This window comes from Paenibacillus sp. TC-CSREp1 (assembly GCF_050171015.1).
Classification (GTDB): Bacteria; Bacillota; Bacilli; order Paenibacillales; family Paenibacillaceae; genus Paenibacillus; species Paenibacillus silvae.
Genome location: NZ_JBNOKM010000001.1, coordinates 461,372 through 519,042, shown reverse-complemented (window position 1 = coordinate 519,042; position 57,671 = coordinate 461,372). Strand labels below are relative to the sequence as shown.

The window sequence follows — 57,671 nt, the reverse complement described above, 5'->3', positions numbered from 1 at the left end:
TAAGCATCTGATTGAAATGCGATTAACTTTAATAAAAGGGGGAACACATCGATGGAAAGTACATATAAAACGAGATTGAGCAAAGAACAGCTGGATCTGATTATCAAGCATCACCTGCACGCCTCGATTCAACATTATGAGGAAATGATTGACGGCTGGGCCAATCAGGCTTATAAAATAAAGCTTGGTGACGGACGAAGCGTTGTCCTGAAGATTGCGCCTTCGGCTGCGACTCATATGATGCGTTGTGAACAGGATCTGATGACGGCTGAAGTGCAGGCTCTTCGCCTTGTTGCCAAGCTGGGGGATGTTCCTGTGCCCAAGGTGCTCGCTTACGATGATTCATTAACGATGGCTCCGGCACAGTATTTTGTTATGGACCTTATGTCCGGAAAGCCGTACAACCAGATCAAGGCTGAATTTACACAGGAAGTACAGGATGGGATTGAGCAGCAATTAGGATTTTACAATCGGCGGATCAATGAGATCCAAGGTGAACAGTTTGGTTATTTTTCGGGCAAGGATAGACAGCGTGCGACGTGGAGAGAAGCTTTTTCCATGTTAATGGAGGATATGCTGGCAGATGGCGAGGCGGCCAAAGTTAATATCGGGATCGATTACGATGAGCTGAGACGTTTGATTGAAGAGAAATCGGATGCATTGGATGAAGTGACTGAATCGGTTCTGATCAGCTGGGATCTGTGGGATGGCAATGTACTGGTGCAGGATAAGCAGATTACAGGCATTATAGATTTTGAACGCTCACTGTGGGGAGATCCGCTTATGGAGCATTATTTCAGCCACTTTAACTACACCCCAGGGTTTATAAAGGGGTATGGCCGGGCAATTACTACGGAAAATGAGCATAAGCGCAGAAGTCTGTACGATCTGTATTTTGATCTGGCGCTGCGCATTGAATGTAACTACCGCCAGTACGATGATCAGGAACATATCCAGTCAACGATTCGTAATATGGAGGAAGGCATCGTACGTTTTAAGCAAAGCTGAGCATTTGGTTTTGCTGTAAACGTTTAAGGTGGTATGAGGCGGGTTTGCCGCTCAAAAACATGAATATGACGTGTTGTATTGACTTTGTGCTTTCGTTTGTATATAATGTTCCCGATATTGTATACATATTTCGATGATAAGGATCAGTAGTGAATTCTGTACATCACAGAGAGTCGGCGGTTGGTGCAAGCCGATTGACAGTAATTTGCGAACTCGCCTTGGAGAAATGCGGTGATTACATGGTTCTATGCCTTGAGTACAGAACGGGAAAGGAAATCCGCATCGGTTAACCGCCGTTACAGGTCTAAAGGGAGTGGATGACGAAGCACGTTCGTCCGCTAACTAGGGTGGTACCACGGGAATTCAACCTCTCGTCCCTAGCGCTGCAAACGCTACGGGATGCTGAGGTTTTTTTGTTGCTTTAAAAGCGCGTATAAACCTGAAGGAGGAATATAGATGAGTGAGAATCACCAGCCGAAGCACGGCTATCAGCCGCAAGTAATGGAGAAAAACTGGCAGCAATACTGGGATGAAAATAAAACGTTTAAAACAGGTGAGGACCCGTCCAAACCGAAGTTTTATGCACTGGATATGTTCCCGTATCCGTCCGGCTCGGGACTGCACGTAGGTCACCCGGAAGGTTATACTGCAACAGACATCGTATCCCGTTACAAACGGATGCGTGGATACAATGTATTGCATCCAATGGGTTGGGACGCTTTCGGTCTGCCTGCGGAGCAGCATGCACTGGATACAGGCGAGCACCCGCGTCATATTACTTTCCGTAATATTGATAACTTCCGTCGTCAGATCAAGTCACTCGGATTCTCGTATGACTGGGATCGCGAAATCAGCACAACGGACCCCGAGTATTACAAATGGACACAATGGATCTTCATCCAGCTCTACAAAAAGGGTCTGGCCTATGTCGATGAAGTGCCAGTCAACTGGTGTGAAGCGCTGGGTACGGTGCTTGCGAACGAGGAAGTTATTGATGGCAAGAGTGAACGTGGTGGACATCCGGTTGTGCGCAAACCGATGCGTCAATGGGTGCTGAAAATTACAGAATATGCAGAGCGTTTGCTCGAGGATCTGGAAGAGCTGGATTGGTCCGAAAGCATCAAGGATATGCAGCGCAACTGGATCGGCAAATCAACCGGGGCTGAAGTTGTTTTTGCGATTGAAGGCCGTGAAGAGGTTATTAAAGTATTTACAACCCGTGCGGATACATTGTTCGGTGCAAGCTTTGCTGTTCTGGCGCCAGAGCATGAACTGGTAGATGTCATTACGTCTGAAGCGCAACGTGAAGCGGTTAAGGCTTATCAGGAGCAGGCTGCTCGCAAGAGTGATCTGGAACGTACCGATCTGGCCAAAGACAAAACCGGTGTGTTCACAGGTGCGTATGCAATCAATCCGGTTAACGGAGCGAAGCTGCCAATCTGGATTGCGGATTATGTACTGGCTGGTTATGGTACTGGTGCTGTAATGGCTGTTCCGGGTCATGATGCACGTGACTGGGAATTTGCAATGCAATTCAACCTGAATATCATCGAAGTTATTGAAGGCGGAGATGTGACCAAAGAGGCGTTTACAGGCGACGGATCACACGTGAACTCCGACTTCCTGAACGGATTGAATAACGCAGAGGCTGCGGCGAAGATGATTGCCTGGCTCGAAGAGCACGGCAAAGGACAAGGAAAAACAACGTATCGTCTGCGCGACTGGCTGTTTAGCCGTCAACGTTACTGGGGAGAGCCGATTCCGATTCTGCATCTGGAGGACGGAACGATGAAGACCGTACCGGAAGATCAGCTGCCGCTGCTGTTGCCGGATATTGATCAGATCAAACCATCGGGCACAGGTGAATCACCACTGGCCAATGTGACGGATTGGGTGAATACCGTTGATCCGGAAACGGGCATGAAGGCTCGTCGCGAAACGAATACCATGCCGCAGTGGGCAGGAAGCTGCTGGTATTACCTGCGGTTCATAGATCCACACAATGACAAGGAACTGATCTCTCAAGAGAAACAGCAGCAATGGCTGCCGGTTGACCTGTACATCGGTGGAGCGGAGCATGCGGTACTTCACTTGCTGTATGCACGTTTCTGGCACAAAGTGCTGTATGATCTGGGTGTGGTACACACCAAAGAGCCGTTCCAAAAGCTGGTGAACCAGGGCATGATTCTGGGTACCAACAATGAAAAAATGAGTAAATCACGCGGTAATGTCATTAACCCGGATGAGATTGTTAACGAATTCGGTGCAGATACACTGCGTCTGTATGAGATGTTCATGGGGCCTCTGGAAGCGACCAAACCTTGGAATGCTAACGGGGTAGAGGGGATGCATCGTTTCTTGTCCCGCGTATGGCGTCTCTTCATTAACGAAGATACTGGCGCGATTAATGATAAAATTACAGCTGACGGTGGAACCGACGAGTTCAAACGAACAACTCATAAAACGATCAAAAAAGTCACGGAAGATCTGGAGCATCTGCGTTTTAATACTGCAATCAGTCAGCTGATGATCTTCATCAACGATGCGTACAAAGCAGATACACTGCCTCGTGAAGCGATGGAAAACTTTGTTCAGCTGCTGTCACCTCTGGCGCCGCATATGGCGGAAGAGCTGTGGAGCCGTCTGGGGCATGAGGGTGGAATTACGTACGTGGCTTGGCCTGAATATGATGAGTCCATGACCGTGGATGCAGAAGTGGAAATTGTCGTTCAAGTTAACGGTAAAATTGTAACCCGCACCACGATCGCGAAGGATCTGGATGCACAGGGTATGCAGGATTACACGATGGAGCTGGCTCCTGTGAAACAGGCGCTGGAAGGCAAGACTGTTCGCAAAGTCATTGCCGTTCCAGGCAAACTGGTTAATATTGTTGCCGGTTAATTTCACTGGCACGAAACACCTCATCCAGCTTGATTAAATCTTCATCATATTTCTCATGTGTTGTGTGAATCAAACTGTCGAATACACCATTCAGGTTGTTTCGCAGCAGGGCAAGTGCCTGGGCGGTTATGCCGCCAGGTACGGCAACACGGGCCTGAAGCTCTTGCGGAGTGTACCCTCCCTCGGTTAACAGCTTGCCTGTTCCGAGCAGCATCTCTCCGGCAAGAGCACAGGCGTCTGCTCGTTTAATACCCGTCAGGCGCACAGCACTTTCGATCCATTCTTCGAGAAAGAATGATATGAATGCAGGTCCGCAGCTGGAGAAGTCGGATGTGATTCGAGTACAGGCTTCATCCACTTGGTAGGGTCTGCCGATATGACTTAACAGAGATTCCAGTACAGAGCGGTCTTCAGCAGTCATTCGTTCCCCGTGGATAAAAAGGGTTGCTCCGCTGCCGACCTGATGCGTAACACTCGGGATCACCTTGGAGACTTTGCAAGGAAGTGAAGATTCCAGATGACGCAGCTGCACGGGGCTGGTGATCGAGACAATTATATGATTGGAATTCACAACAGGCAGGATATCGTCGATAACATGTTTGAACTCCAGCGGCTTTACGCACAGGAAGATGATGTTGCTGCGAATCACCGTCTCCCGATTGCTCTGCGATTCATGCAGACCAGGGTAACGGAGGGATAGCTGCCGTACTTTGGAAGGGGTTCGATTGCTTGCTGCAATCTGACGGGGTTCGAGTGCACCGGATTGGATCAGGGCATAGATCAGCAGACTGCCCATGCTGCCGGTTCCGATAAATCCAACCTTCATTGGTTCAGGCCTCCTTTCATGCTTTACGGTAATGGCGCAGTATCTTCCTTCTATTCTATGCATGAGGTCCTGATTCACATGACATGAATATGCATGAAATTGTTGAAATAAAAAGATTAAACGGTTCGGAAGCACCGCCCGTGTTCGAAATGATATTTATTTTGAATATGAGGGAGAGTGCGAAGAATGAGATGGAATAAAGGCATGACCATTGCTGCAGCAGTGGTTGGGAGCATATTAATATTATGGTCGGGCAGAAGTGAACAGCCGCCTAGCGGCTGGGAACCGATGCAGCTCGGCATCGAGCAGCCGACAAGTACGCAGAATTCTTCTGCTATACAGTCGGCTGCTTTGGTTCAGGAAAACACTGCGGCGGCTGTGTCAGAACAGGACGGCGGGAACGTGCAAAAGCAGGCTGGAATTGGTACCGGTGCTGCTGAGATTAAATTAGAGGCAGGAGATAAGCAGCCTCAGGTTGATCCGGTCGTTGATGCAGCAGTTGAAATAACCGACAATGGCAAAATTAATATTAACGCTGCCTCCGTCTTGAAGCTTACCGAGCTCCCGGGAATCGGACAGAAGAAAGCTCAGGCAATTGTGGATTACCGTAATACACACGGGCCATTTGCGAAGGTCAGCGATCTTACGAAGGTGAAGGGCATCGGCACGAAGATGCTGCAGAAGATGGCTCCATATATACAGATTCAGTAAGTTCGACAGGATAAGATGGGGCAGAGCATGAGGAGGAGACTGAATGAGTACAGTAGAGCTTCGCAAGGATTGGGACACGTATTTTATGGATATCGCGTATATGGTGTCCACACGTTCTCGCTGCCCGCGACGGCATGTAGGTGCGGTGCTGGTTCAAGGGAAAAAGCTGCTGGGAACCGCATATAACGGCGCGCCGATGGGAGTGCTGGACTGTTCCGAGGCAGGCTGCATGATTGCGGAGGAATATGAGCTGGTGGTAACGGATGGCCATGAGGAAATGGTCAAAAAGCAGCGCTGTATTCGTACGATTCATGCGGAGCAGAATCTGCTTTTGTTCACAGATCGCATTGATCGCGAAGGCTCCTCCGTCTATGTAACCGATGAGCCTTGCTGGACATGTGCCAACATGCTGGCAAACAGCGGTGTGACTGAAATTGTTTTTCATCGCTCGTATCCCAAAGATACCAGCAAAGTGACCCATATGATGCAGCAAAAAGGCATTACGTTCCGTAGACTGGACAATTACCAGCCACCACGGGAGACGATGATGACGGTAAGCAACTGACCTAACAGCAAGTTGGGCATGTTGGGGCAGGGAAAGTAAGTGAAAATAAGTGGAAAAGTAAGTGCGGGGAAGAACCTCCGGCAAGCCTGAACAGGCTTCCGGGGGTTTTTGTGTATTTTCTGGCATGGTTCCAGAAGGGAGAGGGGATGGCATGAAGGGCAGACCGCTGCTTTGCTTTACAATTTTTTGGTTGTGCGGAAGCAGTATGGCATGTATGTTGACAGGCTGGGCACTATTTTGGGGTATGGTCGGAGCTGCGGCTTGCCTTCCGCTTGTGCTTCGTTTGCTTCATATTCCTGTGAGCGGATGGTTCAGCATTCTTTTGCTTGCTGCATTCATTGGGGGTACAGTGCAGTGGGAATGGAATGATTCTCGGAATTCGAGCCATCTGCCCCAGTATTTACAGCTGTCTACGGATGGGATTGACGGGTTAAATGCCATCGTGGAGGGAGAGCTTGCTTCAGACGTGCGAGTTGATGGGGATCGGGCAAGTTTTGAGTTACAGCTTTCATCTATTATGGCTCAGGAGGCGCAGTCACAAGCTCTTTCAACTATGATCGATGAGCGAATTATCGTGCAAGTTCGCTTGATGGAAGAGCAGGAGCAGCGTATTGCAGCAGCATGGAAGCGGGGAGACAAGCTTACACTATCAGGCTCCCTGGCCCTTCCGGGTGAAGCAAGAAATTTCGGTGGATTTGACTATCGACAATACCTCAGGACGCAGTATATTCATTGGATGTTTAAGGTGAAAGGTGCTGATTCGGTTACTGCGATGACTCCTCAAGGATGGGAACGGATCAACATATTACGATGGACGGATTCGGCAAGGAAGCTGCTAGGTTCAGCAGTTGACCGGTTGTTTCCTGAGCCACATGCCGGTTACATGAAGGGACTGATCATCGGCATGGCAAAGGATATTGACCCGGGTACGTATGGTCAATTCTCTCAACTGGGACTGACACATATCCTTGCGATCTCGGGCACACATGTCGCGGTGTATGTCGCATGCTTGCTGATGCTGATGTCATGGTTGAGATTGACGAGAGAAACAGCCTTGACTGTCGCACTGATTCTGATTCCGGCATATGTGCTGCTATCGGGATGCTCTCCCTCTGTTATACGCGCAGGCATGATGTCGATGATAGGTTTATATATGGCGAAACGCGGATTAGCCAGAGATGGTCTTCAGATCATCAGTGCAGCTGCTTTGTTGATGATGTGGTGGAATCCGTATTTTCTACTAAATGTCAGCTTCCAGCTATCCTTTCTGGTGACGGCAGGTTTGATGATTTATATGCCGCTCATCAACAGATTGTTCAGCAGGTGGCCCAAGGCACTCGCGGCAACAGCATCGGTAACGGTGACGGCACAGCTGATTTCTTTTCCAGTCACGATTCTGTACTTTAACCAGTTCTCACTGCTTTCTTTTGCCGCTAACTTTCTGCTGGTGTCCTTGATTAGCGCAGTGGTGTTACCCATGGGAACGGTGGCAATGATCCTGTCCTTCGTGTGGTTTCCCGCTGCAAAAATTCTGGCTTGGATTGCGGTTCAGTTGAATCAGATCACTTTTCTCAGCGTGGAATGGATGAACAGCTTGCCTGGTTTTGTCATGATCTGGGCATCGCCTTCTCTGTTATGGATTACGGCCTACTATGCGATCTTGTATGTACTGCTATATTTGCTTCATCAGAGGAGCGGTGGTGATGCACCGCATGATGTAAAAGCAGGAGAAGAGGACACTGCTCCGCTTTATATGGATCGACAAACGGCTGCCGCGACACGTAGTATGCTGGGGCGAACTGCTGCCACGACGGGCATTAAGCTGGCACAGAGTTCTCCTTTTTCTCATTCTGCTGGAACTGAATCGCCAAACATAGCGCGGGTGCATAATCGTATGCAGCTTTCAGCGCAGCATGCTCAGCCTATGCGAACAGCTGGCACAGATGAAGGTTCACTCGCGACGCTCGGGGCCAGTATCGCCTGGCCGGAGTATGCCAGTGCCTTTACAGCCAAAGGTGCGGGATTTTATAGCGAAGTGCAGATCAGCAAGGGCCAACGCTGGTTATGTGGTGTGCTTGCCATCAGTTTTGCGGCAGGTTTATGGTGGGCATACCAAACCCCGCAGCCTGCGGGCACGGGAGTAGTGCAATTTCTGGACATTGGTCAGGGGGACAGCACGCTCATCACCACACCGGGAGGCAAACATATCCTCGTCGATGGTGGAGGCACGATTAACTTTGGGGGCAATGAAGCATCATGGAAAACGAGACGTGATCCTTATGAAGTAGGAGCCAAGGTCGTTGTGCCCTTATTGAAAAAGAGAGGCATTCATCAGCTGGATGCCGTCATTGCAACCCATGCGGATCAGGATCATGCTGGCGGTTTACAGGCGGTACTGGAGCAAATTCCGGTGAAACGATTGATGTTTAATGGAACGACAAGTGGAAAAGAGAAATTTGATCAGCTGCTGGATACGGCTACACAGCGCCAAATTCCGCTGTTCGCTATACGTCAAGGCATGGCCTATAAGCCGGATCGGGAGACGACGCTGCACTTCCTCTCACCTGAACCTGGTGGACTGCCGGATTCATCAGGGGAGATTCCTGTATATGAGAATCAGAACGCTGCGTCGGTTGTTTTTTTGCTGGAGATGTCGGGCACGTCTATGCTGTTCACCGGGGATATGGATGCCGCAACGGAGCAGGATGTGCTGTATGCGATTCAGGACGGTTCGCTGGCAGAGGCGTCAATGGGACTGCGACCCTTATCGTCGTCGTCCCCCATATCAATTGATGTACTCAAGGCTGCTCATCATGGTAGTAAAACCTCCTCTTCGGATGCATGGCTGCAATACTGGAATGCCAAAGCTGCATTAATCTCTGCAGGGATTAACAATACCTATGGTCATCCAAATCCCGAGGTGATGAAACGTTTGGAACAGGCGGGTTCCCGGATTTATCGAACGGACGAGGGGGGTGAGGTGCAGATGAGGGTGAAGGATGGAGAGGTAGAGGTGCGATACAAGCTGGTGAAGGACGAAAAACCACTAGAATAGATATGTATAACATGTCTATTGACTCAAATTGAAGTACATTTGTAGTAAAATACTCTGAAAAGAGATAGGGACTATAATGCTCCTTCTCCGCTACCTACTCTGAACATCGTATTTTCAAAGAAACTTTGCTAGAAAAATGTATACAATTGAGATAAAATGTTATTTGTTCAATAAAAAGCTAAAAAGCTAAAAAGATAGAGGGCTTATTTTTCACCTTTATAAAAGGAATCGAAAAAATCTGGAATAACCGCTACGCTCCAGGTTGTCCTGTCATCGGAGTGGATTTTGTGAAATTTTTAGTTCTACTTATATAGAAGTGGAACCTGGTACCGATATTTTAAGATGTTATTAAAACAAAGTTATGAGAAAGGAGTCCATATGAAACCTTTTGTGCTTTATTGTTTGCCTCATGCAGGTGGAGCTTCCCATTTATTTAACTCCTGGAATAAGGCTCTGGACAAAGAAATAGAATGCATGCCTTTTGAATACCCTGGACGAGGAAAAATGTTGTCAAAATCTCCATACATCGATATACAGAATGCTTCTATGGATGTGGTAGAACAAATTAAACATACCTTACATGGCAGAGACTATGCGTTATTTGGTCATAGCATGGGGGCATTAATTGCATATGAAACGCTGGATCAAATAAAAAAAGCGGGTATAAATCAACCTGTTCATGTTTATCTTTCTGGCAAAACAGCTCCCTTTCATAGTAGAAAATCGGAAGCTCTAAGATATAAGCTGTCTGATGAATTATTTTTGCAGGAGATCGTTCAATTAGGTGGATTGTCCGATGAAGTTGTTCAAAACAGAGAATTGATAGATTACTTTCTTCCTATAATAAGGGATGATTTCAGATTAGTTGAAACATATAAGTATCAGGTGAGGGAGCCAATAGAACAAGAGGTTTCTATATTATATGGTAGCGAAGACAGTTCAATGATTGGTCCGATAGAGGATTGGAATAAAATATTTCGTAGCACTGTAAACTATCATAAATTTAATGGAGGTCACTTCTTCTATCAAGATTATGTTGAAGAGATTGTTAGCATCATTAATCAGATGTTTAGGACATTGTCTATTCAAAGGTTTTCTTGATGCTTGCTGCATGGGATAAGAGATCTCTTGAGGTGATAAAATGAAGATTCCTGATCCGACATGGGCACGGCTTGGTTTTTTGGAACCGCCGAATTTTGATACATCTGGTCAAGATGTCGGTATCATTATCATTGATCGATTAAAGCCACATCCTGCTCTACGTCATTTGGGCCATCGACTTAAGTACATTACGGTTCAACCTGATTTGTCTGTACATTGTAACGAGGAAGTGGCTTATCAAGCTTATGCTGACTCTTTCCTGGAAGGACAGGATGAAGGAGCGGGAATGCATGGTTTGCAAACTGTATTGGCACTATCACATGAGCCTTTTGCAATCAACGGAGACATACATATCGGACTTTGCCCTGCGGCCCATATGATTGTGCTTGATCATGGTGCTTTTAGGGAAGGCGAAGGAGAGCGTTTAAAAGCAGGTGTGGATTGGATATTGGAGCAAAAGGCATGGAATTGCAAAATTATTCTGAGTACAGGCTGGCATGCTTCGGAAGATATCGTTCTTCTGAGAAACAGTCAGGAGCATTCCACGGTCCGGGCTTTACAATCCGCTGTGCAGAAAGGTGTGCTGGTGGTCTGTGCCAATGGAAATACGAGATTAGGAAATGTGATGCCGCCAATCGACTATTTTGCGGTGGGCGGTTACGATGATTGTGGAACCAGGGACCGTTATGTGCACATACCATTTCCCGATGAACCCTTCGGCAGAAATGGAGACGGGCACTTCAGGCCGGACATTTTAGCACCAAGGCTTCATTTAACTTTACCGTTTTGTGAATCTGTCACATGTGAAGAGGGGCAGGTTTCCTATTATGGAGGAACCTCTGGAGCAGCCACGCTAATAGCGGGTGCTGCCACATATTTATTTTCAAAATACCCAGGGTTAAATAAAGAGCACCTGTGCAGTACACTCCTGCGTCATGCAGACCCGTTTGTAGACTATGAAAATAATGCTCCCAGAGTTAATGTGGGCAGAGCCATAAGAAGTCTGGAATTCGAAGGAAAACCAGAACAACGCATCCTTTGGAAATCGAGTGTGAAATCAGATGCAGTTAAGCCTTCAATTCGATCTTCTGATGAAGTCGAGAGAGGTCTGGCTTTATCCCGGCTCGTCGAGCAAGAGCAAATAAACAGGGAGGAACTATGGCGATATTCGCGAGATACATCTTTAATCGTTAGAAAGATTGCAGTCCATGCTCTGATGAAGCCGAAGGATGCAGAGGAAAGAGCTTTATATTGGAAGCAACTTCGTATGGAGCATGAAGGGGGAGTTCGAGGTTGGTATGCATACGGGCTTTTGCAGGATGCCAATGAAACGGAGGCACACCTGTGGATTCCGTGGTCTATAGATATTAACTGGGCAGTAAGATGGTGTGTGAGTGAATATGTTTCAAAGTATAAGGAACTTTTTCCACAACTTGAGAAAACCGATGCTCCTGGGCTGATTCAGGTGAAGGCTAGGGATGTATTGAGGTGGCTTGAACTTCAAAAATAATAAAAGAACCACGATTCAACTCTGTCAGGTGGAATTGAGTCGTGATTCTTATTACCTTGGTACAATGAAGGATATCGTGGTTCCTTCGCCGGATATACTTTGAATCGTCAGGCCTTGTCCGTAAATTTTCTTGAGTCGTCGATCTGTATTGGTTATTCCGACACCGGATACTCCTGCTTTTTTCCTGCCATCGAATAGCGAAGAGCGTGTTTTATCATCCATACCGATACCGTTATCTTGAATGACGAATTGAACATAATCCTGTTTTTTTATAGCCGAAATGGTTAGCTTACCTCCTCTTGCACGCTTCAATATTCCGTGACGAATTGCATTTTCTGCAAGAGGCTGGATTGTTAATGGTGGAAGCTTAACATTCAGATCATCCGCAAAGTTCCATTCTACCTCCAACCGTTCTCCGAACCGTTCTTGTTCGATATATAAATATGCTCGCAGTAAATCAAGCTCATGAGACAGGGGGACCAAGCGTTCTAAATTATTCGAGTTAAAACTTCCCTTCAGATAATCACCAAATGCCTCAAGAAGTTTAATCATGCGATCAGAATCAATCACACTAAGCGAAACGATAGAATTGATGGTGTTAAATAAGAAATGAGGCTGAATCTGAGCCTGTAGCCATGCAGCTTCCATACGCAATTGCTCGTCAACGGATTGTTTAAAATGAATTAACGCACGAATTCTTGACTGTAACTCCAGCATTTCAACCGGTTTGGTCAAATAATCATTTGCTCCGGCAAGAAAGCCTGTATGAATATCTTCAGGTCTGTTCCTTGCTGTCAATAGCAGTATCGGCAGTTCGAAAATAGTGAATTTTTTACGTATCCTTTCCGTAAGCTCATAACCGGACATTTCGGGCATCATGATATCCGTGATAACCAGATCCCACTGATTATGGGATACTTCTCGCAGGGCATCATCAGCATTCGTTACCGCGATAACCTTATAGTGATCAAGTTCAATTAAAGACCTAATAACTTTCAAATTGATGGCATCATCATCCACTAAAAGAATGGATCCTGCGATACGGTCGATCTCGTGCATATTTTCTGAAGAGACCGCAGACTCCATATTGCCAATTATTGCGTGTTGTCCTGATGGAACGAAAGAATCATCCATGATCTTAACGTTGTCTAAGGCTTTGGTGGCAGAGGCCAAAGGTAAGGTGAAAGTAAAAACTGATCCTTCTCCCACTACAGATCTAAGCTCCAATGTTCCGCCATGGAGTTCAACTAAATTTTTGCATATGCTGAGACCCAGGCCTAAACCGCTGCCTTGAGATGTGATGCTGGAATCAGCTTGTTCGTACGGATAGAAAATCCTTTGTTGCATTTCCTCGTGAATCCCGATGCCTGTATCGATAATATGGATGTGAGCTAATTCATTCACGATTTCTGCATGAAGTGAAACATGTCCCTCTTTAGTGAATTTCAAAGCATTGTGCACTAAATTAAATATAATTTGAGTAAGGCGATTCTCATCTGCTGCCACGTTAGGCAATGAATCGGGAATCTCGTTCCGTAGCTGCACATTTCTGTTCGCTGTCATGTAGTTCAGCATGTGAACAACGACTTTTGCGATTGCAGGCAGCGACACACTTGTTGTATCCAGTGTTAGCCGGCTATCTTTAAGAAGGGAAATATCAATCAGGTCATCAAGCAGATGTGACATCCTTTGTCCAATTTTGGCAATCAGCTTCAAATCTTCATGATCAGGTGCATCCAGCTTGCTGCTCCTTCTAACGATGATGGATTGAATCATATTAATGATCGCATGAAGCGGGTTGCGAAGCTCATGTGACGTATTAGCAAGAAACTCATCTTTTTGCTTGTCCACTTTCTTGAGCACCTCCGCTTGTTTTTCGGCACGAATTGCAGTTTTAGTAAAGCGTACAAACCAGAAAGAGGCAAAAACAACAAAGGCTACTATAAGATCAATAGGGTAAAACGGCAAATCTTGATTCATCCATGACTTGAACAGTCCGCTGAATACCATATTGAATGATACGGCAACGCCGGCAAGTAATATGGAAATAGCGGCTTCTTGACCTGTTCTCACAGCCTGTCTTGAAATAATAGGTACAAGTAAAATGGCGGAAAACATGAAAATACTTAAAATCTTTGAGCTATAATCCAACCAAGCAAGAGGAAAGAAAAGGGTTGCAATTATATAGGTATAAAAGAAAATAGAGAAGCCGGAAATAAATTTTCTGAAATTATTCACCCTTAGTAAGTGCTTTGTACATAACACTAAACAGTATGAAAGGGCTGAGTACCCAATAATTCTCATACGTATCGCCCATTCAAAATTGATCGGGAGCCAACGAAGCATCATTCTGTCGTCATCTAATAACGTAACAAGTAAGGCAAAACAAATAATTCCGGCAAAATAAAAAAGTTCCTTCTTTCGGTGGCCGACGAAAAGCAGGATTATGACATACAACATGTGGAGCAGCAAAATAATAGCTACTAGCAATTGCATGTTTTCACTAAAATGTACTTCATTAATAACTGCGGATTGAGACCCAAATTTGATGGATTCAATAATGCCACCTTTGTTGTGATAGTGGAAATTACTCACCTGAATGATAATATCCATTGTGGACTGATCCACAGTCAAGTTACCTGTATACGGTACGACCTTGGAAATTGTTCGAATCGCCGTTTCATCAGGAGACCCCGATGCATATAAAAGCTTGCCATTCACATAAATGCGATAAGCTGATTTAATTTGAGGAATGTGAATCCCGTAGGATGTATTTGATTTGGGTAGTTGTACTTGTAGTCGATATGTACCGAAATTGGCTCCTGAACTTGTATCATTGTATGTACCGGGAACAATTGTCGAATTGGCAACACTAAATGTATCACTAATGGCTATGTCAGGGGAAATGAAGGTTTCGGGGTAGAAGTCCCATTCTCCATTCAGTGTAATTGTATGTTTATCATCAAAAACCCAGTTGGATAAATCAAATTTTCCCTGTTCTGCATGGGGCTGATTGGGCGGAGAGAACTCCGTATACCATAACAGTCTCATCCCAATTAAAGCTGCGGAGTAGATTAGGATTAACCAGGCCATTTTATGTTTTGCTAAGTTTTTTTGAGTACGCGTGAGCAATGTCAACATGAACAATCCTTTTCAAACGTAATAGGGTCAGCAAAGATTCTTATCATTTTAAGCTTTAAGGGAGTTGTGTTTTTGCCATTCCTTAAACCAATGTTGAATATCGCCTCGTACAGGATCATTCACATGGATGGTATGACTTCGTTGATACGATGCATTGTTTTGGACAACCGGTCAAAACGAATTGGTTTTACAATATAATCAATTGCGTTTAAATCAAAGCCCTCGACAGCGTACTCTTGATTAGCGGTAATAAATACGACCTTCAGATCAGGATTATATTCCAACATTCGTTCGGCGAGTTCAATTCCATTTATCTCGGGCAGCTCAATATCGATAAACGCTATATCCACTTTGGTATGCTTCACTAGTTCGATGGCATCGTAAGGGTTAGTGAGTTTACTGATGATTTCCAGGATGAAATGGTCCATCTTCATTAATTGAAACTCCAAATAAGACAAGGCTAAAAGTTCATCGTCAACAAGAATAGCTTTCATTTCAAAATACTCCTTATATAGAGTCTATTTAATATATCTATTTTATCATGGATGTTGAATAAGGGCATGAAAAAAAAGCCTCCTTCTCCAACACACTCTTTTAAAGAGTATTTTGAAAAAGAGGCTTTTTCATATCCGACCTGATCAATGAATAATAATGAAAGTGTTGATTATTCTACGCCGTCCTTAAAATGTTTGCTCCAATGTTTGTCGCCTTTGTGCAAAATGTCTTCGACTGTTTTTTCCAGCGTCATCAGAAGCTGGGCTCTGATATCAAGTACAGTTTCTCTGTACAAACGCTCTTCCGATCCGACAATTTTATCGCCGTATAACGCTTGTGCAGCAACATATTTGCGATGCTCTTCAACCAGTGTATCAATGGATTCCAAAGCGTGCTCCACAAAGTGGGAAATGCTTTGATATTCTTTTGGCATTTGTTCTTTTAATTCCTGAATTTTCGCTAGAGCTGGCATGCTCATCACCTCGTGTTATGAATGTAAATTTACAATACACTATTTTCATGAAAATTGCATTAAAAAAACCTTAAGTTTTGAACAAATTTCGACTTTTTTATTTTTGGCCCTTAAAAAGTACTTAACCATAATGTATGTCATTGCATTTGTTTTGAGTCGTGTAAGTACTGGAATTCCGTGATGACAGACGTTTGGTGACTACGTTTGCATTTTCTGTTATTCTAAGATAAGATTCAGCGGCCCTTATACATAAGCCGTTATTTTGTGATGGAAAATTAAAATATACTTAACTTTGCAACAATTTTATCGATGATCACGTCAGTAAGGTTGCAGGGAGAGGGGGATCCTTTGTGGTAGAGCCGGAACTCATCAGAGCCGCTCAATCGGGCGATCGCGACGCTCTAATTACCCTATTGCGGGAGATTGAACAGCATGTCTATCGTACCGCATATTACATTCTAAATAATGAACAGGATGCCTTGGATGCTGCGCAGGAAGCGTTGATCCGAATTTACACCAAGATTAATTCTTATGAAGAGAAAGCCCAGTTCAAAACCTGGGTGCAGCGCATCGTCACCAACATCTGTATTGACAAGTTCAGAAGAACCAAGCCATCTGTATCCATTGATGAGCATGAAATGGTTTTTCAGGATAAACAGAATGTGGAATTCGAAGTGATGTCCACTTATGTGGCGAAGGATATACAAGAAGCGATCAACAAGCTGCCAGAGCATCATCGGACCGTCATTGTTCTAAGATATTTGCAGGATTTATCCTACAACGAAATTGCGGATTGTCTCGATCTTCCGCTAAATACGGTGAAGTCTTACTTATTTAGAGCCAGACAACAGTTACAAAATCTACTACAGGAGTATCAGAAAGGTGGTGTGACAGGATGAAATGCGAAGAGGTGGTGGAATGGATGCACCGGTATCTGGATCATGATCTGGGCGAGGCGGAAACGACGCAAATGCTGCAGCATGTGGCCAAGTGTCCGGAGTGCGCCGAAAATTTTAGCATGCTTAGAGCTCTATCCAGAGAACTGGAAGATTTGCCTAAAGTAAGCCCCAAGTTTAGTCTGGTTGATGCAATTATGCCTCAATTGGATGCAATTGATGAAGCGCGCAAGGAACAGAGCAGTACTGTACAAGAAATGAGTCCTGTCCCTGCGGCATTTGAGAATTTGCAGCGTTCCAGCTCAGGAGAACGAAAAGCCAAAACCAAATGGTTTAATTCGATGGCAGGTCGCATGTCGATGGGTGCAGCAGCAGCGGCTGTTGTATTAGGTTTCGCCATATTTGGTTATAAGCCTGAACAGATCGAGAATGCAGACTCCATGATGATGAAGTCGGGGGCATCTCAAGAAAGCAATGCCGGTCAGTCTGCTCTTAGCATGGAAGTGAATAATGACCAAGGCAGCTCACCCTCTCAGGAAGAGGGCGGTGTAACTGCGCCTGATTCAAATGATCTGCTCCAGAAACGATCTGAACAGTCGCAAAAAGATCAACCTGAAGCAGGTAGTGGTACTGAAACGCAAGCACCAGATCATCAGACGGACCAGAAACCTGCGGAGTCTTCTACCAGAGGAGCGGCTGCCCCCGATGAGGGTAAGCAGGAAGGCAGCCCTTCGGTGGATGCGACCCCTTCCACGAAAAATGAAAAACCTAATCAGGGCCTGGAGCAGAAGCAGCCTGATACCAATACAGGTAATGGTGCTGATTCCAATGCCACGGACCAAAAAAGTATGCCTGAACAGAATGATCAAGCAGATGATACCTTTTCAGCACAAACGATAATTCCTAATGAGGATGCACCGGCTCGAGGAATAACCAGCAATGACTCAGGAGCGGGTGAGGATGCAGCTGCCGGACAACAATCGCAAGGGTTAACGGCCCCTGATCCAGGAAACACAGGACCGGATGAAACAACAGCAAAAGAATGGAAATCGCCTGACGGGGCGTATGTAGTTATGCTGATAGGTGACCAGTTAAGTGTTTATGCAAAATCTGCAAATGATCCAGATGTGCTGAATCTGGTTGAGCAGCGAAATGTTGAGGGAACATTGAAATCAGCAAGCTGGTCCCAGGACGGCAAACAGTTCAGTTATGAAACGGACAAAGACGGAACAACCACGAAGAATTCCTTCAAGCCGAATGCAGCTTCGGAAACACCGCCTGCAAAATAGGCATGAAATCTCAAGTGAAACCTATTTTGAATACAACAAAGAACCTTTCGTTATGACAAGCATATACTAAAATTAACTACAGAGTATTCTATCACTGATCCAACTGACGTCGTATGACCGCGCACTGGTTATTTCTAGAATGGCTGGTGTCTGCGTTTATATAGATGCAGAACAGGGGGCCTTTATCCATAAACGGATGAAGGTCCCTTTGTTGTCTTGTGTTTTTTCTGGTAGGATAAGAAGCATAAGGAGGCACGGTGAATGGATGTCAAAAGTGCAACAAAGGCAATACGCAGTGGAGATCCGGCGTCAATCTACGTGTTGTACGGAACGGAGAAGTATCAGATCCAGCAATTTACGGAGATGCTGAAAACACAGGTCATTGAAGAGGAACATCAGGATTTTGCTGTTATCCCTTATGATCTCTCCGAAACACCGATTGAAGCTGTTGTGGAAGAAGCAGAAACGGTTCCCTTTCTCGTTCCGCGCAAATTGATTATTGTCAGGGACACCAGCTTGTTTACTGCGGGAAAAGAATCGAAAATAGAGCATCAGGTCGATCGTTTGATTACATATATGGATAATCCGGCTGATTACAGCACGATCGTTTTTTTGGCGCAGGGCGATAAGCTGGACGAGCGGAAAAAGCTGGTGAAGGCTGCCAAGAAACAGGCGGTAGTATTAGCGTTTGCTCCGTTAAGTGGAGAAGAACTAGTGCAGTGGATTGTGAAGCTTGCGAAGCAGCGGGACGTTGTCTTTGAAGCGGGCGCAGCAGATACGCTGATTAGTTATGCTGGAACCGGGCTGCAGACGTTATCCGCCGAGGTGGATAAGCTTTGTTTGTTTGCTGGCAGCGGAGGCGCGATTCGACGTGCAGATATTGAGTCACTCGTGGCGCGAAGCACCGAGCAAAACGTGTTTGCATTGGTGGAGGAGTTAGCGAATTTGAGGCTGGAAAAGGCACTTGCACTCTTCTATGAGCTGCTGAAGCAGCGAGAGGAGCCGATTAAAATTGCAGCGCTCATTGCCCGTCAATTTCGTATTATGATTCAGGTGAAGGAACTGGGACAGCAGAGCTACTCACAGCAGCAGATTGCCAGTCAGCTCGGGCTGCACCCGTATGCCGTGAAAATCGCCGGGGAACAGGCTCGCAAATTTGAAGCGGATCGTCTGCGCAAGATACTCAGTCACTTGAGCGAACTCGATTATCAGATGAAAACGGGTGCTGTGGACAAAGTGCTGGGTCTGGAGCTGTTTTTGTTAAGACTTGGCGCGTGAGGTTTATGTAAGTATCGAGAATATAATCGCAAAAAAACAACCTGTGCGTTTTCCAAAGTAAAGTATGCAGAAATGAATTCAGACATACGGCTTGGAAGTGGCCTCAGGTTGTTTTTTTATTTCCTATGTTTTTGTGTCTTCTCGGCGGAACAGATGCTAAAAAATCCTGAAAGCCCATGCTGTTCAGGATTTTTCCATTGGTTCGTATAAGTAACGCTTCTTACGCTTGTGCGGAAAGAGCGTTCAGTTTTTTCGCCAAGCGAGACTTTTTGCGTGCAGCTGCATTTTTGTGAACCAGACCTTTAGTTACAGCCTTGTCCAGCTTTTTGGAAGCAGCTTGAATCGCAGCTTTCGCAGTTTCAACTTCGTTGCTTACCAGAGCAGCATCAGCAGCTTTAACAGCTGTGCGGAGTGCAGACTTCTGAGAAGCGTTGAGTGCGCGGCGCTTGTCGCTCGTTTTTACGCGTTTAACAGCGGATTTGATGTTTGGCATTACATTCACCTCCTGTAAGGCATTCGCATGAATACAAACGTTTCACAACTTAAAATATTCTATCACGCTAGCATGTAAATTGCAACAGATTTTGCATGGTTGTTCAGCAGAGTGCATAAAGCCCGTCTTTTTCCCACACAATATGCTCAAATGGTTCAAGGGAGGCAGCGAAAGATGACATTGGATTTGCAAAACTACACCGTGCGCACCGATTTGGCAATTGATTCAAAAGAAATGGCACAAGGCAGCCAGAAACAAACGATTCCCGGACTGCGTGAAGATGTGGATACCAAAGATGGCATTACGATCACCCGCATAGATGTTCTGAATGATGAAGCCGCAAAAGCGATTGGGCGTGTCAAAGGTCACTATGTCACACTTGAGGTGCCTTCCCTTCGTAACGGGGATACCGATCTGCAGGAGCGGGTAGCTGCGGAATTCACACGTGAAATGGAAAATTTCATGCTGAAGGCTGGAATTAATAAAACATCCAAAGTGCTGATTGTAGGCTTGGGTAACCTGAATGTGACCCCGGATTCTCTCGGTCCATTGGTTGTGGAAAATTTAATGGTTACTCGCCAGTATTTCGAACTGGTACCTGATCAGGTAGCCCCCGGATATCGTGAGGTCAGCGCAATTGCTCCGGGTGTGCTTGGTACAACGGGGATTGAGTCGAGTGACATTGTGCAGGGCATTGTTGAACGTACCCGTCCTGATGCCATTATCGCTATAGATGCACTGGCCTCCCGCTCTCTTGAACGTGTGAACACTACCATTCAGGTGGCGGATATTGGTATTCATCCAGGCTCTGGCATCGGTAACAAACGTCGCGGATTAACGAAGGAAATTCTGGGTGTTCCCTGCATTGCCATCGGCGTGCCAACCGTATGTTATGCCTCCACCATCGTTAATAATGTCATTGAGATGATGCGTTCTCATTTCCGGCAGGAAACGGATCAGACGAAACAAATCATGGGCATGCTCGATGACATCAGTGAAGAAGATCGCTTGAGTCTGGTAAAAGAAGTGCTTGAGCCGCTCGGTCATGATCTCATCGTGACACCGAAGGAGATTGACGAGTTTATCGAGGGCATCGCCAACGTTATTGCAACGGGCTTGAATGCTGCACTCCACGAAGCTGTACATCCAGGAAACGTTGCGGCGTATACGCATTAGGAAAGCTCCTGTACCTTTGCATATCCTTTCAAGGGTACTTCCCTCATTTCTCCATATCTGCTTCTAAAATGAACATCCATGAAGAAGGTCCGAATCTAGCGGGCTTTCTTTTTTTGTTCAATTAATCTTCTACTTCTTGTTCTATCAAATTGCACACGCTCATAGAGTTGAAGTATAAGAGTTGTCCAGCAAGGGAAGGAGACAGAAGAATGAACAAGATCCTGGCATGGAACATCGGCAAGTGGAAAAAAAGATGTCTGCATGTGCTGGCCATGGGCCGTACACTATTGTTGCTTATGATAATATCCGCCCTCTTTTTTGTTGCACTGGGGCTTGGTGGAATGGCCGAGAAACGGCTGAACAGCTCACCCGTTTCTTCAATGAAAGGATTCGCAGGATCGGTCTCCAGTCGATTTTTTGTAGATATGCTGGGCATGGAGATGCCTCATCTCACCCAAAAGGAGCAGAATTCTGCGATCTCCGGTGAAAATCTGACCTCTTTTGTATTCCAACTGCTGACTAATGTCAATCCGCAGGACCCGAAAAGCCTGATTGCACGTGAGATGCCGGGCATGGGAGCAAATCAGCCGGTCCTGCTCCGGCCCGGGTCGGGAAATACGAAGGCAGAAGCGCCTGAAGATTATCAGCCGGGTCCGGGACTTACCGAAACAGCCTCATCGGGCGAAGGCAAGCCTGGAAGTGATCTGCATCTTCCTCCGGGTCAGGACAACACACCTTCTTCAGGGGAAGATAACACAAATTCTGGGGTGGATGATGGAGATCCGCCATCCAAAGGCAGCGGACAAGACAAAGGCAATGCCGCTATTGCTAAAAAGTCGGTGCTGATCTATCACTCTCATCCTCGTGAGGGGTATAATCCACTGCTTGGCACGAACAGTGACAATCCTTCCTCCGGCAAGCCAACAGGCAATGTTTTTCAAGTAGGGACGTATCTGTCTGACAGCCTGCAGAAGCTGGGCATTGGTGTTGAACATGCTCAGGAGGATTACCAGACTAAAGTAAAAGATTACAACTGGAACTTCTCTTACAAATATTCAAGGCAAACCGTCAAGGCGGCACTCGCTCAGAATGATGATCTGACGTATCTAATTGATATTCATCGCGATTCGCAGCGGCATAAAAAAACGACAACAATAATCGGTGATCAGAGCTATGCCAAGGTATACTTCATCATCGGTCATGAGAATCCGAACTGGCGCAAGAATGAAGCCTTTGCCGCAAAAATCCATAAAAAGCTGGAGGCGAAATATCCAGGGGTGTCCCGAGGAGTGTGGGGTAAAAATGGCGGTGGAGGCAACAATGGAGAATATAATCAGACGCTTTCCCCTAACAGCATTTTGATCGAAATCGGGGGCATCGACAATACGGCGGCCGAGCTCAAACGAACGTCCAAAGTTCTTGCTGACATGATCGCAGAAGTGTACTGGGAAGAGCAGAACGTGGATAAAGCCAGTGCAAAGCCGGCATCCAAGAATGGGTAGTGATCTAGTAATCTCGTGATCCCGGAACAGACTTGAATTTTATTCATCCTATACAAGAGGGAGGAAGACAAGATGTCCAGATTCGGCAAAAAGATGTTATCTGTCAGCGTGCTTATGCTGCTTGGCGTGCTGCTTGGCATGCAACTGGCGGGTAATGGTTTTCAGCAGAACAAACCACCTGCGGAAAGCATTCCGGCAATGGCTACTACTACTGAATCGACGCCGGTGCAAAATGAGTCTGCACCTGCTGGAACTGCTCCATCTGAGGTGAAGAAGCAGCCTTTTGTTCCTGTCCAGACTCCAAGCCAGGTGCTTGGGGCAGATCAACATAAACCTCCAGTCGATGTGCTCGCAGACAAAACAGCGGGCCTGCTGCAAAACCTGTCGAACAGCGGCATCAAGTGGGTCGTCTCTCTTTTTGGCGGAGTTGATGAATAAAAGTGAATAGAAGTGGAGGGAAAGGATGAATAGAAGCTGATGGAATAACGGTAAACTAAACTTTCAGGACGTTAATCCAGTGTGCTTTGTTATGAAGTTGAACATGATGGGATTGATGCACCTTGCAGCAACTGTTATAATGAAGTGATTGACACTAGGCTGTTTCTGGGGGTAAGGAATGACTGACATTCGGGAAAGACAACGTAAAATTCGTAACTTTTCAATTATTGCACATATAGATCACGGTAAATCGACACTTGCGGACCGGATCTTGGAGTACACAGGTGCGCTGACTTCACGTGAAATGCAGGAGCAAGTGCTGGATCAGATGGATCTGGAGCGTGAACGTGGAATTACGATCAAGCTGCAGGCGGTTGCTTTGAATTACAAAGCGGACGACGGTGAAGAATACCTGCTGAATCTCATTGACACACCAGGACACGTAGACTTTACGTACGAGGTATCACGAAGTCTTGCTGCTTGTGAAGGGGCATTGCTCGTTGTTGATGCCGCTCAAGGGATTGAAGCCCAGACGCTGGCTAACGTATACCTTGCACTGGATAACAATCTGGAGATTCTTCCGGTCATCAACAAAATCGACTTGCCAAGTGCTGACCCGGAGCGGGTGAAGCAGGAAGTTGAAGACGTCATCGGTCTGGATACAAGCAACGCCGTACTCGCATCTGCTAAGGCGGGCATCGGTATCAAGGAAATTCTGGAGCAAGTGGTACAGAGTGTACCTGCACCAGTAGGTGATCCGGACCAGCCGCTGAAAGCGCTGATCTTTGACTCGCACTATGACCCTTACAAAGGGGTTATCGTCTATGTGCGTGTTATTGATGGCAAAATTAAAGCAGGCTCCAAAATTAAAATGATGGCGACAAACAAATCGTTCGAGGTCATTGAAGTAGGTGCGTTCAAGCCACGTATGACGATTGTGGACGAGCTGAACGTGGGTGACGTAGGATTCATCGTTGCGGGTATCCGTCATGTAGGCGATACACAGGTCGGGGATACCGTTACCGATGCGAAAAATCCAACTCCTGAACCACTTCCCGGTTATCGTAAAATTAATCCAATGGTATACTGCGGTCTGTATCCGATTGAGACTTCGGACTATGTGGATTTGCGTGAAGCATTGGAGAAGCTGCAGCTGAATGATGCATCGCTCAGCTTTGAGCCGGAAACTTCCAGTGCTCTGGGCTTTGGATTCCGCTGCGGATTCCTGGGTTTGCTGCATATGGACGTTATTCAGGAGCGGATCGAGCGTGAATTCAACATTCCGTTGATCACAACGGCTCCGAGCGTAATTTACCACGTAACGTTGACCAATGGTGAGATGATTCAGATTGATAATCCATCCAACTATCCTGAAGTAGGACGGATTGATTATGTTGAGGAGCCTTATGTGAAGGCCTCAATCATCGTACCGAATGATTATGTGGGAACAATTATGGAGCTGTGCCAGAATAAACGTGGCGAATTTATTAATATGGAATATATGGACACAACACGGGTTACGATTACATATGAGATCCCGTTGTCCGAGATCGTATATGACTTCTTCGACCAGTTGAAATCAAGCACCAAAGGTTATGCTTCCTTCGACTACGAGCTGTCTGGCTATCGCCAGTCCAATCTGGTGAAAATGGACATTCTGCTTAATGGCGAACAGGTCGATGCCTTGTCCTTTATCGTTCACAGAGACCGCGCATACAATCGCGGCCGTATCATCTGTGAGAAGCTGCGCGAGCTGATCCCACGGCAAATGTTTGAAGTGCCGATTCAGGCATCCGTAGGCACCAAGGTTGTTGCCCGTGAAACGGTTAAAGCGATGCGCAAAAACGTACTTGCCAAGTGTTACGGCGGTGACATCTCGCGGAAACGGAAGCTGCTTGAGAAGCAGAAGGAAGGTAAGAAGCGGATGAAGCAGGTTGGTAACGTAGAGGTGCCGCAGGAGGCATTTATGGCGGTACTGAAAATTGATGATTAAAAATGCAATCTCCGGGTACAACAAAACCTTGTGTATCGGAGACTGCATTAAAAATTCAATTTTGGATACAGCACGGAGCGTGCGTATCGAAACTGAATTATAGGTATGCAAACTAGATAAGTTAAACTATTCTTTTACACATTAACGGAGAGGACAGAAAAAAACTGGAAAAGCGAAGCGGTTGCCTTTATCACCGGATTTTCCCCTTTGTAAAGGGAATTGAAAAAAATCTGGGCATAACAGCGATTGGAAGGTTATTCTGTCATCGGAGTGGATTGTGTAAATTCTATGGTTCATCTTATATAGATTAAAATTTAGCTGAAAGGGAAGCCAAATGGCTTCCTTTTTTCAAATAGAGGGGGACTTGCCGTGACACTCGCAGCACACAACCAGAAAACAGGTGCGCCCCAAGCGGTGTACCTTCACATTCCATTTTGTACGAATAAATGTTTCTACTGTGACTTCAATTCTTACGTGCTGAAGGATCAGCCGGTCATGCAATATCTGGAGGCACTCGAGCGGGAAATGGAGCATACCGTCAAGGCGAATCCGCCTGGTGAAATCAAAACCATCTTTGTCGGCGGTGGTACGCCAACCGCACTGAAGCCGGATGAGATGGCGTATTTTCTGCGTTCGGTCAAAACCTATTTCCCGAATTGGGCAGAGGACATTGAGTTTTCGATGGAAGCTAATCCGGGAACGACGGATGCCGAGAAACTTGCAGCCATGAAAGAAGGCGGTGTGAACCGTGTCAGCTTTGGCGTGCAGGCTTTTCAGAACGAGCTGTTAACGGGCATTGGCCGCATTCATAATACGGATGACGTCTATCGCAGTCTGGAGAACGCACGCAAGGCAGGACTGGATAACCTGTCAATTGATCTGATGTTTGGGCTGCCTAACCAGACGGTCGAGATGTTGAACGAAAGCATCGACAGGGCACTCGAACTGGATTTGAAGCATTATTCGATTTATAGCCTGAAGGTAGAAGAGAATACGCTTTTCCATACCCTGTATCAAAAAAATCAACTGCCTCTTCCCCATGAGGATGATGAACTGCAGATGTACCTTCTATTAATGAAACGTATGAAGGAAGCGGGCTATGAGCAGTATGAGATCAGCAACTTTGCCAAGCCGGGCTTTGAAAGCCGTCATAATATGACCTACTGGCGCAATGAGGATTACTATGGACTAGGTGCGGGTGCGCATGGGTATGTAGGTCGTGAACGCCATATGAATATCAAGGGCATTAATCCTTATGTTGAAGCGTCGCGAGCAGGACTGCCTCGATTGGATCACTTTGAGATCGGACGTGCGGAAGCGATGGAGGACTATCTGATGGTTGGTCTGCGCATGCTGGAAGGTGCTTCGGCATCCCGATTCCACGATCAATTCGGGGAGTCCATGGAGGACGTATTTGCGAAGCCGCTGGGCAAAATGCTGCATGCAGGCCTGCTTGAGCGGACAGCAGACGGCTTTAAACTTAGTGAACAGGGTATTTTGTTCGGTAATGACGTTTTTGCGGAGTTTATTGGCTCTATATCGCTAAATTCGTAGCTTGAAATTCTATACGCTCTGTTGTATATTTATTCATATTGTTTTACAGGGCGTGTCAATTAACAACTACGAAGCTGGCTTTCCTCGGAAAGCGTCGTTATAGGAGGAGAGCTGGATGTCGGTTATATGCAGAAAAGCTGTACCGGAAGATGTTGAACCACTGTTTGAGATGATTAAAGGATATGCAGAGCGTGGGATCATGCTTCCGCGTTCACGGGAGGTACTGCATCGACAGCTGGAGCATTTTATCGTGGCTGAAGTGGATGGAATTGTGGTGGGCTGCGGCTCGTTATGCCGTCTCGGGAATGATCTGGTGGAAGTCAGATCACTTGGAATTTCGGAAGGGTATAAGGGGCTGGGAATTGGCTCGCGTTTGCTTGATCGGCTTGTAGAAGAAGCAGAAAGACAACAGATTCCGAAGGTGATGGCCCTCACTTATGAAGTTTCTTTCTTTCTGAAAAACGGCTTTGCTGTTGTGGAAAAGGAAATATTCCCGGAAAAGGTGTGGACGGACTGCGTTCATTGCAGCAAGCAGAACTGCTGTGATGAAATTGCTGTATTGAAGGAGCTGAATGTATCAGCTTAGGTTGGCTATTCGTATAATTTAGAGAGATCAGATCACAAGACCAGGAAACCTGCCGGTTTCTATGGGATTGTGGTCTTTTTTTTTGCCTTCTTTTTTTCATACACTTTTCACACACTTATCCCATTGTTCTCACACAACCTCTTGTTAAGATGAACTTACATAAGCGATCCGCAGTAAACTTCTCAGAAGAACAACGATTGAAGCAAAGGCTACAACCGTGCTGAGCAGGAAAATGCAGATGGCTCAAATTCAAGAATGAGGTGACCGATGATGAAAAAATGGACAAAAAATGTAGCAGCTTTGGTAACAGCGATGACCGTACTTGGAGGAGCAGGCAGTGCATTTGCCGCAACACCTGTTGTGAATTCCGTGAAACCGGCTGAAACACAAAAGGCAGCATCAGCAACGAAAACGACGACTACCTCACCGGTGAAATCGAGTACAACCCCGGCATCCAAAACTTCTTCTGCAACACCAAAAACGACGGGTTCTAAAACAGCGGCGACAACTACAGCTAAATCAACCAGCAAGACTTCTACTAAAACGCCAGCAAAAACTGCGACCAAAACAACAGCTAAAAAATCTGCGTTGAAAACTGCAGCAACCAAGCCTGCTGCTAAAACAACCAAAAAAGTGAATCACAAAGTAAAAGCAACAGCACATAAAGCGAAAAAAGTGGTTCATAAAGCAAAAGCAGCACATAAAGCAAAAAAGACGGCTCACAAAATCAAAGCGGTAACCCATAAAACAAAAGCAAGCACTCACAAGGCGAAACAAACAGCTCATAAAGCGAAACAGGCTGTCCACAAAGCTTCGGCTACAGCCAAAGCTACCGCACATAAAGCAAAACAAACGGCGCATAAAACGAAGAAAGCTGCTCACAAAATTGCAGCCCACAAAGCGGTAGCCAAAAAAGCGGTAGCCAAAAAAGCAACAGCAGCCAAAACGACAGCGCATAAAGCAGCAACTGCAACAACGCACAAAACAGCAGCCGCAGCTGCTGTGACAACACACAAAACTGCAACTGCCACAACACATAAAGCTGCAGCATCTGCAACAAAAGCACCTGCTAAAACAGCAGTAGCAAACAAAAACGATGCAGCAAAATCAAGCACATCCCATAAATAATAATATGTGTTCTGATGTGAGCTGGCTGTACCATGTCAGTCGGAAAATGAATACTACCGTGACATAATGAAAGACAGCGGCAAACAAGACGGAGTTCTCTTATGGGACCTCCGTCTTTTCTCATAACATGGCGTAACTCTCTCAATATGTTTACCCAGCAATGGAAGTTTTGAAATGCTGCCTTGTACTCTGGTACATTAGTAGAGACATATTAAATAAAAAACATATCAGAAACGACATATTCATAATTGAGGTGGAAGACCTATGCCGCGTATTTTTGTAGTGGATGACGATCCGTTTATTTTACAGCTTATCACGGGTTACTTGAAAAAGGAGCAATATGAAGTGATCTCGTTCCCGCATGGCGGAGAGCTGATCGGCGAAGTCCGCTCGAAAAAGCCGGATTGCCTGATTCTCGATATTATGATGCCTGGCGTTGACGGCCTTACCCTCCTGACTGAACTGCGAACGTTTACCGAGATTCCGATCATTATGATATCCGCACGTGGAGAGGAGATTGACCGTTTGAATGGTCTGGAGCTGGGCTGCAACGATTTTCTGAGCAAACCTTTCAATCCGCGTGAATTGGTAGCCAGAGTGAAAAGCATGCTTCGTCTGATTAACAGCAGTCGCGTAGCTTCCAGTAGTGAAGCGAGGGAAACAGAGCCGGATTTGCCCAAGGAAGGTGCGTACTTTAGTGTAGGCAACGTGCAGATATCTGAAGCATTCCGACGTGTGGACGTTTGCGGACAGGAGGTCGGATTGACAGGCAGAGAATATGAACTACTGTTATTTCTGTCACAGCATCTGGATCGTCCCTTCAGCCGGGAACAGCTGATTCAGCAGGTCTGGAATTATGATTTTTACGGGGAAGTACGCGTTGTGGATGATCTGGTGAAACGTCTCCGCAAAAAGCTGGTACAGGTACAAGCGACGCTGTCGATTGATACGGTGTGGGGGTTCGGCTATAAAGCGGCTGTGCATGTGCGATGAAAACGATACGCAGCAAAATGCTGCTTGCCTTGTTTGCAAGTATGCTGGTTACCGTTGCATTTACGGTCATATTTTTTATCCATCTCTTTGATGATATTTTATTGAATCAGGTCAAACAGCAGTTAAATGGTCAAACAAAGAAGGCCGTGAAAGTCATTCGAGTGGATGATCTGGAGGACCTGGATAACGACAGCTTCCGTTTCTTTATCAAGGACATTCTTTTTTATGCAGACTATTTCGTTATTGACGGAAATGATAAAATTGTTGCTTCAAGCAGTGCCGGCCGTGTGGGGATGAAGCTGGAGGGGTTTCCGGGAACACACGAGGGATATATGATTTTGAATGGGAAAAAGGTGCTGTATAGTGAAGCGGAGCTGCCGCATAAACAATTTCGTGTGATCTTGTATTCTCCGCTCTCGTCACTCAGAGCTATGTATATCCCGTTATTCCGCACAACGCTTCTATCGATTGCTGCAAGCTTTGTTGTCATCCTCCTCATCGGATTATTTGCGGTGTGGCGTACAGTGCGACCGTTGAACCAACTGAAGGAGGCAGTCAGCAAATATGAACCGAACATGCCGGATAAGGAGCAGTTTCTGCAAGCCGACCATACGGAGATCGGGGAACTGATTCATACTTTTCAATTGATGAGCAGCAGACTTGACGATCACCATCGTCAGCAGCTTGAGTTTTTGCAGAATGTTTCTCATGAATTGAAAACACCGCTAATGTCTATCCAAGGTTATGTTTATGCCATTCAGGATCAGGTCGTATCCACCGATCAGGGACTTGAAATTATTGCTGCCCAGTCCCAGCGGCTCATTGATATGGTTGGAAAACTGATTCAGCTCTCAAGACTGGAAACCGTGGATGAGGAATGGCCTACGACTGTCATTGATTTGAAGAGTATGGCTGAGGAGGCGGTGTACCTGCTGATGCCAACCGCATTGCAGCGCGGCGTTCAGCTGTCTGCTGTGGCGGATTCATTCATGGTTGCAACCGCTGGGGAGCAGCTGTTTCAGGTGCTGTTGAATCTGCTGCAAAATGCAGTACGTCATACGCAAACTCAAGTCCAATTAACATTGGAAATTTCTGCGGCTGATGATGCGGACTGGATTTTTCATATCGATGATGACGGACCAGGCCTGAACGAGCATGACCGCCAGCATATTTTTCGGCGTTTCTATACAGGAAACAATGGTGTAACCGGGCTTGGACTTACGATCAGCAAACAGCTGGCGGCGCGATTACATGCCGATCTGGAATATAGCGATTCGCCTTTGGGCGGGGCGCGATTTAGTCTCAGGCATTATCCGCCGGGTAAAGAAATACAGCACCCAGGCCAATAACATGCGTTATAAGAAGAGGTTATTGGCCTATACTAGAAATAGGCGCCCACATTCAGTAAACTCACTTGACAATGATCATGTCAGTTTGGTATTTTTGTATTACCGATTAGCACTCAACTAACTGGAGTGCTAACGACATGGGACAGTACAGTCAGAAGGAGGGAATACTCACCATGTTAACAGAGCGTCAACGAATGATTCTGAACGCTATAGTGGATGACTATATCCGTTCAGCTGAGCCCGTAGGGTCCCGAAGCATCTCCAAACGAGGAGATGTTGGATACAGTCCGGCAACGATTCGGAATGAAATGGCCGACCTTGAAGAGATGGGTTTTCTGGAACAGCCGCATACGTCAGCTGGACGCATTCCTTCACATAAGGGTTATCGATACTATGTCGATCATCTGGTTCCATGGAATCAGGTGGAGCCGCAGGAACTGGACGATTTGAAGTCATTTTTTGCAGAAAAACTGAATGTCATGGAGCAGGTTATTCAGCATGCATCCAACATTTTGTCTCATATGACCAATTATACTTCGATTCTGCTTGGGCCTGAAGTGTTTCATACGTCGCTGCGTCACTTCCAGCTGCTTCCGCTGAATGATCAGGAAGCTGTGGCTATTATTGTGACCAACACAGGTCAGGTGGAGAACAAGACGGTTCAGATTCCTCCTGAAATTTCAGTTGCTGACATGGAGAGTGTGGTTCGTCTGTTAAACAGTAAATTGGTAGGTGTGCCGATCTACAAGCTGAAATCTCGTCTTTACACTGAGCTGGGTCAGGAACTGGAACGCCATATTACACGTTACGAGGAAGTGATGCAGGTCCTCAACAGTGCGTTTGATAACGAGCATGATAATCGCTTGTTCCTCAGCGGAGCTACAAACATGCTTACGCAACCTGAGTTCAAGGATGTTGAAAAGGTCAAAGATATTCTGGATTTGTTAGATGAGACGCCAACGCTAATGAAATTAATGATGCCAGTGCCCGGCGGTCAGGGCATTCAGGTGCGAATTGGCACCGAGAATGACCATGAAGCCTTTGCGAATTGCAGCTTGATTACAGCATCCTATTCATTGGACGGTGAGGCGCTCGGTTCTATAGGAATTTTAGGACCAACTCGTATGGATTACGCGCGAGTTATCCATATTCTAAATACATTATCACGTGATTTGACGACGATGCTGACAACCCGCTTTAAATAATGAAACGGGAACGGCAAAGCAGTCTTGATGCATTTATATAAGGAGGTGAACATCTTGAAAGAGGAGCAATCATTCACAGAAGAACAAGAGGTAACAGCCGCTGAGCAGGAGCCAGTCAATGAGGCTGCAGCTGCAGAAGCGCAGGCTGAGGAGATAATCAATCAGGAGTCATCTGAACTGGAACGTTTGAAAGCAGAGGCTGAGGAAACTCAGCAGCGCTTTGTGCGTGCACAGGCTGATTTTGATAACTTCCGCCGTCGTACACAAAAGGAAAAAGAAGAGCTTGCCAAATACGCTTCGATGAAGCTGATCACCGAACTGGTGCCAGTAATTGATAATTTCGAACGCGCTATGGCTACAGTGCCGGAAGGTTCCGAGACTGAATCGTTTGCCAAAGGATTTCAAATGATTCTGCGCCAGCTGGAAACGGTGCTGACAAGCGAAGGACTGACCGCAATGGAAACGGTTGGACAACCGTTTAACCCTGAATTCCACCAAGCGATTATGCAGGTGGAGAGCGATGAGCACGAAGAGGGTATCGTTGTGGAAGAGGTTCAAAAAGGCTACATGCTGAAGGATAAAGTGCTTCGTCCAGCTATGGTTAAAGTGAGTTCATAATTCCTGGAACCAAGTGACGAAGTTTAATATACAGTTTTATACACATAGAGCAGTTAACTTACTAGCACAATAAGGCTGATGAACAGTCTGTTGATTTTAAAATGTTGAGGAGGAAATTTTCCGATGAGCAAAGTAATCGGTATTGACTTAGGAACAACCAACTCATGCGTAGCCGTTATGGAAGGCGGCGAGGCTGTTGTTATTCCAAACCCGGAGGGTGCACGTACAACTCCATCCGTAGTAGGTTTCAAAAAAGATGGCGAGCGTGTCGTTGGTGAAACAGCGAAGCGTCAAGCGATCACGAACCCTGATCGTACAATCATCTCCATTAAACGTCACATGGGTACTTCCCACAAAGAAACAATCGATAACAAAGATTATTCTCCACAAGAGATCTCTGCAATCATCCTGCAAAAGCTGAAAGCTGATGCAGAAGCATACCTGGGCCAAACGGTAACGCAAGCCGTTATCACCGTTCCGGCTTACTTTAATGACAGTCAGCGCCAAGCGACCAAAGATGCAGGTAAAATCGCAGGTCTGGAAGTGCTTCGTATCGTCAACGAGCCAACAGCAGCAGCTTTGGCGTACGGTATGGAGAAATCCGAAGACCAAACGATTCTCGTATATGACCTGGGTGGCGGTACGTTCGACGTATCCATCCTGGAACTGGGTGATGGTTTCTTCGAGGTTAAAGCGACTAGCGGTGACAACCAACTGGGCGGTGACGACTTCGACCAAGTAATCATCGACTATCTGGTAAATGAATTCAAAAAAGATCAAGGTATTGATCTGAGCAAAGATAAAGCAGCGGTACAACGTTTGAAAGATGCAGCGGAAAAAGCGAAAAAAGAACTTTCCGGTGTATTGACTACAACGATCTCCTTGCCGTTCATTACGGTTGCAGATGGCGTTCCTCAGCACTTGGAGCTGAACCTCAGCCGCGCGAAATTCGAAGAACTCTCTGCAGGTCTGGTTGAGCGTACGCTTGAACCTACACGCCGCGCACTGAGCGATGCAGGAATGACTCCGAACGATATCGACAAAATCGTATTGGTTGGTGGTTCCACACGTATTCCGGCAGTACAGGAAGCCATCAAAAAGCTGACAGGTAAAGAGCCGCACAAAGGCGTTAACCCGGATGAAGTCGTTGCACTTGGTGCAGCTGTACAAGCGGGCGTATTGACGGGTGACGTGAAAGACGTTGTATTGCTCGACGTAACTCCATTGTCCCTGGGTATCGAAACTGCAGGTGGCGTGTTCACAAAAATGATCGAGCGTAATACAACGATCCCTACAAGCAAATCTCAAGTGTTCTCCACTTATGCAGATAATCAGCCTAGCGTTGAGATTCATGTCCTGCAAGGTGAGCGTGAGATGGCAGCTGGTAACAAAACGCTTGGCCGCTTCATGCTGGGAGATATCCCGCCAGCGCCACGCGGTGTTCCGCAAATCGAAGTTAGCTTTGACATCGACGCCAATGGTATCGTTAACGTATCTGCAACAGATAAAGGTACGAACAAAACACAAAAAATCACAATCACTTCTTCCAGCGGTCTGAGCGATGAAGAAGTTGAACAAATGATGAAAGATGCTGAGCTTCACGCTGAAGAAGACAGAAAACGTAAAGAGCTTGTAGAAGCGAAAAACAGCGCGGACCAACTGATCTACTCCGTAGACAAAACCATCAAGGATCTTGGTGAAAAAGCAGATGCAGGCGAAGTAGAGAAAGCTAATGCAGCCAAAGAAAAATTGCAGGGCGTGCTTGCTTCCGACAATCTGGAAGATATCAAAGCAGCTACAGAAGAATTGACAGAGATCGTTCAGCAGTTGTCTGTCAAGCTGTATGAGCAAGCTCAAGCTGATGCACAAGCGGCTCAAGGCGCTGAAGAACAACCACAAGGTTCCGCAAAACGTGACAATGTCGTAGACGCTGATTACGAAGTTGTGGATGAAGATAAAAAATAATTAATTCGCACTTGCTGCGAGTTAAACATCGGTGACGTTCGGATTAAAGGGAAAGTCATAGCCGGGGCTCCCGTGCTTTGACTTTCCTTTTGTCACGATGTGCGATAAGGTGAATGTTATGGGGGTGGAAGAGTGGCTGAAAAACGTGATTATTATGAGGTGCTCGGCGTTAGCAAAAATGCGAGCGACGAGGAGATCAAAAAGGCCTACCGCAAGCTGGCCCGTCAGTATCACCCTGACGTAAACAAGGCCGCAGATGCGGAAGCCAAATTTAAAGAAGTGAAAGAGGCTTACGATGTCGTAAGTGACAGCCAGAAGCGTGCTCAGTACGACCAATATGGTCACATTGATCCGAATCAGGGTGGATTCGGCGGTGGAGACTTTGGTGGCGGTGGATTCGGCGACATTTTCGATATGTTCTTTGGCGGTGGCGGTGGACGTCGTGACCCGAATGCTCCACAGCGCGGGAATGACCTGCAGTACACGATGACTATTGAGTTCAAGGAAGCTGTATTCGGCAAAGAGACGGATATTACCATTCCGCGCACGGAGAGCTGTGATACCTGTCATGGTTCCGGAGCGAAGCCTGGAACGAAGCCGGAAACATGTTCTGTCTGCCACGGTAGCGGTCAACAGGAAGTGGTTCAAAATACGCCGTTTGGCCGTATGGTGAATCGTCGAGCATGTTCCAACTGCAGCGGTACAGGACAAATTATCAAGGAAAAATGTACGACATGCAGCGGCAGCGGTAAAGTTCGCAAGCAGCGTAAAATTCATGTCCGCATTCCAGCGGGGGTGGATGACGGTGCTCAGCTGCGTATGACAGGTGAGGGCGAGGGCGGTTTGCGTGGCGGTCCTGCAGGAGACTTGTACATCGTGATTCGTGTGAAGTCTCATGACTTCTTTGAGCGCGAAGGCGATGATATTTACTGCGAAGTTCCGTTGACGTTTGCGCAAGCAGCATTGGGAGATGAGATTGAAATCCCGACACTTACCGAAAAAGTGAAGCTGAAAATTCCTGCGGGAACGCAAACCGGAACATATTTCCGTCTCAAAGGCAAAGGCGTGCCGCGCCTGCGCGGTATGGGACAAGGGGACCAGCATGTGAAAGTGGTTGTCGTTACCCCAAGCAAGCTGAGTGATGAGCAGAAGGAGTTGCTTCGTCAATTTGCTGCTTTGGATGGCGAGCAGACGCATGAACATGAGCAATCTTTCTTCGATCGAGTGAAACGTGCCTTTCGCGGCGACTGATATATAAGTGAAATGTAAGGACATCTTCGTTAAGGAGATGTCCTTTTTGCTTTTTGCTGTGCTCTTACAAAGAATTATGCCAGCGAAACTATATAAGTTGGATAACAGCTATTGGAAGGTTGTTCTGTCATCGGAGTGGATGGTGTAAAATCTTTAGTTCAACTTATATAGAAGCCTCACCATTCGGTATATTCTGGGCCCGGTTGCGGAAGGATAACTTTGCGGGAACGATAGGCTAGGGGAAACACCGAATGCAGTATAAGAAACGGAAGGAGCGGGTGGCAGATGACGGAGAAAAATATTTTGGCGTATTTCCACAGCCCGGAGCAGGCAGAGGGTGCAGCCAAAAAATTGGAGGCGTTACGAGTGGAAGATTTAGCGATTAATCGTTTCAGTCGTTATGCGGGTGTCGGCCCAAGTGGAGCTTCCTATAAACCGGGCGTCTCAGGCAGCTATTCCTCCTGGGTGCCCGATACATTAAACTCGCATGCCAGCTCAGGCATTATGGCTGCTGCAGACCCTGCTGCAAGCGGCATGAGTGATGGTGGACAAGGTGGCCCCACCGGAAGAGACATTTTATTGACGGTGGTTGTGGATGAATCGGTGCACCATCGTGCGATGTCCATTATTGAACAAGCCGGTGGGATGATCTGATTTCGAGCGGAAGGTCGAACGGATCATTTTCCAGCAACGGAGAACGAAAAAAACTGAAAACGTGATTCAAGAAGGAGGAGCATGAATATGGCAGAACATGAACGCCCGGGCAAAATATTGACCAAAACCGAAAAGATGAAACGTATGCAATCGGCAAAAAATGAAGATGTAGAATTCAGCGCAGAAGCGGCGGATCACGAGGATTTGGAAGCACTGCGCCGCAGCGAGGCTGCGGATCGCCGTCAAGGACGGGAATTAGAATGACCGAGGATCGCTCTGCGGTCACACTCGAAGCTGTCTTCACAAGCTGGACGGAAGCGGAGTCTGCACGCAGAGCCCTGGAACTGCTTCACCCTAACCAGCTGCGGATCGAGAGTATTGGCAGGGGTGCAGTTCAATCAGACTCGCGTGCCGTTTCCGGAGATGACCGCTCCCCTACAGCTGTCGTTGGCGGCTTTAGCGGCGAACTGAATGTACTTTCCCTCATCAGTGATGAGACCGAAATTTTGTCGGGAGGTCAGGTGTATGATGATTCGGCAAAGACTGTGTCTGGAGGCGTGACGCAAAGCATTTTGCTTACAGTGTCCGTATCTCAGGATTCTCTGCCGCAGGCTGCAGAGATGATTACACAGAACGGCGGACGGTTCTATTAATTTTGCAAAAAAGGACGCAGGTACGACAACGAAAAGGACAGGATATTCAAGCAGTCAGACTGCGGGGTATCCTGTTTTATTTGCTTTTATGACTATGCTTTGTGCTCTGGCTTGCTTGTGTAGTACAATAGTTGGGATGTTTAAATTATAAGCAGGCAAAACCACGTTTTTAAATCATTGAGGAGGCAAAACCACGTATGTTATGGCATGAACTAACAATACATACCACAGAAGAAGCTGTGGAGATGATCTCGAATTTTTTGCATGAAGCGGGTGCTGGAGGAGTATCGATTGAAGAATCCGGTACTTTAAATAAAAAGCGGGATACAACGTATGGCGAGTTATATGATGTTCCGCTTAATGATATCCCCGAAGGGTTCGCGGTCATCAAAGGATACTTTTCCGAGGGTACGGATATGGATGCCTTGAAGGCCGAGGTAAACCCGAGAATAGAGGAGTTATCCGATTTTGGTATTGATGCCGGGGAGATTCGTTACGAGACACGTACAGTTGACGAAAATGACTGGGCTACAGCCTGGAAGCAATATTTCAAGCCTGTCCGTATTTCGGACCGTCTGACGATCAAGCCGACTTGGGAGGATTATACACCCGAGAGTGCGGATGAGAAAATTATCGAGCTTGACCCGGGGATGGCCTTTGGTACGGGAACACATCCAACGACAACTCTCTGTCTGCGCACACTGGAGAACGTTATCCAGGGCGGCGAAGAGATCATTGACGTGGGAACGGGTTCCGGCATTCTCGCCATTGGTGCAGTGCATTTGGGAGCAAAACATGTGCTGGCCCTTGACCTCGATCCGGTTGCAGTCACAAGCGCCATGGAAAACGTGGAACTGAACAACATGCAGCAGCAGATTACCGTCAAAGAAAGCGATCTGTTATCTGTTCTTGGAAGTCAGGACCCGGCTCTGGGCGTGAAGCTGCCTGTGAAAATTATCGTTGCCAACATTCTGGCCGAGATCATTTTGCTGTTTGTTGATGATGTATATAACGCGCTGGAGTCTGGCGGTATTTATATCGTCTCAGGCATATGGAAAAACAAAGAACAGGTCGTGCATGATGCACTTGTGGCTGCCGGATTTGAAGTTCGTGCCATCGAGCGTGAAGAGGACTGGCTGGCGTTTGAAGCCAGAAAGAGGTAATCTATGGAGTTCTTGGAGCGTTTTATCCGTCTTCCCCTTGATCAGCTGCCCTTCTTTCTTGTCACCATTCTAATTGCATTTACCGTTCACGAATTTTCACACGCCTACTTTGCCAACAAATTCGGTGATCCAACGGCGAAGCTGCTCGGAAGGGTTACGCTGAACCCGGTTGTGCATTTTGATCTGCTGGGTGTACTGCTGCTGGTAATTGCAGGTTTTGGATGGGCGCGTCCGGTTCCAGTGAACCGTGCTAATTTCGAGAAGCCAAGATTAATGGGAACCATCGTATCTGCCGTAGGTCCGCTCAGTAACCTGCTGCTGGCAATTATCGGTGCCATTATCTATGGCATGCTGTTTGGATCGGGTGTACTGGGGAGCATTGAAAATGAGCGAGTGGCTACTGCGCTGATGATCTTCCTGCCCATGTTCAGCATAACCAACTTTTTCCTGTTTATGTTTAACCTGATTCCACTTCCGCCGCTGGATGGTTATCGCATTCTTGAGGATGTGCTGCCCCCATCCATCAGTCGCAAGCTGCAGGGTGTAGAGCAATGGTCGATCTTTGTCTTTCTGTTGATTCTGGTCATTCCACCGCTGCAGGCCGTCACGATTCAGCCGTTGTATCTGTTCGCAACCGATATGTACAGAGATGTCGTCGGTCTGATTATTGAATTATACCTTAAATAAGCGAGCTGTTATTTGGGCCAGAACGCTGGTCAGAAGCACATAAAAGTTGTATGATCATCTGTGGCGATTGGATTCTCGCCTGCCGTCCGGCGGGGAGAATGCCAGTCATAACAGGAAAGAATGGGTGGACAGACATATGCAGCGATATTTTGTATCTGCAGAGCAGTTCAGTGAACATGCAGTGATCATTACGGGAGATGATGCCCGTCATATCGGCAAAGTCATGCGCGGCAAGCCTGGAGACAAGCTGATTGTCAGCGACGGAAACTCCAGAGAAGCGTTAGTGGCTATAGAAAGCATTGATGCAGGTGAAGTGAAGGCTGCGATTATCGAGCCGCTTGTTATGGATCATGAAGCACGATTAAACGTAACCATTGCACAGAGTCTGCCTAAAGGCGACAAGATGGAAACGGTCATTCAGAGATGTACCGAGATCGGGGCCGTATCGTTTGTGCCTTTTTTATCGGAACGTACGATTGTGCAGTATGACGCCAAAAAAGAAGGCAAACGAATGGAGCGGTGGCGGAAGATTGCCAAGGAAGCTGCCGAGCAAAGTCATCGCAACCGCATTCCAACCGTTGAGCAGCCGCTTTCCTGGAAAGGGCTGTTATCTTCTTTTGGGGACTATGATCTGGTATGTTATTGTTATGAAAAAGAAAATGGCAAACAGCTGAGAGATGCACTCCAGCCGTTTATTGCTGAACTTGCTCCTGATGCAGGAGCAAAGGTGCTCGTAGTCGTAGGACCTGAGGGCGGCTTTTCCGAGAAGGAAACGGCTCAGGCTGATGAAGCAGGTGCGGTATCCGTTGGACTGGGCAAGCGTATTTTGCGGGCCGAGACGGCGGGTATGGCGGCATTAACTTGTATTTTATATGAATCCGGAGAAATGGGGGGAATGTAATTATGCCATCCGTGGCGTTTTACACCTTGGGCTGCAAAGTTAACTTTTATGATACAGAGGCTATCTGGCAGCTGTTCAAAAATGAAGGCTACGATCAGGTAGACTTCGATGAGCAGACAGCAGATGTCTATTTGATTAATACGTGTACCGTAACGAATACAGGTGACAAAAAGAGCCGTCAAATTATTCGTCGTGCCATCCGGCGCAATCCGGATGCGATCGTAGCGGTAACGGGATGCTATGCGCAGACATCACCTGCGGAGATTCTGGACATTCCGGGCGTAGACCTCGTGATCGGAACGCAGGATCGGGATAAAATTTTGCCATATGTCAAAGAAATTCAGGAATCCCGTCAGCCTGTGAATGCGGTGCGTAACATTATGAAAACCCGTGTGTTTGAAGAGATGGATGTGCCGGATTTTGCCGATCGTACACGTGCGTTCCTGAAAATTCAGGATGGCTGCAACAACTTCTGCACGTTCTGCATTATTCCTTGGTCCCGCGGTCTGTCCCGCAGCCGTGAAGCAAACAGCATCATTCAACAGGCGCATCAACTTGTACAGGCGGGTTACAAAGAGATTGTTCTGACAGGCATTCACACAGGCGGGTACGGAGATGACATGGAAAATTATGATCTGACCGATCTGCTGTGGGATCTGGATAAAGTGGAAGGACTGGAGCGCATTCGTATCAGTTCGATTGAAGCGAGCCAGATTGATGACCGAATGCTGGATGTGATCAAACGTTCGGACAAGCTGGTTCGTCATTTCCATATTCCGCTGCAAGCGGGAGATGACACGGTATTGAAACGTATGCGCCGCAAATATACAACCGAAGAGTTCTATAACAAAATGCTGCGTATTCGTGAGGCGATGCCGGATGTAGCGATTACAACGGACGTTATTGTTGGTTTCCCGGGTGAAACGGATGAGATGTATCGTAACGGTTATGAGCTGATGCGCAAAATCGGCTTCTCCGAAATGCATGTGTTCCCTTATTCCAAACGGACAGGTACTCCAGCAGCACGCATGGAGGATCAGGTGGATGAGGATGTTAAAAATGCACGTGTGCATGAGCTGATTGAGCTGTCCGAGCAAATGCAGCTGGAATATGCTCAGAAATTTGTTGGACAAGTGCTGGAGGTTATCCCTGAAGGCGAAGCGAAGGGCCGCGAAGGCAGCGGCAAGCTGCATGGTTACAGCGACAACTACATCCAGCTGGTGTTCGATGGAACGCCTGATATGGTTGGTAAAGTGTGCCGTGTGAAGCTGACCGAAGCCGGAGCGAATGAAAGCCAGGGTACACTGGTTCGTGTGCTTGAAGAAAATTTGAAGTCTGCCGCGATGTAAGCACGGCGTCATGAACAAGGATTTCATTTCCTTGGGGAGAATACCCGGGGAGATGAGGTCCTTCTTTGCCAAGAACAGAAATGAAAGTGGACGGGGGAGAACAGCATGAACAAAAAAGAAATTTCAGCAGGCGGCGTTGTGTACAGAACAGGAGAAGACGGTCAGCTTCAGATTCAGCTCATCATGGATCGTTATGGCAAAATGACACTGGCCAAGGGCAAAATGGAAGCCGGAGAAACGATCGAGCAGACCGCACTTCGCGAAATTCTGGAAGAGACGGGCATGGTAGGCCGCATTGTGGAGCCGATCGATATTATCGCTTATACGTATCAGCACGCGGAGTTTGGACCAGTGGACAAGGAAGTGCACTATTATCTTGTGGAGGCGGAAGGCGGCGACCTGCAGCCTCAGATTGAAGAGATCAAAGGTGTAGACTGGTATAATCCCGCAGAGGCCTGGTCCAAACAGCAGCAGGACGGATACGATAACAATGACGAAATTTTGCGTACGGGCTTGAGCAAGCTGGGCATTCACGTATAAACGTTCGACTTGACGCTGCGTCACATGGAGCAAACGAAGCTTCCTGTGGGTCGTGAGGCAATGCTGGAATACTGGAAGATTTAAACAACAGGTGTCTTGGTCGACGGGGTGTGGACAGGTGTTTTTTTGTGCCAGATGGGCAGGTAGCAGAACGGTAAAGCCAGCAATGAGCTGATGATGTTAAAAAGGGTCTGGGCATGCGCAATCTGTGCCCCGTTGTCCGCTGACAGCCACGCCGAAGCTGCGTGCAGCTGGCCGATCAGCGGCATAAACAGCAGCGCTCCCGCAATGTTGAGTACAACATGGGAGGCTGCTACAAATTTGCCTGCGGAAGCCCCGCCCGCGGCTGCAATAACAGCGGTGATGCAGGTCCCCACGTTGGACCCGATCACAATGGCGATGCCGATCTCCACAGGCAATACTCCTGTGGCTGCCAGCGTAATCGCCATGCTGATGACCGCGGCACTGCTGTGAATTAGCGCGGTCAGGCACGCGCCAGCGAGGAAGCCCCACCACAGGCTGTCCGCCGAGCGATCCAGAAACCACTGGAACACCCCCATGCTGCGCAAAGGAACGGCAATGGACTGCATGACCTGAATGCCTGTCATAACAAGGGCAAAGCCTGCTGTTGCCAGAAAGCTGAACTGTATATTTGCTAAGGTATGGCGAATACGTTCAGGAGCGAGCTGATTGCGTTCGGCAAGGATCACAAATAGGGCCCAGCCGGTAAGCGAGACCAGCAGCAGCGGCAGGGCAGCCCGTCCAAGCTGGAGGCCGACAAGCTCTGTGGTCAGACACGTTCCGATGTTGGTACCGAGGATAATGCCGAGTGTACGGCCATACGAGATTAAACGTGCGTTAGCCAGTCCAATGGTTAGCACGGTCACAGCCGTGCTGCTTTGCAGCAGCGCCGTTGCTCCGGCGCTGAAGGCCATGCCCTTCCACGGGGCAGAGGTGGCCCGATTCAACCAGCCTGCCAGCATCGGCCCGGCCATGCGCTGCAGCGCTGTCTCCATCAGCTTCATACCGCCAAAAAAAATAATAAGCCCATATAACAATGGCAAAATTATATCCCTGAACATGATAACATCACTCCTCCCGTCCCAATTGCTTATCACTTATCCTATGAGAAAGTGGAGACAAGCATGACAGGTGAAGGAGTGTTATAAAAAGATGCTATATAAGTTGATATTCATTTACACGTGAACGGAGAGGACAGAAAAAACCTGAAAAAGCGGAGCGGTCGCCTTTATCACCGGATTTTCCCTTTGAAAAAGGCATTCAAAAAATATGGGGATAACAGCGATTGGAAGGTTATTCTGTCATCGGAGTGGACTGTGGAAATTCTTTGTTTCAACTTAATATAGCCCCAATTCAAAAGATACGGTGATTCGGCAAACGTAGCGGAAGGGACGAAATCGAATCCAAAGAAGCGAAGCGTTCGCCTTTGTCGCCGGATTTTCCCTTTGAAGAAAGGGAATCGAAAAAATCTGGAGACAACAGCGATCGTAGGATCGATTCGTTCCCAGAGTGGTCTTTTCAAACTGCCAGCCCCAATTCAAAAGATGCGGTGATTCGGCAAACGTAGCGGAAGGGACGAAATCGAATCCAAAGAAGCGAAGCGTTCGCCTTTGTCGCCAGATTTTCCCTTTGAAGAAAGGGAATCGAAAAAATCTGGAGACAACAGCGATCAGAGGATCGATTCGTTCCCGGAGCGGTCTGCCCAAACCTATCTTTTAAACTAACTTACGAAAGAAGTGGATCAATCTTGCCATCGGTAACACTGGAACGCAGCCGCAAAAAAAGGCTGGAACATGCACATCCCTGGGTTTTTAAAAATGAAATTGCATCCGTTGACGGCAGCCCGGAGCCGGGGGATATTGTAAATATTCTCAACCATCAAGGCCGCTACCTGGCGACGGGGTACTACAACCCGACTTCGCAAATTACCGTCCGTGTCGTTTCTTATCAGCCTTTGGAATTCGAACAGATGGACACGGCTTTTTTTGCTGCTCGTTTCCGCGATTGTTTGCGTCACCGGGAACGCTTCATACAAGATGGTGAAGCCTATCGTCTCGTTTATGGCGAGGCCGATTTTCTGCCCGGCTTGATCGTGGATCGCTTTGGCAGCATTCTCGTTGTGCAGATCCTTACACTGGGTATGGACCGCTGTCGTGAAGCCATCGTGCAAGCGCTCATAGAAGTCATGCAGCCGGAAGGTATTTATGAACGCAGCGATGTGTCCATTCGTGAGCTTGAGGGTCTGGAGCAGGTCAAAGGTCCTCTCTACGGAGATTGTCCGCGCCATGTAACTGTGACTGAGAATGGGCTGCTCATCAAGGTAGACATCGTAGAAGGGCAGAAAACAGGTTATTTCTTCGACCAGCGTGAGAATCGTGCGGCTATTGAACCGTTGATGAAAGGCTGGGGATACAAAAGCGGCATTACCATGCAGCAGATTGAGCATGAAGGAACCGAGCAGATGCTGCCTGTAAACAAGAGCGGCAAAGTGGTTACGTTCCCGTACTGGGATGGTGCGACTGTGCTGGAATGTTTCTCGCATACCGGCAGCTTTACGCTGAATGCCTGCAAATATGGAGCGAAGAAAGTAACCTGTCTCGATATTTCCGAGCATGCCATCGAAAGTGCACGAACCAATGTGGAGCTGAATGGTTTCACCGATCGGGTTGAGTTTGTAGTAGCGGATGCCTTCCAGTATTTGCGTGAGCAGGTCAAAGGGCTGGATGAGCGCAATGCACGGGCACGGGCCGCGGAGCAAAAGGTGGACACGTCCAAGGCGTTATCAAGTGCGGGTAAAACGTTCGATGTGGTCATTCTTGATCCTCCTGCGTTTGCCAAAACAAAATCAGCAGTCAAGGGGGCATGTCGCGGGTACAAGGATATTAACTTGCAGGGCATGAAGCTGGTTAACGAGGGTGGATATCTGGTCACCGCGAGCTGCTCCTACCATATGCGTCCTGATCTGTTTCTCGAAACGATAGCTGATGCGGCTGAAGATGCAGGCAAAGTGCTGCGTCTGATCGACTGGAAAGCTGCCGGCAAGGATCACCCGCAAATTCTGGGGGTAGATGAAGGCCATTACCTGAAATTCGCTATTTTTGAGGTGCGTAGCAAAAAGAATTAACAGACTTCCTTTTTTGCATCAAGCTTGTAAACAACAGGGGGAATTAAAGTAACATCCAGGTTATAAGTCCACAGTGGTTATCGCTGAGGGCTTTTTGCCATTCTCGGAGATGATCGCCGTTTATGGTGGATCGTGGCAAACGTATGTTCCGAAGCGAAGAAGGTATGGTATACTGGAAATTAAAATCTTGAACGTGCAGTTTGGAGGATGACACATGTCCATACGTTTTGTTATTGGCCGGGCAGGCAGTGGCAAAAGCACACTGATAACCCGGGAAATTACAACACTGCTTCAACAGGAGCCGGAAGGCAAACCGCTGATTTTGCTCGTTCCGGAGCAGAGCTCATTTCGGACAGAGCAGGCGCTGGTGTCCTCAGCAGCCATTAAAGGCACGATGCGAGCTGAAGTGCTTGGCTTCCGGCGCCTTGCTTATCGCGTTATGCAGGAAGCTGGCGGATCTGCTCGTATTCCCATTGGAGCCGAAGGCAAAAAGATGCTTTTATATAAAGTCATACAACGTCGAAAAGAAGAACTCAAGCTGTTTGCTGCCTCGGGCAGCCAGCTCGGGTTTATTGGAGAACTGACGAATCTATATAGCGAATTCAAGCGTTACGAGGTTCATGCTTCCGCGCTGGAAGAGGGGCTTGCAGAGTGGGGAATTGCGTCTGCATCACCTATTCTGGAGGACAAGCTGCATGATCTGAGTTTGATCTATCATGACTACGAGAAGGAATTAACAGATTTATATATTGATGATGAGGACACATTGAATGAACTGACAGGTCGGTTACCGGAAAGCAGCTGGCTGCAAGGAGCCGAGGTGTGGATTGATGGCTTTCATGGATTTACGCCACAGGAGCTGAGTGTGATTGGTCAGCTGATGCTTCAGGCCTCGTCTGTCACGATTTCCTTAACGTTGGATCGGGCTTACGAGCAAGGTGTGTTACCAGGGGAACTGGAGCTTTTTTATCCAACAGCAAGCGCTTATGTGCGCCTTAAAGGCATGGCTGAGCATCTGGGTGTGGCGAGTGATACGACCGTACTCCATGCTGAAGTATTGCCTAGGTTTAAGGATCGGCCGGGACTTGCACATCTGGAGGCCGGCTTTGACCGGCGTGTTCGCTGGCGGAGTCATGGTGAGGATGCAGGCATACGATTGATCGCTGCCGAGAACCGGCGTGCCGAGCTGGAGGGAGCGCTGCGTGAGATGCGGCGTCTGGCCCAGGAGCATGGAGCGAGGTATAGGGATATGGCGGTGCTGGTTCGCAGTATGGAGACGTATGCCGATATTGCCGAGCCACTATTCAGGGACTACAATGTCCCCGTCTTTCTGGACCGGAGACGAAGTGAGCTCCATCATCCTTTAGCTGAATTTATTCGTGCAGCACTGGATGTGGTTCGCCGTAACTGGCGGTACGAGGACGTTTTTCGCTGTGTCAAAACCGATCTGCTGCTTCCGCTGGATGGTTCTGTTACCCGTGAAGATATGGACCAGCTCGAAAACTATGTGCTCGCCTGCGGCATCCATGGATATCGCTGGACGGACGGCAAGCCATGGAAGTACGTACCGAGCTTGTCCCTGGAGGATAATGCTCAGGAAGCGCGAAGCCGGGGGCGTGATGCTGTATTGTCACTGATGGAGAGATGTCGGACCGTCATTATATCGTCTCTCGGCATATTTGAGAAACGAATGAAAAAAGCCAAAACGGCTGCCGCTCAATGTGAGGCGTTATTCCAGCTGCTGGAGGATGCAGACATTGCATACAAGCTGGATCAGATGTCTGCTCAGGCCAAAGCACAGGGTGATCCGGAGCGTTCCAGAGAGCATCGTCAGATGTGGGGGGCTGTACTCGATCTGCTGGACCAGATGGTAGATATGATGGGTGATGAACGTTTGGACGTGCATTTATTCGCGGGCATGATGGAAACCGGATTGACCGAGCTCAAGCTGGGGCTGGTTCCGCCTGCACTGGATCAAGTGCTGTTTGGTTCGATGGACCGTACACGTCTGCGGGATATCAAATACGTATTTATTCTTGGAGCAGTAGATGGAGAGCTGCCCGCGATTCCTCAGGATAGCGGGGTGTTAACAGAGCACGAGAGATTGCTGCTTACAGAAAGAGGTGTGGGTCTTGGACCTGGTGCAACGAGACTTATGCTCGATGAACGCTTTCTGATCTATACGGCGCTGACAGCAGCCAGCAAGCAGTTATGGCTCAGCTATCCTGTAGCAGATGATGAAGGCAAATCTCTGCTGCCTTCCGAGATTGTGCGCCATGTACGCAAAATGTTTGCATTGCAGGAGCAGCCACTACTTGCCCAGCCGCCCGTTCTGGATTCAGAGGCTGTTCACCTCTCCTACGCTGTTCATTCGGAGCAAAGTCTTTCGATGCTCATCGGTCAACTTCGCAGATGGCGCCGAGGCGAAGAAATTCCCGAGCTGTGGTGGGCCGTTTACAATTGGCATGTATCGCGGGAGAAGAGTCGTGCTCAGCTGGAAAGGCTGCTGGGCTCGATCTTTTACCGCAACCGTGCATTACAGCTGCAAACCTCAACGAGCCGCAGACTGTACGGAACGGAGGTTCGGACAAGTGTTTCGCGTATGGAACGATTCGTTGCCTGTCCTTTCTCCCATTTTGCATCACATGGCCTGAAACTTCGAGAAAGGCAATTATATCGGCTGCAGGCTCCGGATATCGGTCAGCTGTTCCATGCGGCATTAAGTCAGCTGGCGATGCGTCTGCGTGAGGAGAATCGCAGCTGGGGCAGCCTCACACCTGAACAGTGCCGTCAGGAGGCCGAGCAGACGGTGGAACAGATCGCTCCGCAGCTGCAGGGCGAAATTTTGCTGAGCACGAAGCGTTACGGGTATATTTTCCGCAAATTAAAAGACATTGTCAGCCGTGCATCCGTCATTCTGGGAGAGCAGTCCAGACGAGGCAGTTTTGAACCGATTGGGCTGGAGCTTGATTTTGGGCCGGGCAAACCTTTGCCGCCGCTTCGTTTCGAACTCGAGAATGGCTGTGTGCTGGAGATCGTGGGGCGTATTGACCGTGTAGATGTGGCCGAAGGCGAGAATGGTCTGCTGCTGCGGGTAATCGACTACAAATCCAGTCAGACGGATCTCAAGCTTCATGAGGTGTATTATGGCTTGTCCTTGCAAATGCTCACCTATCTGGAGGTGCTGCTCAGTGCTGCCGAGGAATGGTTGGGGGAAACGGCGATGCCTGGAGGCACATTGTATTTCCATGTGCACAATCCGTTGCTGCAATCCGCAAACGGCATGACCTCGGAACAGGCAGAGCAGGAGCTGCTGAAACGCTTTAAAATGAAAGGCCTGCTGTTGGCAGACCGCGATGCTGTGGCACAGATGGACCGTACACTGGACAAAGGGCACTCCGCGATTATTCCAGTGGCACTCAAGGCAGATGGCAGCTTCTACAGCAGTGCTGCTGTAGCGACGCCGGAACAGTGGGACACCTTGCTTGCTGCCGTTCGCGGCAATATTCGCGAGATCGGAACCCGGATTACGGATGGAGATACAGCCATTGAGCCGTATCGTATACAGCATGAGGTGGCATGCACCTTCTGTCCTTATAAACCGGTTTGTCAGTTTGATGAAAATATTGAAGGAAATGATTATAAATTGCTGTCCAAACCGGGCAAACAGCAAATCTGGGAGATGCTGTCTCACAGCAGGGAAGGGGAAACGTCATGATGAATATGCCAAAACCGGAAGGCAGCTTCTGGAGCGATGATCAATGGAGCGCCATTGCTGAGCATGGGGAAGATATTCTGGTCGCGGCTGCTGCGGGATCGGGTAAAACCGCTGTTCTGGTTGAACGGATTATTCGCAAAATCGCAGACCCTTCCCAAGGATTCAGTGTGGATCGCTTGCTTGTAGCTACGTTTACGAAGGCGGCGGCCGCGGAGATGAAGCAGCGTATTCGGGAAGCGCTGGAGCGTGCACTCGAAGATCAGCCCGAGGAAGAACATCTGCGCAGGCAGCTATCACTGCTCGGGCGGGCCTCCATTACAACCCTGCACTCCTTCTGTATGGAGGTCATTCGCAGGTACTATCAGCAGATTCCGCTGAATCCGGCTTTTCGCATCCTGAATGAAAATGAGGCTGAAATACTTCGGCAGGAACTGCTGGAGGAGCTGTTTGAGGAAAAGTACGGCGAAGAGCAGGAGGGAAGCACATTCCGCGAGCTGGTGGACTGGTTCAGCGGGGAACGAAACGACGATGCGATGCATCGGCTGGTGCAGCGTTTGTATGATTTCTCGCGAAGCCATTCATGGCCGGATCACTGGCTGATGCAGATGGCGGAAGCCTTTCAGGTGGGAAGTGTTGAAGCCCTGGGACAATCAGCATGGGTGCAGAGCATTCTGCGTGATGCGGCTCTTGCCTTGAGCGGAGCGGCAGGATTGCTGCGTCAAGGGATTCAGATCTCGTTACAACCTGAAGGTCCAGCACCTTATGCAGAGACGCTCACAGCGGATCTGGCTATGGTGGAAGAGCTTTTATCCGCTGTGGAAGTTATGCCGTGGGAAAGGCTGCCCGAGGTATTCCAGCCAGCTGCATTTGGCAAGTTGAAGCCATGTAAAAAGGATCAGACAGATCCCGGGCTGCAGGAGCAGGTAAAGGAGCTGCGGGAAACGGCCAAAAAGGCAGTTACCGATCTGAAAGGTTCTCTTTTTGGCCGGAGTGCCTTCACCTTTTGGCAGGAGCTGGAGCAGGCTGCACCGCTTATGCAGGAGCTCTCCAGGCTGGTCAGCACTTTTGGCGAGCGTTACCGTCAGGCGAAGCAGGAACGTGCGCAGGTTGATTTTAACGACCTCGAGCACTATTGTTTGCATATTTTGCGGCATGAGGATTCCACGCCTGAACATTCAATGCCTTCCGATGCGGCGATGGAGTATCGTGCACGCTTTGACGAAGTGCTGCTCGACGAGTATCAGGATACCAATACGGTTCAGGAGGATATCGTCAGACTGATCTCCAGAGAGAATCCAGGCAACCGATTTATGGTTGGTGATGTGAAGCAGAGTATTTATCGTTTTCGCTTGGCTGAACCAGGCCTTTTCATGAACAAGTATCGCAGCTACAGCGCGAATGCCCCTGGACATGCAGAGGATCATGGAGATAGCAGTACGCGTGAGGAGACAGGAACGGGAAAACGAATTGATCTTGCCCGAAATTTCCGCAGCCGTGCTGAAGTTGTACATTCCGTCAACGTCATCTTCAGACAGCTTATGAACGAAGGGGTCGCGGAGATTAGCTACGATGAGCGGGCACAGCTGGCTTATGGTGCGTCATTTCCGCCAGAGACGCTTGGAGGGGAAGCCTATACTCCCGAGCTCATGCTGATTGATCGTCAAGGCAGCGGGCCGGATCTGGCGGATAGTACAGAGGAGGGTTCAGACCTGGCGACTTCGGCAGAATTGGAAAGTGCTGAGCTCGAAACAGCCCAGCTGGAAGCGAGGGCAATTGCCAAGCGCATCCGGGAGATGGTTGGAGAAACAGACAAGCCTGCTCTCAGCGTATATGACAAGGCTTTGCAAACGATGCGTCCGGCACGTTATGGAGACATTGTTATTTTGCTGCGCTCGACGCTGATGTGGGCCCCGCTGATGATTGAGGAGTTCAGACAACAGGGCATCCCCGCTGGAGGAGAGCAGAGTAAAGGATATTTTCAAGCTACGGAAGTAGAAGTCATGTTGTCCCTGCTGCAGCTTGTAGATAATCCAAGACAGGACATCCCTTTAGCCTCTGTGTTAAGGTCTCCGATGGTTGGTCTGGATGAGGAGGAGCTTGCCCAGATCCGTCTGGGTGATAAAAGACAGTCGTTCTATGATGCTGTTGTATCAGCTGCTGGACCTTGGAAATCCGAAATGAGCGTGCCTGGTCAGCGTTCCGTACCGGAACAAGGCTCAAAAGTGGATAGCGTGATTCAGCTACAGTGGCCGGAAGCTTGGTCAGAGCTGGAACAGGCACAGCGGGAATCAGCGGTTACAGCTGAATTGCCAGTTGAAGCAAAAGAGAACGTAGAAGAGCATGCTCACATTGCTGAACAGGGTGAGGCCGTTTTTCAGGGGCACAAAGAGGTTTATTCGGCGCTGCAGCAGAAGCTCATTCGGTTCATGCGTCAGCTGGAGCAGTGGAGACTGGAGGCAAGACAGGGCAGTCTGAGTGAGCTGATCTGGCGCATTTATCGGGAAACGGGCTATCTGGACTGGGTTGGCGGACTTCCTGGCGGCCAGCAGCGTCAAAGTAACCTGAAGGCTCTGTATGACCGGGCACGTCAATATGAAGAGGCTACTGCGAATCGCGGACTGTTCCGGTTCCTGACGTATGTCTCCAGATTACGTGAAAATGGTGGAGATCTCGGGACTGCGGCAAGTGGCTCGGGTGAGCAGGATAATGTCGTACGGATTATGACGATCCATCGAAGCAAAGGTTTGGAGTTCCCGATTGTTTTTGTCGGCGGCATCTCCAAAATGTTTAATCAGCAGGACCTGCACGCACCATTTCTAATGCACAAGGAGCTAGGGTTTGGTCCGAGATTTGTGGATCGCAGCAACCGGGTCGCGTATCCGACTTTAGCCAATCTGGCCATCAGACGGCGTGCTCAGTTCGAACTGCTTGCAGAAGAGATGCGTGTATTATACGTGGCGTTAACCCGGCCAAAAGAAAAGATGATTCTGGTTGGTACGGTGAAGGACGCCGCTAAAAAGGCGCAGGCCTGGTCTCAGGTCAAAGATAGCCCGGAGCTGGCTCTGCCGGACTATTTGCTTGCTGCTGGACGAAGCTATCTGGACTGGATTGGACCAGCATTGATCAGGCACCCTGATGCTGCTGTGCTGCGCGAACTTGCAGGGGATCGCGACACTTATTCAGCTTGTCTTGTGAGTGATGAATCACGCTGGAACATCCGGATTACTGCAGCAGATCAGGTGTCACGTAATTTGAATACAGATCATGTACAGAGCGAAGACGATGAAGACGGACTAAACGAATTGCGTAGAGAGCGCAAGGCAGCTCTGGAACAGATGCAGCCAGTCAGACTAGGAGAAGCAGCTCCAAACACAGGTATTCACATGCACGTTGACGAGATGAACATGCATGATCTGGTTCCGGATGAGAAGCAGGCGCATGAACAGAGGCTGCCTAATCATGACCAACATGCCCTGCTGCGTGAGGTTGATCGTCGGCTTTCCTGGACTTATCCGTATGAATCAGCTTCTCAAGTGGCGGCAAGCACGTCGGTAACGGAGATCAAGAGCCTGTCCTCTGTTCAGGAGTATGCTTCGTATGCTCTTATACAAGACATGCAGGAATTTCAGACAGAAGAAATGCAAGAATTTCAAATGGAAGACATGCAGGAACATCCAATAGAAGAGATACAGGAACCGCCGATTGAAGAGATAAAGAAACAACAGAGAGAGGCAATAAAAACACAACCGATTGAAGCAATACTGGAACAGCAGGATACAGCAGGTGCAACAGCCCAGAATATGTCGGAGACGAACCATTCATTCAAGTTGCATTTGCGCCGTCCCAAGTTCATGGGGGAGAGACAGCTGACGGGTACGGAACGGGGAACCGTGTATCATACGCTGATGCAGCATCTCCCTGTAGAAGTGAACGTTGTGGATACAGAGGTTGTTGAACAGACGATTGCACGTCTCGTCTCTCTTCAGATTTTGCTGCCTTATCAAGTGGAGGCGATAGACCGAAGCGAGCTGACGTCCTTTTTTGATACTGAACCAGGCAGGGAACTGCTCCATGCATCATGGGTCAGAAGAGAGATTCCATTTACGTATGGGCTTCCGGCACATCAATCTCCGCAGGAGTGGCTTCGTGAACTGCGTCAGAGCGAGGAGCAGGAGCTGTCTGGTGAGAGTAACCGCGTCCAATCAGTGCTTGAGAACGAAATCGTGCTTGTCAGAGGTATTATAGACTGTCTATATGAAGTGAACGGCGAGCTTGTTTTGCTGGATTATAAAACAGATCGGGTGCTGGACCACCGCGGAGGTCTGAAGCCGCTAGTTGAAAACTATCGTTTCCAGCTGCAGCTCTACGCACGGGCGATTCAGGATATACTGGGCCGTAAGGTCGACCATATATGGCTTTATTTTTTCGATGGCGCTCATGCGGTCAAGTTGTAAAAGCTTTTGCTATAAAAGCTGCACAAAAGAGATTGGCACGATGAAACCGAGCCTTCCGATTAAGGAGATAACATGGAAAAGTGCTGTTATTCCCGGATGTTCCGGAACTCGCTTTTTCCAAATGGTAGAAAATAATAGATTATTGATGATACAAAACGATAGATTAATGATGGTAGAAAACGCTAGATTTAAGATGCGAATGATAGATGATGTAGGGGAAAGAGGTGGAACGGACCATGCGTATCTTGCATACAGGGGACTGGCATCTGGGAAAAACGCTGGAAGGGCGAAGCAGGCTTCGTGAACAGGAGGACTTCGTTGATGAACTCGTTAGACTGGCGGATGAGCAGCAGGCAGATGCCATATTGATGGCTGGAGATGTATATGATTCGGTGAATCCGCCTGCTTCGGCGGAGCAGCTGTTTTATGAAGCGGCAGCGCGTCTGACGGAGAATGGCAGACCTCTGGTTGTTATCGCAGGTAACCATGATCAGCCGGAGCGGGTAGCTTCAGTCACTCCGCTTGTGAATAGACAGGGGATTACGCTGGTAGGTACACCCGTATCGGAAGCTGTGACTATTCATGCCCGGCGAACTGGCGAGACTGCGCAGATTGCGGCTCTGCCCTATCCGTCGGAAGCGAGATTAAACGAGCTGTTAGCAACGGATGGCGATGAAAATGTGCTTCGGCAAGCCTACAGCCGCAGGGTAGGTATGCTGATGAAGCGTTTAGCGGCTTCGTTTCGACCGGATACGGTGAATCTGGCTATGAGTCACATTTATGTGCTTGGCGGTGTAGAAAGTGATTCGGAACGTCCGATTCAGGTTGGCGGTGCGTATACCGTGGACCCTTCCTCTCTGGAGATTGGTGCCCAATATACTGCGCTGGGACATCTGCATCGGGCACAGGCGGTCAAAGGCGAAGGTGTCATTCGATACAGTGGTTCTCCGCTGGCCTACAGCTTCTCGGAAGCGGGGCAGAGCAAGTCGATTACGATGGTGGATCTCACGCCGGGCGGTGAGGCGCAGGTGGAGGAGGTGCTTCTGACCTGTGGCAATCCGCTTGTTCGCTGGAAGGCACGCGGAGGGCTGGCAGAGGTATACCGCTGGCTGGATGAGGGACGGGATTCCAAGGCTTACATTGATATGGAGGTTTGGCTGGAGGATGCGATGTCACTCAAGGAAATTCAGCAGCTGCGGAAAGCTCATGAGGGCATCATCCACATTCGTCCGGTATATCCCGAGATGGAGGCGGCAGGGCTGATGGAACAGCGTTCACAGCTGCCTGTACATGAGCTTTTTCGCAAATTTTATCAGCGTCAGACGGGAGGAGCACAGCCGGAAGACAGTCTGGTGCAGCTGTTCCTCGAGCTCGTGGATGAAGACGAGCCAGGTGTGCGCGAGGAGGTCGAAGGCCGGTGAAGCCGATTTTACTGAAAGTTGCAGGGCTGCAAAGCTATCGGGAGATGCAGGAGATTGATTTTACTGTACTGACGGAGACAGGGCTCTTTGGTATTTTCGGGCCAACGGGCAGCGGGAAATCGTCTCTGCTTGATGCAATCACACTTGCAATGTATGGCAAGGTAGAACGGGCTGTAAACGGGACTCAGGGCATTATGAATCATGCCGAGGATTCGCTTTCGGTTGCTTTTACGTTTGAGCTTGCTTCGGCAGAGGGGGCACGAAGATTCCGGGTAGAACGGCGCTTCAAACGGAACAACGAGGTGTCTGTTAGCAATACCGTCAGCAAGTTCATTGAGACGATTGACGGTGAGGATCAGGTGCTTGCCGACAAGCTGGCGGAAGTGAACCGGTGTGTGGAAGATGTGATCGGTCTGAAAATGGACGATTTCACCAGAGCGGTTGTTTTGCCGCAAGGAAAGTTTGCTGAATTTCTTTCGCTCAAGGGCAGTGAGCGGCGGCAGATGCTGCAGCGTTTATTCCATCTGGAAAAGTATGGTGATCAGCTTGCGATCAAATTAAGTCGCAGGGTCAAGGATAATGACATGGCTCATCAGGCTATCGCTGCGGAGCAGCAGGGACTGGGCAATGCGAGCAAAGAAACGCTTGAAGAAACGAAACGGCTGCTTCAGGCAGCGGTTCAACATGCCGATACCTCTCGGAAAGCGCTGGATATGGCAGCGAAAGAGGCGGAGCAATTAGGCCGAATTCGAGAGCTGAGTCAGGAGAAGCAAGCACGAATGCAGGAACAGCAGGTGCTGCAATCCAAGGCAGCGCAGGTTGAGTCGGATGAAGCCCGTCTGAAGCTTTCGGGAGCAGCCGAAGTGATGCTGCCCGCCCTTCAAACGGTACGTGATGCGGAATCGGCGCGGAAGCAGCGGCAGCTGGAAGCAGAAGCTGCACGGCAACAGGCCGAAGAGCATGAACGTTTGGCAGTGCAGGAAGCTGAACAGGCTGAGGAAGCAAGGAAGCAGTTAACCGCAGAGGAGCCCAAGCTGCTGCTGCGTCTGGACCAGCTTGAGCAGGCCAAGGAGCTGCAGCGGGAGCGTGACAGTCTGCAGGCTGATTGTTCCCGGCTTGCACAGCTGATCGAGAAAGGACAGGCTGAACAGACCACACTTGGTCAGCAGCTGGATAAGGAGCGTGAGCTGCAGCTGCGCGGACGCAAACGGCGTGAAGAGCTGCAGGAGAGCCTGAAGCCAAACGAAGTGAAGTCCGAGGAACGCAGGCAGCTGCAAGCAGCGCTTGAGCTGAAGCATCGCATGGATACGGCGGCGGAACAGGTAAAGCAGCATAGAGCAGACATGCAGGCATATCAGCTGTCTGCACAGCAGGGGGCCGACAAGCTGGAAGCAGCGGCCGCGGAGGAAAGACGCCTGACCGAGCGGCGGCAGCAATTGGTGGAACAGGCGTCAGCGGGGGTTGAGGCCCTGCTTGCCTGTGAGCAGGATATCAGCCGCGAACAGAGTTTGCTGGCCCGGGCGGAGGAGCAGCTGCGCGGCACGATGCGTGAGCAGGAGCTGCACCGGCTGTCCACCGCCCTGCGCGCCGAGCTGCGCGATGGCGAGCCGTGCCCGGTGTGCGGCTCCGCACACCACCCGCTCCCGGCTGCGCCGCCGGGAGAAGGTCCGCACGCAGACGATGCGGACCTGGAACTGCTGCGCAGCCTGCACGCGGAGCTGCAGGAGCTGCGCTTCGGGCTGCGCCAGCAGCTGCACGAACGCCGCAGCCTGCTGACGCAGCTCGGCGCCGCGGCCGGCGATGCCCCGGCCGCAGCCGAGGCCGCGCCTGCGGCAGCGGAGCCCGAGCCCCCCGGATCGCCCGAAGATGGGCGATCTCCGGCGGGCTGGGCGGCGCGTGCCGCTGCGCTGCGCGAAGCCGCGCAGGCGCTGGCTGCCGCAGCAGCGCCACTGCAAGGCGAAGCCGCCGCGCTGCTGCAGGCGGCTTCGGGCGCGCAGCAGCGCCGCATGGAAGCGGCAGCTGCGCAAGAGGCCGGCCGTGCCGGGCTCGCCCAGGCGGAGCGCAAGCTGGCCGAGAGCGAAGCCGCCGCGACTGCATTGCAGGGCCGCTGGGCCGCAGAGCTGCCTGACATCGCCCAAGCGGAGGCCGCGGGCCTCTATCAAGCGATGCAGGAGCGCGATGCACGCGCCGAAGACATCAAGGAACGTCTGGCCAAAAGCGTGACGTTCCTTGAAGAGAAGGAGCAGCTTGTCCAGTCATTGCAGCAGAAGCTGACAGAATTGGACAAGCAGCTGATCCAGTGGCAGACCGAATGGCAGGGCAGCAGCAAGCTGCTTGCCGAGAAAGAAGAGCGTTTGCGCCAGTGGGTCGGTGAACAGCGCGTAGAAGATCTGATTCGTGCGACACAGGCGCGTCTGGACGAGCTGCGCAGAATCGCAGCAATGTCTGAACAGCGCTTCAAGCAAGCGGACGCACTGAAGCAGGATTCGGCGAAGCGGGATGTTATGGCTCAGCAGGCGGCTGTTTCAGCGTTGGAGCAGCTTGAACTGGCGCAGGAACGTTGGCAGCGACTGCTGGAACAGTCCCCGTTTGAGACGGATACGGCGGTTACACAGGCGGCTATGCCAGCCGAGGATGCGGAACGGTTGAAAAAGGAAATCCAGCTTCATCGAGAACGCGAGCGGGAACTGGCTTCCCACCTGCGTGAACTGGAGCAGAAGCTGGATGGCGCGGTAGTCACCGAGGAACAGTGGACATCATGCACAGAGCGTTTGAAGCAGGCCAGAATGGAGGATGAAACTGCCCTGCAGGCGAAGGCGCGTGCCGAACGTGACCTGGAGGATGTGCAGCAGCGGCATGTGCGCTGGACAGAGCTGGAGACGAGACGGTTGGAGGTCAGCCATCAAGGGGAGCTGTTAAGCAAGCTGCAATCAGCTTTCCGGGGCAATGCATTCGTAGAGTACATTGCGGAGGAGCAGCTGATGCAGGTCAGCCATGCGGCATCCCAGCGTCTTCGCTTCCTGACCAAGCAGAGGTATTCGCTGGAGGTGGATTCCGGCGGCGGCTTTGTGATCTGTGACGATGCCAATGGCGGAGTCAAACGTCCGGTGTCCACATTGTCTGGAGGAGAGACCTTCTTAACCTCCTTGTCGCTGGCGCTGGCACTGTCAGCACAGATTCAGCTGCGCGGACAATATCCACTGCAATTTTTCTTCCTGGATGAAGGTTTCGGCACCTTGGACCCGGAGCTGCTTGATACAGTCATTACCTCATTGGAGAAACTGCATGACGATCGGCTGGCCGTGGGCATTATCAGTCACGTTCCCGAGCTTCGTGCGCGCTTGCCGCGTAAACTGGTCGTCATTCCGGCTGGAGACGCCGGTGCGGGCTCTCGAGTCGTATTGGAAAGTTTGTAGACTGGCATTCCTGTAACTTGCCAATTTGTAAAATAGTTTCTTTTTTTACTGACATGCAGAACAAGTGAGTT

The 57,671-nt window shown here is 48.7% G+C and carries 42 protein-coding genes and 1 other annotated feature; of the genes, 36 read left to right on the top strand and 6 right to left on the bottom strand.

From position 1 onward, the window contains the following. Window positions 1-51: 51 nt before the first annotated feature. The gene (locus ACQSGY_RS02540; protein WP_427050531.1) at window positions 52-1,008 is read left to right on the top strand and encodes a phosphotransferase family protein; all 957 of its coding nucleotides are present in this window, start codon (window positions 52-54) and stop codon (window positions 1,006-1,008) included. A 124-nt stretch (window positions 1,009-1,132) separates the two neighbouring features. After that, window positions 1,133-1,390, top strand: a binding site (T-box leader). Window positions 1,391-1,464: 74 nt separating this feature from the next. Further along, window positions 1,465-3,909, top strand: a complete 2,445-nt coding sequence (gene leuS / locus ACQSGY_RS02535) for a leucine--tRNA ligase (protein ID WP_427050530.1) — start codon at window positions 1,465-1,467, stop codon at window positions 3,907-3,909. Here leuS and comER read toward each other — a convergent pair. Beyond that, on the bottom strand, window positions 3,890-4,735 hold the full coding sequence (comER, locus tag ACQSGY_RS02530) for a late competence protein ComER (protein ID WP_188591270.1): 846 nt from the start codon (window positions 4,733-4,735) through the stop codon (window positions 3,890-3,892). The two genes, leuS and comER, sit on opposite strands and share 20 nt — an antisense overlap. A gap of 186 nt (window positions 4,736-4,921) precedes the next feature. Between comER and ACQSGY_RS02525 the strand changes: the two genes are divergently transcribed. From ACQSGY_RS02525 to ACQSGY_RS02505, 5 genes are all read left to right on the top strand, one after another. Next, a complete protein-coding gene (locus ACQSGY_RS02525) occupies window positions 4,922-5,446 on the top strand; it encodes a ComEA family DNA-binding protein (RefSeq protein WP_427050529.1) in 525 nt (174 codons plus the stop codon). A gap of 43 nt (window positions 5,447-5,489) precedes the next feature. Further along, a complete protein-coding gene (locus tag ACQSGY_RS02520) occupies window positions 5,490-6,011 on the top strand; it encodes a deoxycytidylate deaminase (RefSeq protein ID WP_145404145.1) in 522 nt (173 codons plus the stop codon). Window positions 6,012-6,162: 151 nt separating this feature from the next. Further along, window positions 6,163-9,066, top strand: a complete 2,904-nt coding sequence (locus ACQSGY_RS02515; protein WP_427050528.1) for a ComEC/Rec2 family competence protein — start codon at window positions 6,163-6,165, stop codon at window positions 9,064-9,066. 342 nt (window positions 9,067-9,408) lie between these two features. Beyond that, the gene (locus tag ACQSGY_RS02510) at window positions 9,409-10,167 is read left to right on the top strand and encodes a thioesterase II family protein (RefSeq protein WP_427050527.1); all 759 of its coding nucleotides are present in this window, start codon (window positions 9,409-9,411) and stop codon (window positions 10,165-10,167) included. Window positions 10,168-10,207: 40 nt separating this feature from the next. Beyond that, a complete protein-coding gene (locus tag ACQSGY_RS02505) occupies window positions 10,208-11,677 on the top strand; it encodes a S8 family serine peptidase (protein ID WP_427050526.1) in 1,470 nt (489 codons plus the stop codon). A 51-nt stretch (window positions 11,678-11,728) separates the two neighbouring features. Here ACQSGY_RS02505 and ACQSGY_RS02500 read toward each other — a convergent pair whose 3' ends face one another. The 3 genes from ACQSGY_RS02500 to ACQSGY_RS02490 form a co-directional block, all read right to left on the bottom strand. Continuing rightward, a complete protein-coding gene (locus ACQSGY_RS02500; RefSeq protein ID WP_427050525.1) occupies window positions 11,729-14,818 on the bottom strand; it encodes a hybrid sensor histidine kinase/response regulator in 3,090 nt (1,029 codons plus the stop codon). Between the two features lie 119 nt (window positions 14,819-14,937). Further along, window positions 14,938-15,312 (bottom strand): LytR/AlgR family response regulator transcription factor, encoded by a 375-nt coding sequence (locus ACQSGY_RS02495; RefSeq protein ID WP_427050524.1) that lies wholly within the window; start codon window positions 15,310-15,312, stop codon window positions 14,938-14,940. A 170-nt stretch (window positions 15,313-15,482) separates the two neighbouring features. Beyond that, window positions 15,483-15,785, bottom strand: a complete 303-nt coding sequence (locus ACQSGY_RS02490; protein WP_216517117.1) for a hypothetical protein — start codon at window positions 15,783-15,785, stop codon at window positions 15,483-15,485. A gap of 350 nt (window positions 15,786-16,135) precedes the next feature. On the opposite strand from ACQSGY_RS02490, the gene ACQSGY_RS02485 reads away from it, so the two are divergent. The 3 genes from ACQSGY_RS02485 to holA all read left to right on the top strand — a co-directional run bounded on the left by ACQSGY_RS02485 (window position 16,136) and on the right by holA (window position 19,248). Continuing rightward, entirely contained in the window at window positions 16,136-16,684 is a 549-nt protein-coding gene (locus ACQSGY_RS02485) for an RNA polymerase sigma factor (protein WP_111272157.1), read from the top strand. Continuing rightward, window positions 16,681-17,970 carry a zf-HC2 domain-containing protein gene (locus tag ACQSGY_RS02480; RefSeq protein WP_427050523.1) on the top strand — a complete coding sequence of 430 codons (1,290 nt, stop codon included), beginning with the start codon at window positions 16,681-16,683 and terminating at the stop codon, window positions 17,968-17,970. Before ACQSGY_RS02485 ends, ACQSGY_RS02480 begins: the two co-directional genes overlap by 4 nt. Before the next feature lie 261 nt (window positions 17,971-18,231). After that, window positions 18,232-19,248 carry a DNA polymerase III subunit delta gene (gene holA, locus ACQSGY_RS02475; protein WP_427050522.1) on the top strand — a complete coding sequence of 339 codons (1,017 nt, stop codon included), beginning with the start codon at window positions 18,232-18,234 and terminating at the stop codon, window positions 19,246-19,248. A 220-nt stretch (window positions 19,249-19,468) separates the two neighbouring features. Here the strand turns inward: holA and rpsT are convergent, their stop codons facing one another. Continuing rightward, window positions 19,469-19,741 carry a 30S ribosomal protein S20 gene (rpsT, locus tag ACQSGY_RS02470; protein WP_090914815.1) on the bottom strand — a complete coding sequence of 91 codons (273 nt, stop codon included), beginning with the start codon at window positions 19,739-19,741 and terminating at the stop codon, window positions 19,469-19,471. Between the two features lie 174 nt (window positions 19,742-19,915). On the opposite strand from rpsT, the gene gpr reads away from it, so the two are divergent. The 21 genes from gpr to ACQSGY_RS02365 all read left to right on the top strand — a co-directional run bounded on the left by gpr (window position 19,916) and on the right by ACQSGY_RS02365 (window position 41,446). Further along, entirely contained in the window at window positions 19,916-20,917 is a 1,002-nt protein-coding gene (gene gpr / locus ACQSGY_RS02465; RefSeq protein ID WP_216517123.1) for a GPR endopeptidase, read from the top strand. A gap of 209 nt (window positions 20,918-21,126) precedes the next feature. Beyond that, window positions 21,127-22,419 carry a stage II sporulation protein P gene (locus ACQSGY_RS02460; protein ID WP_427050521.1) on the top strand — a complete coding sequence of 431 codons (1,293 nt, stop codon included), beginning with the start codon at window positions 21,127-21,129 and terminating at the stop codon, window positions 22,417-22,419. Between the two features lie 72 nt (window positions 22,420-22,491). Next, complete coding sequence (locus tag ACQSGY_RS02455; protein ID WP_427050520.1) at window positions 22,492-22,857, top strand: DUF3679 domain-containing protein; 366 nt, start codon at window positions 22,492-22,494, stop codon at window positions 22,855-22,857. Window positions 22,858-23,035: 178 nt separating this feature from the next. Then, window positions 23,036-24,850: a translation elongation factor 4 gene (gene lepA / locus ACQSGY_RS02450; protein WP_111272152.1), complete on the top strand. Its 1,815-nt coding sequence runs from the start codon at window positions 23,036-23,038 to the stop codon at window positions 24,848-24,850. A 369-nt stretch (window positions 24,851-25,219) separates the two neighbouring features. Beyond that, window positions 25,220-26,404: a radical SAM family heme chaperone HemW gene (gene hemW, locus ACQSGY_RS02445; RefSeq protein ID WP_427050519.1), complete on the top strand. Its 1,185-nt coding sequence runs from the start codon at window positions 25,220-25,222 to the stop codon at window positions 26,402-26,404. 115 nt (window positions 26,405-26,519) lie between these two features. Next, window positions 26,520-26,990, top strand: coding sequence for an N-acetyltransferase (locus tag ACQSGY_RS02440; protein WP_145404135.1), 471 nt, complete (start codon window positions 26,520-26,522; stop codon window positions 26,988-26,990). 267 nt (window positions 26,991-27,257) lie between these two features. Continuing rightward, window positions 27,258-28,118: a hypothetical protein gene (locus ACQSGY_RS02435; protein WP_427050518.1), complete on the top strand. Its 861-nt coding sequence runs from the start codon at window positions 27,258-27,260 to the stop codon at window positions 28,116-28,118. 264 nt (window positions 28,119-28,382) lie between these two features. Beyond that, entirely contained in the window at window positions 28,383-29,111 is a 729-nt protein-coding gene (locus tag ACQSGY_RS02430; RefSeq protein ID WP_427050517.1) for a response regulator transcription factor, read from the top strand. Beyond that, window positions 29,108-30,460 carry a sensor histidine kinase gene (locus ACQSGY_RS02425; protein WP_427050516.1) on the top strand — a complete coding sequence of 451 codons (1,353 nt, stop codon included), beginning with the start codon at window positions 29,108-29,110 and terminating at the stop codon, window positions 30,458-30,460. The genes ACQSGY_RS02430 and ACQSGY_RS02425 overlap by 4 nt, the downstream gene beginning before the upstream one ends. Before the next feature lie 173 nt (window positions 30,461-30,633). After that, window positions 30,634-31,665: a heat-inducible transcriptional repressor HrcA gene (gene hrcA / locus ACQSGY_RS02420; RefSeq protein ID WP_184182244.1), complete on the top strand. Its 1,032-nt coding sequence runs from the start codon at window positions 30,634-30,636 to the stop codon at window positions 31,663-31,665. Between the two features lie 54 nt (window positions 31,666-31,719). Next, window positions 31,720-32,283: a nucleotide exchange factor GrpE gene (gene grpE, locus ACQSGY_RS02415; RefSeq protein ID WP_373288408.1), complete on the top strand. Its 564-nt coding sequence runs from the start codon at window positions 31,720-31,722 to the stop codon at window positions 32,281-32,283. A 123-nt stretch (window positions 32,284-32,406) separates the two neighbouring features. Then, window positions 32,407-34,248, top strand: a complete 1,842-nt coding sequence (dnaK, locus tag ACQSGY_RS02410) for a molecular chaperone DnaK (RefSeq protein WP_145404129.1) — start codon at window positions 32,407-32,409, stop codon at window positions 34,246-34,248. Window positions 34,249-34,380: 132 nt separating this feature from the next. After that, window positions 34,381-35,499 carry a molecular chaperone DnaJ gene (gene dnaJ, locus ACQSGY_RS02405; RefSeq protein ID WP_111273444.1) on the top strand — a complete coding sequence of 373 codons (1,119 nt, stop codon included), beginning with the start codon at window positions 34,381-34,383 and terminating at the stop codon, window positions 35,497-35,499. 285 nt (window positions 35,500-35,784) lie between these two features. Beyond that, on the top strand, window positions 35,785-36,153 hold the full coding sequence (locus tag ACQSGY_RS02400; RefSeq protein WP_184182246.1) for a hypothetical protein: 369 nt from the start codon (window positions 35,785-35,787) through the stop codon (window positions 36,151-36,153). Between the two features lie 87 nt (window positions 36,154-36,240). Continuing rightward, a complete protein-coding gene (locus ACQSGY_RS02395; protein ID WP_111273442.1) occupies window positions 36,241-36,417 on the top strand; it encodes a YfhD family protein in 177 nt (58 codons plus the stop codon). Continuing rightward, on the top strand, window positions 36,414-36,806 hold the full coding sequence (locus ACQSGY_RS02390; protein WP_145404128.1) for a hypothetical protein: 393 nt from the start codon (window positions 36,414-36,416) through the stop codon (window positions 36,804-36,806). The genes ACQSGY_RS02395 and ACQSGY_RS02390 overlap by 4 nt, the downstream gene beginning before the upstream one ends. Window positions 36,807-37,003: 197 nt before the next feature. Beyond that, entirely contained in the window at window positions 37,004-37,969 is a 966-nt protein-coding gene (gene prmA / locus ACQSGY_RS02385; protein ID WP_216517140.1) for a 50S ribosomal protein L11 methyltransferase, read from the top strand. A 3-nt stretch (window positions 37,970-37,972) separates the two neighbouring features. Then, a complete protein-coding gene (locus tag ACQSGY_RS02380) occupies window positions 37,973-38,656 on the top strand; it encodes a site-2 protease family protein (RefSeq protein ID WP_427050515.1) in 684 nt (227 codons plus the stop codon). Between the two features lie 136 nt (window positions 38,657-38,792). After that, window positions 38,793-39,557, top strand: a complete 765-nt coding sequence (locus ACQSGY_RS02375) for an RsmE family RNA methyltransferase (RefSeq protein ID WP_427050514.1) — start codon at window positions 38,793-38,795, stop codon at window positions 39,555-39,557. 2 nt (window positions 39,558-39,559) lie between these two features. Beyond that, window positions 39,560-40,906, top strand: coding sequence for a tRNA (N(6)-L-threonylcarbamoyladenosine(37)-C(2))-methylthiotransferase MtaB (gene mtaB, locus ACQSGY_RS02370; RefSeq protein ID WP_184182256.1), 1,347 nt, complete (start codon window positions 39,560-39,562; stop codon window positions 40,904-40,906). Window positions 40,907-41,011: 105 nt separating this feature from the next. Then, a complete protein-coding gene (locus ACQSGY_RS02365) occupies window positions 41,012-41,446 on the top strand; it encodes an NUDIX hydrolase (protein WP_427050513.1) in 435 nt (144 codons plus the stop codon). 80 nt (window positions 41,447-41,526) lie between these two features. Here ACQSGY_RS02365 and ACQSGY_RS02360 read toward each other — a convergent pair whose 3' ends face one another. Then, window positions 41,527-42,528, bottom strand: a complete 1,002-nt coding sequence (locus ACQSGY_RS02360) for a Na/Pi cotransporter family protein (protein WP_427050512.1) — start codon at window positions 42,526-42,528, stop codon at window positions 41,527-41,529. A 686-nt stretch (window positions 42,529-43,214) separates the two neighbouring features. On the opposite strand from ACQSGY_RS02360, the gene ACQSGY_RS02355 reads away from it, so the two are divergent. From ACQSGY_RS02355 to ACQSGY_RS02335, 5 genes are all read left to right on the top strand, one after another. Next, the gene (locus ACQSGY_RS02355) at window positions 43,215-44,591 is read left to right on the top strand and encodes a class I SAM-dependent rRNA methyltransferase (RefSeq protein ID WP_184182262.1); all 1,377 of its coding nucleotides are present in this window, start codon (window positions 43,215-43,217) and stop codon (window positions 44,589-44,591) included. Window positions 44,592-44,805: 214 nt separating this feature from the next. Then, window positions 44,806-48,309, top strand: coding sequence for a helicase-exonuclease AddAB subunit AddB (gene addB, locus ACQSGY_RS02350; protein ID WP_427050511.1), 3,504 nt, complete (start codon window positions 44,806-44,808; stop codon window positions 48,307-48,309). After that, window positions 48,306-52,763, top strand: coding sequence for a helicase-exonuclease AddAB subunit AddA (addA, locus tag ACQSGY_RS02345; RefSeq protein WP_427050510.1), 4,458 nt, complete (start codon window positions 48,306-48,308; stop codon window positions 52,761-52,763). The genes addB and addA overlap by 4 nt, the downstream gene beginning before the upstream one ends. A 236-nt stretch (window positions 52,764-52,999) precedes the next feature. Next, the gene (locus tag ACQSGY_RS02340) at window positions 53,000-54,184 is read left to right on the top strand and encodes an exonuclease SbcCD subunit D (protein ID WP_427050509.1); all 1,185 of its coding nucleotides are present in this window, start codon (window positions 53,000-53,002) and stop codon (window positions 54,182-54,184) included. Continuing rightward, window positions 54,181-57,600 carry an AAA family ATPase gene (locus tag ACQSGY_RS02335; RefSeq protein WP_427050508.1) on the top strand — a complete coding sequence of 1,140 codons (3,420 nt, stop codon included), beginning with the start codon at window positions 54,181-54,183 and terminating at the stop codon, window positions 57,598-57,600. Before ACQSGY_RS02340 ends, ACQSGY_RS02335 begins: the two co-directional genes overlap by 4 nt. The last annotated feature ends 71 nt before the right edge of the window (window positions 57,601-57,671 follow it).

Coding starts and splice junctions, on each gene's coding strand:
- ACQSGY_RS02540 (WP_427050531.1), top strand. CDS start 52: ATGGAAAGTACATATAAAACGAGATTGAGCAAAGAACAGCTGGATCTG.
- leuS (WP_427050530.1), top strand. CDS start 1,465: ATGAGTGAGAATCACCAGCCGAAGCACGGCTATCAGCCGCAAGTAATG.
- comER (WP_188591270.1), bottom strand. CDS start 4,735: ATGAAGGTTGGATTTATCGGAACCGGCAGCATGGGCAGTCTGCTGATC.
- ACQSGY_RS02525 (WP_427050529.1), top strand. CDS start 4,922: ATGAGATGGAATAAAGGCATGACCATTGCTGCAGCAGTGGTTGGGAGC.
- ACQSGY_RS02520 (WP_145404145.1), top strand. CDS start 5,490: ATGAGTACAGTAGAGCTTCGCAAGGATTGGGACACGTATTTTATGGAT.
- ACQSGY_RS02515 (WP_427050528.1), top strand. CDS start 6,163: ATGAAGGGCAGACCGCTGCTTTGCTTTACAATTTTTTGGTTGTGCGGA.
- ACQSGY_RS02510 (WP_427050527.1), top strand. CDS start 9,409: ATGTTATTAAAACAAAGTTATGAGAAAGGAGTCCATATGAAACCTTTT.
- ACQSGY_RS02505 (WP_427050526.1), top strand. CDS start 10,208: ATGAAGATTCCTGATCCGACATGGGCACGGCTTGGTTTTTTGGAACCG.
- ACQSGY_RS02500 (WP_427050525.1), bottom strand. CDS start 14,818: ATGTTGACATTGCTCACGCGTACTCAAAAAAACTTAGCAAAACATAAA.
- ACQSGY_RS02495 (WP_427050524.1), bottom strand. CDS start 15,312: ATGAAAGCTATTCTTGTTGACGATGAACTTTTAGCCTTGTCTTATTTG.
- ACQSGY_RS02490 (WP_216517117.1), bottom strand. CDS start 15,785: ATGCCAGCTCTAGCGAAAATTCAGGAATTAAAAGAACAAATGCCAAAA.
- ACQSGY_RS02480 (WP_427050523.1), top strand. CDS start 16,681: ATGAAATGCGAAGAGGTGGTGGAATGGATGCACCGGTATCTGGATCAT.
- holA (WP_427050522.1), top strand. CDS start 18,232: ATGGATGTCAAAAGTGCAACAAAGGCAATACGCAGTGGAGATCCGGCG.
- rpsT (WP_090914815.1), bottom strand. CDS start 19,741: ATGCCAAACATCAAATCCGCTGTTAAACGCGTAAAAACGAGCGACAAG.
- gpr (WP_216517123.1), top strand. CDS start 19,916: ATGACATTGGATTTGCAAAACTACACCGTGCGCACCGATTTGGCAATT.
- ACQSGY_RS02460 (WP_427050521.1), top strand. CDS start 21,127: ATGAACAAGATCCTGGCATGGAACATCGGCAAGTGGAAAAAAAGATGT.
- ACQSGY_RS02455 (WP_427050520.1), top strand. CDS start 22,492: ATGTCCAGATTCGGCAAAAAGATGTTATCTGTCAGCGTGCTTATGCTG.
- lepA (WP_111272152.1), top strand. CDS start 23,036: ATGACTGACATTCGGGAAAGACAACGTAAAATTCGTAACTTTTCAATT.
- ACQSGY_RS02440 (WP_145404135.1), top strand. CDS start 26,520: ATGTCGGTTATATGCAGAAAAGCTGTACCGGAAGATGTTGAACCACTG.
- ACQSGY_RS02435 (WP_427050518.1), top strand. CDS start 27,258: ATGATGAAAAAATGGACAAAAAATGTAGCAGCTTTGGTAACAGCGATG.
- ACQSGY_RS02430 (WP_427050517.1), top strand. CDS start 28,383: ATGCCGCGTATTTTTGTAGTGGATGACGATCCGTTTATTTTACAGCTT.
- ACQSGY_RS02425 (WP_427050516.1), top strand. CDS start 29,108: ATGAAAACGATACGCAGCAAAATGCTGCTTGCCTTGTTTGCAAGTATG.
- hrcA (WP_184182244.1), top strand. CDS start 30,634: ATGTTAACAGAGCGTCAACGAATGATTCTGAACGCTATAGTGGATGAC.
- dnaK (WP_145404129.1), top strand. CDS start 32,407: ATGAGCAAAGTAATCGGTATTGACTTAGGAACAACCAACTCATGCGTA.
- ACQSGY_RS02400 (WP_184182246.1), top strand. CDS start 35,785: ATGACGGAGAAAAATATTTTGGCGTATTTCCACAGCCCGGAGCAGGCA.
- ACQSGY_RS02395 (WP_111273442.1), top strand. CDS start 36,241: ATGGCAGAACATGAACGCCCGGGCAAAATATTGACCAAAACCGAAAAG.
- ACQSGY_RS02390 (WP_145404128.1), top strand. CDS start 36,414: ATGACCGAGGATCGCTCTGCGGTCACACTCGAAGCTGTCTTCACAAGC.
- prmA (WP_216517140.1), top strand. CDS start 37,004: ATGTTATGGCATGAACTAACAATACATACCACAGAAGAAGCTGTGGAG.
- ACQSGY_RS02380 (WP_427050515.1), top strand. CDS start 37,973: ATGGAGTTCTTGGAGCGTTTTATCCGTCTTCCCCTTGATCAGCTGCCC.
- ACQSGY_RS02375 (WP_427050514.1), top strand. CDS start 38,793: ATGCAGCGATATTTTGTATCTGCAGAGCAGTTCAGTGAACATGCAGTG.
- mtaB (WP_184182256.1), top strand. CDS start 39,560: ATGCCATCCGTGGCGTTTTACACCTTGGGCTGCAAAGTTAACTTTTAT.
- ACQSGY_RS02365 (WP_427050513.1), top strand. CDS start 41,012: ATGAACAAAAAAGAAATTTCAGCAGGCGGCGTTGTGTACAGAACAGGA.
- ACQSGY_RS02360 (WP_427050512.1), bottom strand. CDS start 42,528: ATGTTCAGGGATATAATTTTGCCATTGTTATATGGGCTTATTATTTTT.
- addB (WP_427050511.1), top strand. CDS start 44,806: ATGTCCATACGTTTTGTTATTGGCCGGGCAGGCAGTGGCAAAAGCACA.
- addA (WP_427050510.1), top strand. CDS start 48,306: ATGATGAATATGCCAAAACCGGAAGGCAGCTTCTGGAGCGATGATCAA.
- ACQSGY_RS02340 (WP_427050509.1), top strand. CDS start 53,000: ATGCGTATCTTGCATACAGGGGACTGGCATCTGGGAAAAACGCTGGAA.